Source organism: Sulfobacillus sp. hq2 (assembly GCF_002903155.1).
GTDB classification, from domain to species: domain Bacteria; phylum Bacillota; class Sulfobacillia; order Sulfobacillales; family Sulfobacillaceae; genus Sulfobacillus; species Sulfobacillus thermotolerans.
Genome location: NZ_NWUL01000040.1, coordinates 1 through 47894 on the forward strand (window position 1 = coordinate 1; position 47894 = coordinate 47894).

The 47894-nt window shown below is 51.6% G+C and carries 48 protein-coding genes and 4 tRNA genes; 21 read left to right on the plus strand and 31 right to left on the minus strand.

The window, feature by feature from the left end; all coding sequences use genetic code 11:
• Positions 1 to 1456, minus strand: a 1456-nt coding sequence (locus tag CO251_RS11640; protein WP_103376036.1) for a valine--tRNA ligase, incomplete at its 3' end; no start/stop codon positions are given.
• 306 nt (positions 1457 to 1762) lie between these two features.
• Positions 1763 to 2029, minus strand: a complete 267-nt coding sequence (locus tag CO251_RS11645) for a co-chaperone GroES (RefSeq protein ID WP_103375996.1) — start codon at positions 2027 to 2029, stop codon at positions 1763 to 1765.
• 186 nt (positions 2030 to 2215) lie between these two features.
• Between CO251_RS11645 and CO251_RS11650 the strand changes: the two genes are divergently transcribed.
• Positions 2216 to 3121, plus strand: a complete 906-nt coding sequence (locus tag CO251_RS11650; protein ID WP_103375997.1) for a hypothetical protein — start codon at positions 2216 to 2218, stop codon at positions 3119 to 3121.
• Here CO251_RS11650 and CO251_RS11655 read toward each other — a convergent pair.
• On the minus strand, positions 3097 to 3630 hold the full coding sequence (locus CO251_RS11655; protein WP_103375998.1) for a GNAT family N-acetyltransferase: 534 nt from the start codon (positions 3628 to 3630) through the stop codon (positions 3097 to 3099). The genes CO251_RS11650 and CO251_RS11655 overlap by 25 nt on opposite strands.
• A 248-nt stretch (positions 3631 to 3878) precedes the next feature.
• On the opposite strand from CO251_RS11655, the gene CO251_RS11660 reads away from it, so the two are divergent.
• Entirely contained in the window at positions 3879 to 4475 is a 597-nt protein-coding gene (locus CO251_RS11660; protein ID WP_103375999.1) for a histidine phosphatase family protein, read from the plus strand.
• On the opposite strand, the gene yihA is transcribed toward CO251_RS11660, so the two are convergent.
• The 15 genes from yihA to CO251_RS11735 form a co-directional block, all read right to left on the minus strand.
• Positions 4468 to 5040, minus strand: a complete 573-nt coding sequence (yihA, locus tag CO251_RS11665; RefSeq protein WP_103376000.1) for a ribosome biogenesis GTP-binding protein YihA/YsxC — start codon at positions 5038 to 5040, stop codon at positions 4468 to 4470. The two genes, CO251_RS11660 and yihA, sit on opposite strands and share 8 nt — an antisense overlap.
• Entirely contained in the window at positions 5024 to 7360 is a 2337-nt protein-coding gene (gene lon / locus CO251_RS11670) for an endopeptidase La (RefSeq protein ID WP_103376001.1), read from the minus strand. The genes yihA and lon overlap by 17 nt, the downstream gene beginning before the upstream one ends.
• Before the next feature lie 192 nt (positions 7361 to 7552).
• Positions 7553 to 9241 (minus strand): ATP-dependent protease LonB, encoded by a 1689-nt coding sequence (gene lonB, locus CO251_RS11675; RefSeq protein ID WP_103376002.1) that lies wholly within the window; start codon positions 9239 to 9241, stop codon positions 7553 to 7555.
• 207 nt (positions 9242 to 9448) lie between these two features.
• Complete coding sequence (gene clpX, locus CO251_RS11680; RefSeq protein WP_103376003.1) at positions 9449 to 10720, minus strand: ATP-dependent Clp protease ATP-binding subunit ClpX; 1272 nt, start codon at positions 10718 to 10720, stop codon at positions 9449 to 9451.
• 49 nt (positions 10721 to 10769) lie between these two features.
• Positions 10770 to 11396, minus strand: coding sequence for an ATP-dependent Clp protease proteolytic subunit (locus tag CO251_RS11685; protein WP_103376004.1), 627 nt, complete (start codon positions 11394 to 11396; stop codon positions 10770 to 10772).
• A gap of 3 nt (positions 11397 to 11399) precedes the next feature.
• On the minus strand, positions 11400 to 12713 hold the full coding sequence (gene tig / locus CO251_RS11690) for a trigger factor (protein ID WP_103376005.1): 1314 nt from the start codon (positions 12711 to 12713) through the stop codon (positions 11400 to 11402).
• Positions 12714 to 12822: 109 nt separating this feature from the next.
• Positions 12823 to 12897: transfer RNA gene (locus CO251_RS11695), tRNA-Gly, on the minus strand.
• Positions 12898 to 12903: 6 nt separating this feature from the next.
• Positions 12904 to 12987 (minus strand) — tRNA-Leu (locus CO251_RS11700).
• 1 nt (position 12988) lies between these two features.
• Positions 12989 to 13065: transfer RNA gene (locus CO251_RS11705), tRNA-Arg, on the minus strand.
• Between the two features lie 37 nt (positions 13066 to 13102).
• A tRNA-His gene (locus CO251_RS11710) sits at positions 13103 to 13179 on the minus strand.
• 368 nt (positions 13180 to 13547) lie between these two features.
• Positions 13548 to 13877, minus strand: coding sequence for an iron-sulfur cluster assembly accessory protein (locus tag CO251_RS11715; protein WP_158246317.1), 330 nt, complete (start codon positions 13875 to 13877; stop codon positions 13548 to 13550).
• Between the two features lie 19 nt (positions 13878 to 13896).
• Entirely contained in the window at positions 13897 to 14163 is a 267-nt protein-coding gene (locus CO251_RS11720; protein WP_103376007.1) for a ferredoxin family protein, read from the minus strand.
• Positions 14164 to 14194: 31 nt separating this feature from the next.
• Positions 14195 to 14515 carry a 4Fe-4S binding protein gene (locus tag CO251_RS11725; RefSeq protein WP_103376008.1) on the minus strand — a complete coding sequence of 107 codons (321 nt, stop codon included), beginning with the start codon at positions 14513 to 14515 and terminating at the stop codon, positions 14195 to 14197.
• Positions 14516 to 14537: 22 nt separating this feature from the next.
• Complete coding sequence (locus CO251_RS11730) at positions 14538 to 16349, minus strand: 4Fe-4S binding protein (protein ID WP_103376009.1); 1812 nt, start codon at positions 16347 to 16349, stop codon at positions 14538 to 14540.
• Positions 16349 to 16555 (minus strand): hypothetical protein, encoded by a 207-nt coding sequence (locus tag CO251_RS11735; protein ID WP_103376010.1) that lies wholly within the window; start codon positions 16553 to 16555, stop codon positions 16349 to 16351. The genes CO251_RS11730 and CO251_RS11735 overlap by 1 nt, the downstream gene beginning before the upstream one ends.
• Positions 16556 to 17019: 464 nt before the next feature.
• Between CO251_RS11735 and CO251_RS11740 the strand changes: the two genes are divergently transcribed.
• From CO251_RS11740 to CO251_RS11790, 11 genes are read left to right on the plus strand one after another with little or no spacing between them, the layout of a single operon-like run.
• Positions 17020 to 17370 (plus strand): NADH-quinone oxidoreductase subunit A, encoded by a 351-nt coding sequence (locus CO251_RS11740; protein WP_242968570.1) that lies wholly within the window; start codon positions 17020 to 17022, stop codon positions 17368 to 17370.
• Positions 17361 to 17906, plus strand: a complete 546-nt coding sequence (locus CO251_RS11745) for an NADH-quinone oxidoreductase subunit B (protein ID WP_173677104.1) — start codon at positions 17361 to 17363, stop codon at positions 17904 to 17906. Before CO251_RS11740 ends, CO251_RS11745 begins: the two co-directional genes overlap by 10 nt.
• On the plus strand, positions 17903 to 18277 hold the full coding sequence (locus CO251_RS11750; RefSeq protein WP_103376011.1) for an NADH-quinone oxidoreductase subunit C: 375 nt from the start codon (positions 17903 to 17905) through the stop codon (positions 18275 to 18277). Before CO251_RS11745 ends, CO251_RS11750 begins: the two co-directional genes overlap by 4 nt.
• Positions 18274 to 19389, plus strand: a complete 1116-nt coding sequence (locus CO251_RS11755; RefSeq protein ID WP_103376012.1) for an NADH-quinone oxidoreductase subunit D — start codon at positions 18274 to 18276, stop codon at positions 19387 to 19389. Before CO251_RS11750 ends, CO251_RS11755 begins: the two co-directional genes overlap by 4 nt.
• Positions 19386 to 20288, plus strand: a complete 903-nt coding sequence (locus tag CO251_RS11760) for a complex I subunit 1 family protein (RefSeq protein WP_103376013.1) — start codon at positions 19386 to 19388, stop codon at positions 20286 to 20288. Before CO251_RS11755 ends, CO251_RS11760 begins: the two co-directional genes overlap by 4 nt.
• Positions 20289 to 20325: 37 nt before the next feature.
• On the plus strand, positions 20326 to 20733 hold the full coding sequence (locus tag CO251_RS11765; protein WP_103376014.1) for an NADH-quinone oxidoreductase subunit I: 408 nt from the start codon (positions 20326 to 20328) through the stop codon (positions 20731 to 20733).
• Positions 20730 to 21209 carry an NADH-quinone oxidoreductase subunit J gene (locus CO251_RS11770; protein ID WP_103376015.1) on the plus strand — a complete coding sequence of 160 codons (480 nt, stop codon included), beginning with the start codon at positions 20730 to 20732 and terminating at the stop codon, positions 21207 to 21209. Before CO251_RS11765 ends, CO251_RS11770 begins: the two co-directional genes overlap by 4 nt.
• On the plus strand, positions 21206 to 21505 hold the full coding sequence (locus CO251_RS11775) for an NADH-quinone oxidoreductase subunit K (RefSeq protein ID WP_103376016.1): 300 nt from the start codon (positions 21206 to 21208) through the stop codon (positions 21503 to 21505). The genes CO251_RS11770 and CO251_RS11775 overlap by 4 nt, the downstream gene beginning before the upstream one ends.
• A 3-nt stretch (positions 21506 to 21508) precedes the next feature.
• Positions 21509 to 23164, plus strand: coding sequence for an NADH-quinone oxidoreductase subunit L (locus tag CO251_RS11780; RefSeq protein WP_242968571.1), 1656 nt, complete (start codon positions 21509 to 21511; stop codon positions 23162 to 23164).
• A gap of 24 nt (positions 23165 to 23188) precedes the next feature.
• Complete coding sequence (locus CO251_RS11785; protein WP_103376017.1) at positions 23189 to 24550, plus strand: NuoM family protein; 1362 nt, start codon at positions 23189 to 23191, stop codon at positions 24548 to 24550.
• Entirely contained in the window at positions 24547 to 25878 is a 1332-nt protein-coding gene (locus tag CO251_RS11790; protein WP_103376018.1) for an NADH-quinone oxidoreductase subunit N, read from the plus strand. The genes CO251_RS11785 and CO251_RS11790 overlap by 4 nt, the downstream gene beginning before the upstream one ends.
• Before the next feature lie 42 nt (positions 25879 to 25920).
• Here CO251_RS11790 and CO251_RS11795 read toward each other — a convergent pair whose 3' ends face one another.
• Both CO251_RS11795 and merA read right to left on the minus strand, forming a co-directional pair.
• The gene (locus CO251_RS11795) at positions 25921 to 26268 is read right to left on the minus strand and encodes a helix-turn-helix domain-containing protein (protein ID WP_242968572.1); all 348 of its coding nucleotides are present in this window, start codon (positions 26266 to 26268) and stop codon (positions 25921 to 25923) included.
• Between the two features lie 199 nt (positions 26269 to 26467).
• The gene (gene merA / locus CO251_RS11800) at positions 26468 to 28099 is read right to left on the minus strand and encodes a mercury(II) reductase (protein WP_103376039.1); all 1632 of its coding nucleotides are present in this window, start codon (positions 28097 to 28099) and stop codon (positions 26468 to 26470) included.
• 267 nt (positions 28100 to 28366) lie between these two features.
• Here merA and CO251_RS11805 point away from each other — a divergent pair, with 267 nt between their 5' ends.
• Genes CO251_RS11805 through CO251_RS11815 form a run of 3 tightly spaced genes read left to right on the plus strand, consistent with a single transcriptional unit; the run spans position 28367 to position 29900 of the window.
• Complete coding sequence (locus CO251_RS11805; RefSeq protein ID WP_242968573.1) at positions 28367 to 28750, plus strand: metalloregulator ArsR/SmtB family transcription factor; 384 nt, start codon at positions 28367 to 28369, stop codon at positions 28748 to 28750.
• A 23-nt stretch (positions 28751 to 28773) separates the two neighbouring features.
• Positions 28774 to 29334, plus strand: a complete 561-nt coding sequence (locus CO251_RS11810; RefSeq protein ID WP_103376020.1) for a hypothetical protein — start codon at positions 28774 to 28776, stop codon at positions 29332 to 29334.
• A complete protein-coding gene (locus tag CO251_RS11815; RefSeq protein ID WP_103376021.1) occupies positions 29328 to 29900 on the plus strand; it encodes a hypothetical protein in 573 nt (190 codons plus the stop codon). The genes CO251_RS11810 and CO251_RS11815 overlap by 7 nt, the downstream gene beginning before the upstream one ends.
• Positions 29901 to 29902: 2 nt before the next feature.
• Here CO251_RS11815 and CO251_RS11820 read toward each other — a convergent pair whose 3' ends face one another.
• From CO251_RS11820 to CO251_RS11845, 6 genes are all read right to left on the minus strand, one after another.
• Complete coding sequence (locus CO251_RS11820; protein ID WP_103376022.1) at positions 29903 to 30820, minus strand: PfkB family carbohydrate kinase; 918 nt, start codon at positions 30818 to 30820, stop codon at positions 29903 to 29905.
• Positions 30821 to 30843: 23 nt separating this feature from the next.
• Positions 30844 to 32286: a cytosine permease gene (locus CO251_RS11825; RefSeq protein WP_242968574.1), complete on the minus strand. Its 1443-nt coding sequence runs from the start codon at positions 32284 to 32286 to the stop codon at positions 30844 to 30846.
• 232 nt (positions 32287 to 32518) lie between these two features.
• Entirely contained in the window at positions 32519 to 33751 is a 1233-nt protein-coding gene (locus CO251_RS11830; RefSeq protein WP_103376023.1) for a hydantoinase/carbamoylase family amidase, read from the minus strand.
• 3 nt (positions 33752 to 33754) lie between these two features.
• A complete protein-coding gene (locus CO251_RS11835) occupies positions 33755 to 34702 on the minus strand; it encodes a dihydroorotate dehydrogenase (protein WP_103376024.1) in 948 nt (315 codons plus the stop codon).
• The gene (locus CO251_RS11840) at positions 34699 to 35448 is read right to left on the minus strand and encodes an FAD-binding oxidoreductase (protein WP_103376025.1); all 750 of its coding nucleotides are present in this window, start codon (positions 35446 to 35448) and stop codon (positions 34699 to 34701) included. The genes CO251_RS11835 and CO251_RS11840 overlap by 4 nt, the downstream gene beginning before the upstream one ends.
• Positions 35445 to 36224 carry an IclR family transcriptional regulator gene (locus tag CO251_RS11845; protein ID WP_158246318.1) on the minus strand — a complete coding sequence of 260 codons (780 nt, stop codon included), beginning with the start codon at positions 36222 to 36224 and terminating at the stop codon, positions 35445 to 35447. Before CO251_RS11845 ends, CO251_RS11840 begins: the two co-directional genes overlap by 4 nt.
• A 210-nt stretch (positions 36225 to 36434) precedes the next feature.
• Here CO251_RS11845 and CO251_RS11850 point away from each other — a divergent pair, with 210 nt between their 5' ends.
• The gene (locus CO251_RS11850; protein ID WP_103376027.1) at positions 36435 to 37667 is read left to right on the plus strand and encodes an MFS transporter; all 1233 of its coding nucleotides are present in this window, start codon (positions 36435 to 36437) and stop codon (positions 37665 to 37667) included.
• Between the two features lie 102 nt (positions 37668 to 37769).
• On the opposite strand, the gene CO251_RS11855 is transcribed toward CO251_RS11850, so the two are convergent.
• The 5 genes from CO251_RS11855 to CO251_RS11875 all read right to left on the minus strand — a co-directional run bounded on the left by CO251_RS11855 (position 37770) and on the right by CO251_RS11875 (position 43584).
• Positions 37770 to 39371 carry a gamma-glutamyltransferase family protein gene (locus tag CO251_RS11855; protein ID WP_103376028.1) on the minus strand — a complete coding sequence of 534 codons (1602 nt, stop codon included), beginning with the start codon at positions 39369 to 39371 and terminating at the stop codon, positions 37770 to 37772.
• Between the two features lie 64 nt (positions 39372 to 39435).
• On the minus strand, positions 39436 to 40311 hold the full coding sequence (gene nikC / locus CO251_RS11860; protein ID WP_242968575.1) for a nickel transporter permease: 876 nt from the start codon (positions 40309 to 40311) through the stop codon (positions 39436 to 39438).
• Positions 40312 to 40340: 29 nt separating this feature from the next.
• Positions 40341 to 41285: an ABC transporter permease gene (locus CO251_RS11865; protein WP_103376029.1), complete on the minus strand. Its 945-nt coding sequence runs from the start codon at positions 41283 to 41285 to the stop codon at positions 40341 to 40343.
• Between the two features lie 9 nt (positions 41286 to 41294).
• On the minus strand, positions 41295 to 42857 hold the full coding sequence (locus CO251_RS11870; protein WP_103376030.1) for an ABC transporter substrate-binding protein: 1563 nt from the start codon (positions 42855 to 42857) through the stop codon (positions 41295 to 41297).
• Between the two features lie 37 nt (positions 42858 to 42894).
• Positions 42895 to 43584 (minus strand): GntR family transcriptional regulator, encoded by a 690-nt coding sequence (locus CO251_RS11875; protein ID WP_158246319.1) that lies wholly within the window; start codon positions 43582 to 43584, stop codon positions 42895 to 42897.
• A 293-nt stretch (positions 43585 to 43877) separates the two neighbouring features.
• Here CO251_RS11875 and CO251_RS11880 point away from each other — a divergent pair, with 293 nt between their 5' ends.
• The 4 genes from CO251_RS11880 to CO251_RS11895 all read left to right on the plus strand — a co-directional run bounded on the left by CO251_RS11880 (position 43878) and on the right by CO251_RS11895 (position 47289).
• Positions 43878 to 44612: a cysteine hydrolase gene (locus CO251_RS11880; RefSeq protein ID WP_103376032.1), complete on the plus strand. Its 735-nt coding sequence runs from the start codon at positions 43878 to 43880 to the stop codon at positions 44610 to 44612.
• 470 nt (positions 44613 to 45082) lie between these two features.
• Entirely contained in the window at positions 45083 to 45370 is a 288-nt protein-coding gene (locus CO251_RS11885; protein ID WP_103376033.1) for a hypothetical protein, read from the plus strand.
• A gap of 324 nt (positions 45371 to 45694) precedes the next feature.
• Positions 45695 to 46312: a cytochrome b N-terminal domain-containing protein gene (locus tag CO251_RS11890; RefSeq protein WP_103376034.1), complete on the plus strand. Its 618-nt coding sequence runs from the start codon at positions 45695 to 45697 to the stop codon at positions 46310 to 46312.
• A gap of 5 nt (positions 46313 to 46317) precedes the next feature.
• On the plus strand, positions 46318 to 47289 hold the full coding sequence (locus CO251_RS11895; RefSeq protein WP_103376035.1) for a cytochrome B6: 972 nt from the start codon (positions 46318 to 46320) through the stop codon (positions 47287 to 47289).
• The last annotated feature ends 605 nt before the right edge of the window (positions 47290 to 47894 follow it).

The following is a 47894-nucleotide window of genomic DNA, read 5'->3' on the forward strand; positions in this document are numbered from 1 at the left end:
TATCGTATGCCGTTGATAATACCGACGTGGGATAAAACATGGCCAAATCGGTCGTTTCCTCAGGCCATCCCATGGTGGAAAACGGCCACAACGCTGACGAAAACCATGTATCCAAGACATCTTCATCTTGGTGAACGGGTCCATGACACACCGGACAACTATCTGGAGCCGTTCGCGCTACGGTGACTTCGTGGCAGTGATCGCAGTAGTACGCTGGAATACGGTGACCCCACCAAATTTGTCGGGAAATACACCAGTCACGAATATTTTCCATCCAGTTCGTGTAAATCTTTTCAAAACGCTGCGGCACAAACTGAATATCCCCAGAACGCACTGCCGCCAATGCAGGCTCCGCCAAAGGCGCCGTTCGCACAAACCATTGCAACGAAACCAGCGGTTCAATGACCGTCCCGCATTTTTCACAATGACCCACGGAATGTACCAAGGCTTCGGCCTTTTCGATGACGCCTAAGGCCTCCAGATCTTGCAGAATTTGGGCTCGTGCCTGCTGGCGATCAAGACCTTGATAGGCACCAGCTTCCTCGGTCATGCGGCCATCTTCGCCAATGACTTGAATTTGCGGCAAATGGTGCCGCTGCCCCATTTGAAAATCGTTCGGGTCATGGGCCGGCGTCACTTTGACCGCGCCCGTTCCATACTCTGGATCCACATAGGCATCGGCAATAATGGGGATCACACGGTCTATTAATGGCACGCGTACGTGATGTCCAATGAGATGTTTCCAGCGTGGGTCATCCGGATGCACCGCCACGGCCGTGTCACCGAGCATGGTTTCCGGCCGCGTGGTCGCTACCACAACAAAGCCTTCCTCTTGATCCAAAGGATAGCGTAGATAGGTCAGCGTTCCTGGCTCATCTTCATGCTCGACCTCAATATCAGACAAGGCGGTCCGGCACGAAACACACCAGTTCGTAATATAATAACCCCGGTAAATCAAGCCTTCCTCGTATAGCCGTACAAACACTTCCGTAACCGCTTTGGATAGCCCTTGATCCATGGTAAAACGAAGCCGGCTCCAATCTACGGAAGCGCCCAGTTTCTCAACCTGACGAAGAATTTCCCCCCCGTACTTTTCTTTCCACCGCCACACCTCGTCGATAAAGGCTTCTCGTCCGATTTCCCGGCGATCGATGCCTTGGGAGCGCAAAAGCTCGTCGACTTTCATTTGCGTGTGAATCCCTGCATGATCTGTGCCTGGCAACCACAACGTATTGTCTCCTAACATTCGGTGAAATCGAATCAAAATATCTTGCCAGGTATTGTTCAAAGCATGCCCCACATGCAAAACACCCGTAACATTGGGGGGCGGCATGACAATACTGAAGGTCGGGGCGTTGGGATCCATGGACGGCTTAAAATACCCTCGTTCCCGCCAAAATGTATACCATTTGTGCTCGACGTCACGTGCTGAATATTGAGAACTAAGTTCCATCATGCCGCTCTCCTTGTTGTGGAAGATTATGTCATCATAAGTCGTGTCAACAGAAAGAGACCCTTTTCGCTAAGGGCGAAAAGAGTCTCTTTCGCGGTACCACCTTAATTCACCCTGCCTATGACAGAGCCTCCGTTTGCGTTAACGGGCAACAACCGTCCCGGAATGCTGCAGCGCGCAACTTCCTAGGATACCTCCGGGGCGACTAACAAGCCTGCACGTGCGAACGTTGCACCAAACCCTTTCGCTCTCTGTAACGCCAATGGCCTGCTTCTTCCCGTCATCAGCAGCTAGCATCTGATGAAATTGTTAGTTTTCCACCACAGCCAGAATATCATCGGTCGCCAAAATAAGGTGATCCTCATTTCCAATCTTAATCTCAGTTCCTGCAAATTTGGCAAACAAGACCCGCTGGCCTTCTTTGACTTTAATGTCCTCACCGTCGCCGACGGCCACGATCAAACCGGTTTGGGGCTTGTCTTTGGCAGTATCGGGTATGTATATACCACTCTGAGTCCGTTCCTGTTCCTCGACCAATTTTACCAGAACACGGTCTCCTAACGGCTTGACCTGCATTGGAAATATCCCCCTTGGTTGATGCGGTATTGTATCTGATGTTCCACAAAAAGTGTGGCATCTAACATTATATCTAACCGAGCATGGGTGTCAATGAACGCCCCACGGCCTTTCTCGGTCACGGTAGTCTAACTGTAGGTTGTCCTGCATACGCTGGTGGTAACATGGACAACAGGGAGGATCCCAATGATTCAACTCGCACGGCGCCTCTTTTCGGCCGCCCTGGGGCTTGGCCTCTTGACTTTGGCTGGCTGCGGGGAAACCTCCGTGCCGCCCCAGCCCGCGTGGCCCACCGTCACAGTGAGCCTTAATGTGCCTTCCCGCACACTGCGCTTGCCGCTGACCATCGCACAAAATTTGAATCTCTACCGCGATCAGCATATCCAAGTTCGCTGGACTCATTCATCGTCTGCCATGATCCACGTCGATTGGGTCCCAGGACGATGGCCCATGGCCGGCAGTATTGCCAGCGCCCCGGATATTTTTTTAGCAGCGCCACAGGCTGATCCGCATTTTCGTTTGCGTCAACTGAGCCACTTACCTGTCGATTATGCCAACACCCTGACGACAAACCTGGCCCTCATTAATGCCGTCATGACCTTGAACCAAACCCGTCCCGACCTCCATCCCTTACCTTGGCCGGAAATCGAACACTTATGGGCACAACGACATTTGCCATGGGTTTTGGTCACGCTTGCCCAGCTCCAAACGCTGACAAAGATCAATCCCCATACCGTAACGTTAAACTGGTTAGGGGCTTCAACAGGTCCCATCCCAGATGTCACCATTTCGGGTCGAAGCGCTCATCTTAGCCAGTTCTTAGCAGCTCTAAACATTGCATTATGGTATATTCACACGACACCAGCGCCAACGCTCGTGAAAGTCCTCCGCCCATCGAGCCCGGCGTTATGGAACACGCTGATTAAGCAAGGCGTGCAGCACCATCTGTGGCCGGCAACCACACGCATTTCTGCTCAAGAATATAACCGTGGGCGAGCCCTCTATGGGTTAGAAGGGTCCATACCATGGCCACCCTATTATTCTGGCGTCGACACTGCGGCCAGCGATCAAGCCTTTAAAGCCACATATTGATCAAACAAACACTCCATTAGTAACAAATCTGTGTTGCCTTTCAGACGCCCATTGGCGACAAGTTTCGCGACTTTTTTGAAACCGGCTTTTTCATAAGCTCTGATGGCACGGTGATTGTCGGTGTTCACACGCAAATAAATACGACGCAGCCCGAGTTGGTAGTAGGCAATATCTAAGACTTCCCCCACCGCTAAAGTCCCAATGCCTCTATTCCAATAGGATTTGTCGCCAATCGAAATTCTTAATTCCGCATGGTGTGAACGCCAACTAATGTGTTCTAGTTCAACGTCCCCAATCAGACGCCAATCCGCAATAATTGCAAATCCTATACGGACACGGCTTGTCAGCAAATCCTCCCACCACAATTGTTCACTATCATGGTCTTTTTGAAATTTCTTTCCATTTAACGCCGTAATTTCAGGATCGTGATCCCATTGTTGGAGTTGTTCTAAATCGCTTGGTGTTAACTGTCGTATAAACTGATATTCTTCGCCTGGCGTCAGGACCATAAAATCTGCTCACCTCGTCTCGATCTCCATACTCTATTCGACAGACGGGAGCTCGTCTCCTGTGCCCGTGGCGTATTTCACGACAAGTTTCTTCTGGCAGGGATGGAAATTCCGTCCGTAACCCTCTATTCCTATCATACGGACCCGCCTCCGGAATGTGACGATTCCCTACCGGCTTGGATCCTTCAATTGGCCCGATTATGCCGCAAACCCTTGACGACCGGTGACCAATTCGGTAGCTTCTAAGTATGGACACCCTCGCAGCGAAGACGTTTTGGGTTATGCGGCACGGTCGACCAGACTTGCCCCGCAACCCGTTTTTTATGAACCGAGACTTGTTTAACCGGTTCCTCGAATCTTACGACCTAGCAGCACTCAGTGCAGAAGAGAGTGCTCGTTTAGCACAGTTATATGAACGGTACCCCATCCCGGACGCAGTGGTGTGCTCTGATCTCCCACGGGCTCATGCGACTGCTAAAATCTTCGGCCGTACAGCGCCTATTATTGTGGACCCGATTTTCCGAGAGATCCCCATTCAACTGCCAGAACCATCAAGCCTTTTCTTGAAAAGCTTGTGGCCCGCCGAAGTATGGTGGAGTTACTTGCGCGTCAATTGGTTCCGCAACCAAGGGCCCGAGGGAAAAGATCGATCGCGCCAACGGGCGACGGAAGCCATTGTTCACCTCCGTCGCTACCAGCATGATTATCCCCATATGGCGCTCGTGTCCCATGCAGGGTTTATTTCCTTGTTGATTACCTTGCTGCATCAACAACATCAAATCAAAGGGCCGATGTTGCCGTCCATTCGCTTTGGACAACCCACCTTATATGAGTGGATTAAATAGTCAGTCCTAAGCCAATAATGGCGGCTTTGATTGCATCAACACCTTCGCCCGTCCGACTCGAAATCGGATAGACTTTTTGGCCATACGCGTCCTCTAAAACACGAATTCGCTCTCTTTGCTCGGCTTTGTTTATCCGGTCCAGTTTACTCGCCACAACAATAAAGAATAAATTGCGCGCCGCGGCCCAGTCTCGTAAAGAAAACTCTTCCTCTTGGGGGCCCCGCCGAATATCTTGGATTAAAATGCCCCCAATTAAGGGTTGACGGGTGGTCAAATATGCTTCAACCGCTTGTCCAAATTCTTCGCGCAGACTCTTAGAGACTTGCGCATAGCCATACCCCGGTAAGTCTACTAAATACCAGTTGGGCATGGAATAAAAATGAATGCGTTGTGTCTTGCCGGGCTTGCCACTTACGTGGGCAACTTGCACCCCAGCCAACCGATTGAGTAATGAGGACTTCCCCGCATTGGAGCGTCCAAGAAACGCTAATTCGATCTTGCCATCCCGCGGCATTTCGTCCACCCGCAGCGCCGAGGCGACTAACCGATTACTTTTCGGTGCCAACCTTTTCCCTCACAATCTTTTCCGATAACGCTAGTTCCAATACCGTGTCGAGATGCTCGACCAAATGAATTTGCATACCACGGCGAATATTCGCTGGCAAATCCTCGAGATCCGGCGCATTATCCTTGGGTAGAATAATTTCTCGAATTCCTACACGGTGGGCAGCCAAGGTCTTTTCCTTAATACCCCCAACGGGCAGTACATGACCTCGCAACGTAATCTCTCCGGTCATCGCAATGTGCGCCTTCACAGGCACATGACTCAGGGCCGAGATCATCGCGGTCGCCATGGCAATCCCTGCCGATGGTCCATCTTTGGGAATCGCCCCTTCAGGAACATGCACATGCACGTCAAGCGTTTCATGAAAATGCGGGTCGATCCCTAAATCGCTCGCTTTGGATCGAATATAACTATACGCCGCTTGCGCGCTTTCTTGCATCACGTCCCCAAGCTGTCCGGTTAAGTTCAACCGTCCTTTGCCCGGCATCGTAGTCACTTCGATCGGCATCACATCGCCTCCCGCCTCGGTTACAGCCAGACCTGTAACAATCCCCACTTCGTCCGCCTGTTCCGCCTCCCGGTGATGCACCGTATGCGGGCCTAGGTACTTCGCAAGATTGCTCACGGTAATATGAACCGTTCCTCGGTGCCCTTGAACGATTTCGCGTGCCACTTTGCGCGAAATTGTTCCTAGTTGCCGCTCAAGTTGTCGGACTCCTGCTTCCCGCGTATAATGCCGTATGACTGCTGCCGTCGCTTGCCGGCTCATTTCGACCATCTCTGGCGTGAGTCCGTGATTTTCCATCTGCTTGGGCCACAAATACTGCGCCGCAATGTGTAGCTTTTCTTCTTCCGTATATCCTTGAATAACAATCGTTTCCATCCGATCAAGCAAGGGTCGCGGAATCGTGTGCAAGACATTCGCGGTCGTGATAAACATGACATGCGACAAGTCGAACGGCAACTCAATATAATGATCAGAAAATCGGTTGTTTTGTTCGGGGTCTAAAACTTCCAACAAAGCCGCGGAAGGATCCCCACGAAAATCCATCGCCATCTTGTCGACTTCATCGAGCAAAAAGAGAGGATTATTGGATCCTGCTTGCTTCATCCCTTGAATGATACGGCCGGGCATGGCGCCAACATAGGTCCGGCGATGTCCTCTGATTTCTGCTTCATCACGAACTCCCCCCAAAGAAATGCGCACAAAATTGCGACCCGTAGCGCGAGCAATCGAGCGAGCGAGTGATGTTTTTCCGACACCAGGCGGCCCTACGAGGCACAGAATCGGCCCTTTCAGGCTTCGCGATAGCTGACGCACCGCTAAGTATTCCAAAATCCGGTCTTTGACCTTTTTCAACCCATAATGGTCTTCGTTTAAAATACGTTCGGCTTCAGCGACGTCCACCCGTTCATCCGTTTGCACCGTCCAAGGCAAACTCAACAGCCAATCGACATAATTGCGCACGACAACCGCTTCCGCTGACATCGACGGCATCTTTGTCAAGCGGTCGATCTCCCGCGCAATTTTGTCATGGACTTCATCGCTCAGCCCCTCCATAGCAGCCAAACGTTGTTGTAATTCCTCGACCTCCCCCACATGGTCGTCATTCTCTCCCAGTTCTTTTTGAATGGCTTTGAGCTGTTCCCGGAGGTAGTATTCTTTCTGCGTTCGCTCCATTTGCTTGCGCACACGCACATTAATGCGTTTTTCAATCTCTAACAGTTCAATTTGCCGGGATAAGATATCCGAAACTTTGTTAAGACGTTCATGCGCCGAAAAAATTTCCAGAACTTCTTGCTTCTCGGCGGTCCGAATATCTAAGGAGCTGACAATGGTATCGGCTAAACGACCCGGATCATCCACATTGATACTGAGCGAGGCTTCTCCTGGCATCTTTTTGGAATTCTTGACGTAGAGCTCAAATAAATCGACAACCGCGTGCATCAACGCTTCGGTTTCATCCGTTATTTCCGTGTCTTCCGCCACTTCTTCGACGTCCGCACGAAAATATGTTCCCTCATCCTCAATCTTATGTATGATGGCGCGCGATCGTCCTTCAATCACGACTTTAGCCCCACCGGTCGGCATTTTCAAAAGTTGTTTGACTTCTCCAATGATGCCAACCTCGTATAAGTCGTCCTTCGTCGGTTCGTCCAAGCGCGTATCCTTCTGTGCAGCAAAGACTAATTCCTGAGACCCCAGCATGGCTTGCTCCAGTGCATTTAGACTACGTTCCCGCCCCACTTCTAACGGAACCACCATATACGGGAAGACTAACACGCCACGTAATGGCAAAAGCGGTAATTGTGTCTCCATCGTCTACACCTCCCTATCCTTCTAAACATGATACGCAAAACCTGGCCATTACACACCCTTTATGTCGTATTTATACCGCGGTTTTCCCAGGTTCAACAGACGTCCTGTCTTCGTCATTATGCACAATCCTTCTCACTGTCGTCAAAAAAGGCGGTCCTTATAAGCGGACCGCCTCCAAGGTCTTAACATTCGTTACGAACCGACAGAAGGAGACGGACTGGCTGTTAAGAGATCCGTCTGCGGGACGGCAGCGGCGTGTTTTTCCGTTTCCTCTGCCACTGTTGCCAAGTCTAAGGCTTGCTTGAGGGAATCAATTGGAATCACCTCAATGCCAGCATTTTGAAAGACTTCTTGCCAGTTGTCACGCGGAATGAGCACTCTCTTGCATCCTGCTAACCGGGCCGCTTCGACTTTGGCCACAACGCCTCCAATCGGCTTGACCAAGCCTCGAATAGACAATTCGCCGGTCATGGCCAAACGGCTGTCGCACGGTTTGCCTGTCATAGCGGAGTACAACGCCGTAGCAATGGCGATTCCGGCCGAGGGCCCGTCTAAGGGGACTCCCCCGGGAAAATTGACATGAAGATCAAAGTCCCGCGATTCGAGTTGCAGTTGGTTATGGAGCACGGTGAGCACATTTTCTACCGAACTCTTGGCCATCGATTTCCGCCGAATAGTTCGTCCCGCGGTGCCTACTTCTTCTTCATCCACAATCCCGGTCACATATAGCCGTCCCTGGCCGGGTTCGACCGGTTGCGCCACGGCCTCAATATCTAACACGGTGCCCAAATTGGGTCCATATACAGCCAATCCATTGACCACCCCAATTTGGGGCTCGCTTCCCACTTTTTTGTCGGGGCGTGGATTGTATTGCCCTGACGTTACCACCCATTCCACGTCAGCTTGGGTGAGGGCGCGGCGTCCCTCTGTCATAGCCAAACCCGCTGCGATTTGAACCAGATTCACCGCTTCACGGCCGTTGGTCGCGTAGTGTTTGACAACCTCAATCGCCCCGCGCTCATGTTCCATTCCCAGTTTGTTAATCGCGTTGGTGGCGATGGTCTGAATTTCATCCGGCAATAGGGAACGGAAGTAGACCTCCACACACCGTGACCGAATCGCCGGCGGAATTTCATGGGGCTGCCGGGTCGTGGCGCCGATGAGACGAAAATCTGCCGGCAGGCCGTTCTCAAAGATGTCTTGTATATGTGACGGCACGTTGCTGTCTTCGGAATTATAATAGGCCGATTCCAACATGACCCGTCGGTCCTCTAACACTTTAAGCAATTTATTCATCTGGATAGGATGCAACTCACCAATCTCGTCGATGAATAAAATTCCACCATGCGCCTTGGTGACCGCACCCGCCTTAGGTTGCGGGATCCCCGCCATTCCTAAAGGCCCCGCCCCTTGGTAAATCGGATCATGCACCGAGCCGATGAGTGGGTCGGCAATGCCGCGCTCGTCAAAACGCGCCGTGGTCGCATCAAGCTCAATGAATTTAGCATCGGGTTGGAAGGGCGTCCACGAGGTTTTTTTCGCTTCATCGAGGACCAACCGCGCTGCCGCCGTTTTTCCCACCCCTGGCGGGCCGTAGACCAGAATATGCTGAGGATTCGGTCCACAAAGGGCCGCCTTCAATGCCCTAATGCCTTCCTCTTGCCCGATAATCTCATCAAACCGCGAGGGCCTCGTGCGCTCTGATAGCGGTTCACTTAGATGAATGGAGCGTAATCGCCGCAGTTTCTCAATCTCCTTTTTGGACTCTTTCTCTACGGCCACCTTGTTACCTTGTTGCGATTTCAACAAGTTCCAGAAATATAATCCGATCACAATCGCAAAGAAGAACTGAATGAACGTCACGATATTAGCGAGGTTCACCGTACCCCTCCTCCCCGCGTCGCCGCGATGAATTTTTGTATCCGCTCGCTTAGTGTGACCCGAATGTGGGTTTATCAGAACGCCAATTGCTGGGGTCTCTGGTCGCGTTGTCTATGGTAATTATGCCCAAGGAGGAGAGGTTTTAGCCGCAAAAACACAAAGTCTCCACACCGAAGTGGGAGACTTTGTGCTATCTGACGACACTCGTTATGCCGTTTCTTCTTTCTGCTTTTTCGCGCGCTTCGCCCGATCCTGCGTCACCAAAAGTGGTTCATCGCGCTTTTCGACGACATCTTGGGTGATGATGCACTTGGCAATATCGGTGCGACTCGGAATATCATACATCACATTGAGCATAATATCCTCAATGATCGCGCGCAATGCACGAGCTCCGGTATTACGGCGCATGGCTTCACGCGCCACCGCACGCACCGCTTCCTCCTTAAATTCCAGCTCGACGTTATCGAGGCTGAGCATTTTCTGATATTGCTTGACTAACGCATTGCGGGGTTCGGTCAAAATTTGAACGAGCGCCGCTTCATCGAGCGCGTCCAAGGTTACCAGAATCGGCAGACGACCGACAAACTCCGGAATCAACCCGAACTTGAGCAAGTCCTCTGGCATAATCTTCGCCAAAACATCGCCAATGTTCTGCTCCGGCATCTGAATTTCCGCATTAAATCCAAGACCCTTGCGTCCAATACGACGTTTGATCAGTTTGTCGACCCCATCAAAGGCTCCTCCCACGATAAAGAGGATGTTCGTCGTATCAATCTGAATAAACTCTTGGTGCGGATGCTTGCGGCCACCTTGAGGCGGGACAGAAGCCACGGTGCCCTCGAGAATCTTCAATAACGCCTGCTGGACCCCTTCGCCAGAGACATCCCGCGTGATCGATGGATTCTCAGACTTCCGCGCAATCTTGTCAACCTCATCAATATAAACAATCCCTTTTTCCGCTTTCTCGACGTCATAGTCTGCCGCTTGAATCAGTTTGAGAAGAATGTTTTCAACGTCCTCCCCAACATACCCCGCTTCAGTCAATGATGTCGCATCGGCAATAGCAAACGGCACATTGAGAATTTTGGCCAAGGTCTGTGCAAGTAACGTTTTCCCGGATCCCGTGGGGCCTAACATCAAAATGTTGGACTTTTGGAGTTCAACGTCATCGACTTTGCTGCCAAGGTTTATGCGCTTATAGTGGTTGTATACCGCCACCGACAGGGTCTTCTTAGCGCGGTCCTGACCCACCACGTACTGGTCAAGAATAGCTCGAATTTCCTGCGGCTTGGGGATGTCCTTTAATTCAAATTCGACATCGTCGCTGAGTTCCTCTTCGATGATCTCCGAACAAAGCTCAACGCACTCGTCACAGATATAGACTCCACCAGGTCCAGCGATAAGACGTTTGACTTGATCCTGGTATTTGCCGCAAAACGAGCATTTTAACTGACCTTTTTCATCGGTGAACTTGAACATTAGAAGCCCCCCTCTTTGACACCCCTACAATCACCAAGCTGACCATAAGTTATTCCTCGGCCGGCGTTTCAGGGACCATTTTACCACGTGGTTCCACCACTTCGTCGATTAATCGGTAGTCGCGAGCTTCGGTTGCTGTCATCCAGTAATCGCGCTGCGTCTCCTCCAGAATCTGTTCCACCGAATGATCCGTGTGTTTGGCTAAAATTTTGGCCAAGGCTTCACGGCTGCGGAGCAATTCTTTCATTTGAATCTCCACATCGGTAGTCTTCCCACCAAGATTGTTAATCCAAGGTTCATGAATCATCACGCGAGAATTAGGTAGTGCAAACCTTTTGCCCGGCGCTCCACCTGCCAGCAACAGTGCACCCATGCTAGCCGCCATCCCCACGCAAATCGTAGACACATCCGGCTTAATATATTGCATGGTATCATAAATACCAAGCCCTGCGCTGACGGAGCCCCCCGGTGAATTCACGTAAAGGTGAATATCACGGTCCGGGTCATCACTTTCCAAAAAGAGCAGTTGCGCGACCACTAAATTCGCCACGTCGTCATCAATGGCATTGCCGAGAAAAATAATCCGCTCTTTCAGCAGCCGTGAGTAAATGTCATAGGATCGCTCACCACGGTTGGTTTGCTCCACCACCATAGGAATCAGGTAGTCGAAACTCATCGTTCACTCTCCTTTTTCAGGCGCACCGAGGACAGTAGATGCAAGGTAATCTCCTGCCTTCGATAACAGCAAGTTGGAACGGACTGCCTCAAATTCTCCGGTGCTACGGAACCATCGCACCATATCATCAAGCGATTGACGATACATATCCGCAATCGGCTTGATGGATTGTATGACTTCTTCATCCGTCACAACGAGATTTTGAGACCGCGCTACCGCTTCGAGCAAAACCTCTTCTTTGACACGCTCGGTTGCTGTAGGCCTGAATTCCTCGTGCAACGCTTCGGGTGTCATTTGCCGACTTTCCAGGTATTCTTCGGTTGTTGCCCCAATCCGCGCCAGCGTATTCTCTAATTCGTGTAGCTGGTTATGAATGGCCCGGTCAACCATGGTGTCAGGCACTTCCACCGCGACACGCTCTTTTAGTTTACCCATGATTGTTTGGAGACGTTGATTCTTAGCTTCCTGCTCCAATCGGGTCTTTAAGTTATTCGCGACTTGTTCACGTAATTCCTGCATGGATTCCAGACCAACCGCCTTAGCCAAATCGTCATCGACCGGTGGTACTTCTGGACGTTTGTTTTCCAGCACGGTCACCTCGAAACGCACCGCTTTCCCCGCTAAAGACACCTCAGGATGCTCGGCCGGATAGGTCAACGAGATGATTTTGGGTTCATTGACCATTACCCCTATCAATTGATCCTCCAAGCCCTCCACCACGGTCCCTGCGCCGACTTCAATGACGTAGGAATCATCGTCCACGAAAGGTTCCGCGTTCTCCCCCTCTTCTTCTAAAAAGCCTTTGAGAGTGACGGTAATACGGTCGCCTTTCGCGACAGGCTGGTCATCAGCCGGCACCATTTGCGCTTGACCTTTAGCAACTTGCGCTAATTCCTCAGCAATCAACTCTTCGGTCACTTCGGCAATCGTTAACGGTTCATGCAGCAAATCGGTGTAGTCAGGAAGTTCTATAACGGGTTTGCTTTCCACTTCAATATCGAATTCGAAAGGTTCCCCATCACCCAACTTCGTAATGTTAATCCGCGGTTCGGCAACAGGCTCAACAGCCGCCTCAGACAACGCTTGCGAATAGCGATTCTCGACCAATTGCTGCGCCGCTTCTTGCAAAATCACTTCCCGCCCCACAAATCGTTCAAAAATTGGACGCGGAACTTTCCCTCGACGAAACCCGGGAATATTATATTTGCCCACAACTGAACGAAATGCCTTGTCCATCGCACTATTTAAATCACTGGGGTCAATCGTAACCGAAACTTTCGCCACCGACTTCGGCAACCGCTGTAGTGCCACTTGCATTGTTTCTTAATTCCTCCTCAAATGCCCGATACAAATATGTTGATTATAACATGTGACGGGATAGTGTCCAAGTCATCAAAAAAAACGAGGCGTTAAACGCCTCGACAAATGGAGCGGAAGACGGGATTTGAACCCGCGACCCTCGCCTTGGCAAGGCGATGCTCTACCGCTGAGCTACTTCCGCATGCAATGGTGCGAGGGAAGGGACTTGAACCCTTACGCCTTGCGGCACGAGATCCTAAGTCTCGCATGTCTGCCATTCCATCACCCTCGCCTGGTGCGCCCGGTAGGATTTGAACCTACGACCTGCGGATTCGAAGTCCGACACTCTATCCAGCTGAGCTACGGGCGCAAAAAATCCCGGCATACCGGGGAATAAAAATATTTATTGGGGTGAATGAGGGGACTTGAACCCCCGACCCCCAGGGCCACAACCTGGTGCTCTAACCAACTGAGCTACATCCACCATATCCACTACCGCGCTTATCGATGATCACAAAAATCGTGGGAGTGAGATTCGCAAGCCCCGTAGTGACGATGTATAGAATATCATGCCTCTCACAAAATTGCAAGAAGCCATTTTGACCTATAAAAAGCGACTCCACTAAATCAGTCGTCGTCTTGCGCACCATATCACCAAAGCCATCAAGATCTTGTCATCTTGCGCAACGCCCATTTATCGATATGCCTGCAATGGTATTGGCGCCTACGTCAGCCACTCACCGTATCGCAAGCATATCGATAGTTTTTCGTAACGATCGTCGTCGCTTTGTGTACTTATTCTTCCTTATTTAACGGGTCTCGTAAGACTCTAAATAATCTCCATCTCGATATTTACGAATGCGAATGCCCACATCCGCAAGAGGTTCCTGTCGAAGCCGCCGTAGTAATCCGAAAGCCTTTTGACACCATGTCATGAGAATAGTCTATGGTTCCCCCTTGAAGATACCCTTTCGTCTGACGATCGACTAGTAAGGGAGCCCCCGCCGTTTTAATGATAGTATCGCCAAATCGTTTATGATCATCCCACTGCATTTTGAACCCGGTCTTGCCACATCCACAAGAAGTTCCTGCACTGATGCGAATATACGCCGCCAAAGGTTTTTTCCCCATTTCACCTAACACTTCCTCAGCACGCGCAGTGACCTCCAATTGTACACCCATGTCTTTGCCCTCCTTATTGTTATTGGTAATACGCCGCATTTAGTTCGATAAATTTTTGTTGATCGACCGGTAAGTCATCGGCCATGAATATCGCCTCTACAGGGCAAACCGGAACACAGGCTCCACAATCAATGCAAGTATCTGGATTAATATATAGTTGGGTGGTCGTCTGAAACGATTCATCCCCATCTAAAAAGGCGGTAGGATGAATACAGTCCACTGGACATACCTCTACACAGCTTTGATCCTTTGCCTCACGGCATCGGTCGGTAATGACATGCGCCACACTTATCCCCCCTCATAACGGATATAGATCGTCAATGTAGGCGACTGCCCGCCAATTCTTCATCCTCGTCTTCAAGGTCCTGCATAGCCGCCACCCCATGCTTCTTGGGTCGCCTTGTCTGTGCGTAGATTGCATCTCGCAAAGCTTTATTGGGCAAAGCCCACGGGGGAAGCATAATGGCGCTAAATGGGCACATTCTTTCACATGCACCACAAGCCCAACACAACTCTTCCGACACTTCAACCCAATTGCGTTCCAGATTAAGCGCAATGGCATGCGTCACACCGCAGGCACGAGTACACAATTCACACCCTACGCAGCGTTCATGATTGACAACGGCAATGGTTCCCATCTTGTTCACCTCGCTTGAAATTTTAGAAGGGCGGAGACAGCGGATGACCCGGGTCCACAAGTGCAATGTAGAAATACAGAGCCAGAAGAAGCCCCATTTGCAGAACAATGACACCTTGCATCAACCAATTGATAGCCCTAGCTCCAGGTCGTCCGTGAAAGTCCAGCTGAGTAATCTTTTGCGTGACAAACATGGAAGCGGCCCCTCCTACGACAACCAACCCCAATTGCACATAGAGGATCCAGTCGGGGGCGAAATTTCTAGCATAAAGGTGTAAATGGGCCGTGCCGAGCATATTCCAACCAAATCCAAAGGGATCGGAAATCACCTGCGCAATCGTCGGCCCGTTGGTCAACACCTTAGGCAATTGGCGTGCTAAGATTCCTAATCCAAATAGGGGAATCCATCCATACGCGTACCGCGTAAGGAGTTCACGCGCAGCTATATGACCGCGGCTTAGCAAGCTCCCTAAGCGCGCTACTCCCCAGCCAAATAATGGCCAAAGAAGAATAATCCCCATATAATCAAGCGGATTGGGATAGGCTGATACTTGGCCATCAAGCAATTTGGCGACCACGTCCCAGCGTGTGGTTTGACTCAACCACGTATCAAATGCGGCATATTGCGGGGTCGCATTGATCACCTCAAAGAAGAGCGCCCCCATCATCAGCGTGACAGCGATGGCGACATCAAAACGTTTCTTACGCGGTTGATAAGCCTCTTTTAAGGGAGCATGAACCGCAAGCCCAATATTTTCGTATGGGCATCCTTTAAAACATTCACCTGTGAGCCCGCAATAAAAATTGGACGACATACTACCTGGATATTCGTACCAACCACAGCCATAACTGCGCTCGCTGCCTTTCATGCATTCTTTCGTCGTGCAAGTCTTGCACAAGCTGCGGTCCTTGGCACGAAAGCCTTCGAACGGCGCCACCGCCGACACTACGCCAATAACCCCATTAAGAGGACAGCCATAATGGCAAAATGAGCGGCGTTCAAAGGTCAGCGCGTAAAAGAGGTCCCAAATAATAATGCCGGCCACCAACATGGAGGTAAACGCCGGCTTGCCAGGTCCCGCAATATTGTAAAACTCTTCCGCCCATGTCAAGCCCAAAAAGAAGAAGACCGAAATGAGCAACGTCGAATATTTTTGCGGCCATTTCAAACCCAATGTCAACAATTTCTTGCCCTTGCCAAACAACCCTAATCGCTGCACCCACTCGGCTTGTGCACTAAACGGACAAATCAAACACCATGCTCGCCCTACCCCAATCATCAAAACAAACAATACGCCAAACCACACGTACCATGTGATGACGGTAGCAAAGTTCCGGTTAGGGTTCACCACTCCAATCAAACCAGCAATAATCACGATATTGAAGATAATCACATTGGGGAGCTGAGCCGCAAATTGGTACCACCGCCGGTGGAAGAGCCACCGAAAAAACGGTCGCTGAGTTAAATCATAGCGCTTGCCGGTCACCGAGCGGAAAAACTCGCGTTGGCTATCCGCTTTTTGGACGCCGATAGTGTCGGCTAATGGGTTCCGCGCCTTGGGGCCTGCAAATTCCCATCGGCTATTCCAGTTTTGTACGATGTCTTTGACGGCCATAATCACGTAAAACAACGTCGTGGGTATCCAAATCGCGAAAAAGATTAGGCCTCGCCAACTCATCATGCGGGCGGGGGATTGAACCATCCACCATGAATAGTCCACGAACACCGTTAGCATAAATAGCGCCAATCCAATGGGCGCCAGCCGATCCAGCCACTTGTAAAGAGGACGGGCATATGGCGAAGTCGTCGGCACTTTTCTTTGTGGCGTGGCCATTATTCCCATCTCCCTTGATTGAAACGGCTAATCACCATCGCAGCCCCAACACTTAGCCATAATGCTATTGTCATCACATCAACAGTAATGAGGTCTGGAGTTCGAGTATCGACCCCCAAAACCAATAGACCCGCTAATACCAAACCGACTCCTAAGAAGCCTTGGTCAAATTTCTTATTGGGATTTCTCTCAGACGAACGCTCCACGCATTCCACCTCCAACTTAAGTTAGCCCTTTTGCCTATAGGCTCCCGATACTCGCGTTCCTCAGATCTCAGGGGTTTCCCTCGGGATATATGACGGTGACGTATGAGCCTCCATAGGAGCTCAAAGCAATGACGATTAACCCTCAAGCCGGAGAAGTTCCTGAACTTTCTAATACTTTTGGCAGAGCCAATTGACCCACACGAAACTCAAGTGCATTACTTGGAACTAGTCAATTGGTTATGATTAGTTTTAAAACATTTTCGGAAAAAGTCAAGTGTAGATTTTATTTAATCTTTCAAGAATGTTTGTCATATTGCGTTTTGTGTGCTAACAATATACTATGTGTTTGACTTACCTGAAAATTATATCAGCCAATAGTAGTACTTAATAACCATTCTTCAGAACCCGTCACCGCCGTCGCTACAGGAGAATGCTTGAGTTTACTGGTCAGGAGGTTGCGCATCATGGAGCGCATTGTTGCGATCTATTTGATTTTGGGTCTCACCATCCCGTTTTCAATGGAACGGCTCGGTCGAATATTACGGCCAAAGACCGATCCAGACAGTGCGCTGGATACACCCTATGAATCCGGTATTGCCGCAGAAGGCGACACGTGGCAGCCACAATATTTGCGCTACTACCTGTTTGCTATGGTGTTTGTTCTCTTTGATGCCGAAACCGCCATTCTTTTTCCATGGGCGGACGCATTTCACCAAATTCCTCCTCTCCTTGGCCTTCAAGCCATGATTTTTGTTGCTCTCTTACTGTTTGGCTTGGTATACGCGTGGAAAAAGGGGGCGTTAAAGTGGGAGTAGACCATGACAATATAGGCTCAACAAATGCACACGGTGTCCAATTTGCTGTCCTTCAGGAATTGATATCATGGGCCAGAAAATCTTCATTGTGGCCCATGACTTTTGGGCTCGCCTGTTGTGCTATCGAAATGATGACGACGGGTTCTTCCGACTACGATATCGATCGCTTCGGCATGGTGTTTCGCGCCAGCCCCAGACAATCCGATGTCATGATTGTTTCAGGTACGGTGACCCAGAAGATGGCCCCCGTTCTAAAACGTCTTTACGAACAGATGCCGATGCCGCGCTATGTGATCAGTATGGGTGCATGCGCCACCTCAGGCGGACCCTTTTTCGACGTGTACAGCGTCGTTAAAGGCGTTGATCAGATTGTTCCCGTTGACATCTACGTTCCCGGGTGCCCTCCGCGTCCCGAGGCCTTAATGTGGGGCATTTTCCAACTGCAGGAGAAGATCACCGGCAAAACTGCTATCCCTTCACATCGCACCCCCGCGCCTCTACGCTCCTATCCATTTTGGCCGGAGGGATCTGTATGATTAAACAGTCTGTTTCCGTCGACAAACTCATAGAAACAGCTCGCCATTGCCTTAAAGAAGGCTTCGTCTATCCGGTGCTGCATACAGCCGTCGATTATGAAACGCATCTTGAGCTCATCTACATTCTCCGCAATCTAGAACAAGGTGACGACCGCATCTTGTCCGTCATTCTCGATGCAAATGCGCCATCGGTACCATCACTCACCCCTTGGATTCCCGGCCTCATTTTTCAAGAACGCGAGGTCTACGATCTGTTTGGTGTCAGTTATGACCATCACCCACACTTGACCCGCCTTTTGTTGCCAGATAAGTTTCGCGGGCATCCTTTGCGCAAACACTATACCCTCGCCGAAGGAGAGGTGACGTCATGACCCCCAACCGAGAAGAGATTGTACAAGAAGAACTAATGTTAAACCTCGGCCCTCAGCACCCGAGTACCCACGGGGTGTTCCGAATGGTACTCGATTTACAAGGCGAAACCATTGTGGGCGTTACTCCGTATATGGGATATTTACATCGTGGATTTGAAAAACTCGCCGAACGGCGTACCGCTATTCAGTACCAGCCCTACCCCGACCGTTGGGATTACCTAGCCGCCATGTTTGATGAAATGGCTTACATCGGGGCTGGCGAAGCTCTTTTAGGCATTGAAGCTCCCAGACGGGCACAAGTTCTTCGCGGGATCGTCATGGAGTTAAATCGCTTCGCCAGCCATCTTTTATGGCTCGGAACGTTTCTTCTTGATGTCGGCGCACTGTCCCCCTTTTTATACACCTTTCGGGAACGCGAGATGGTTCTTGATTTGCTGATGGAGCTTACAGGTGCCCGACTCACCTATGCCTACATGCGATTTGGCGGCGTTCATCATGATGCCGAAGATGTGTGGCTCAAAAAAGTAAGAGCAGGTATCCCCTATTTCCGACAACGCTTGTCCGAGTATCGAACGCTGATTGATGATAATGAAATTTTCCGGCGCAGGGTCGAACACATTGGCATCATCGATGGGACCCATGCTCTGCATTATGGATTGAGCGGGCCCATGCTTCGTGCCAGCGGCGTTCCGTGGGACCTGCGGTGGAAGCGACCATACGGCATTTATGCAGAAATACCCCCACGCATCATTACTGATCTGGCCGGAGATACGTACGCACGCTATAAGGTGCGGGTCGAAGAAATGGCCGTAAGCCTCGACCTTTTGGAAATCTTTTTAGATTTGGTGGAATCTGGACCTATCATGGCATCCGTCCCCAAAGTGGTAAAGTTTCCGAAGCAAGAAACCTATTTTGCGGTAGAGGGTCCGCGAGGGGAACTAGGCGTGTACCTCGTGGGCAACGGTACGGCTTACGCCCAACGCATGAAGATCCGTCCGCCCAGTCTCTTTAACTTGCAGGTTCTTTCCCAGTTGCTAATCGGCCATATGGTTTCTGATGCAGTCGCGATTTTGGGCAGCATCGATATTGTTTTAGGGGAGGTTGACCGATGAAAGCCTTGCTGGTAGCCCTTGTTGTCGGCATGGCCATTCCAGCCGTCGCGGCCTTCTTATTATGGTACGAACGGCGTCTATTAGCTCGCCTGCAAGTGCGCCATGGCCCCAATCGTGTAGGGCCGCAGGGGTTGTGGCAATCTTTAGCGGACATTATCAAATTGTTGTCAAAAGCGGACACCATGCCCCATACCGCTCATCCCTGGCTCTTTAGACTAGCGCCTGTAATGGCCTTCCTGCCCGTTTTCATGGCGTTCGCCTCCTTGCCGGAACTCGATCCCCATATGAACATCGGCATTCTCTATCTCAGCGCCATTCTCAGCTTAGAAGTGCTAGCAATTCTAGCTGCAGGCATTGGATCGCACAGCAAGTATGCATTATTAGGCGGACTGAGGGCTACCGCTCAAATGGTGAGCTACGAAGTACCACTCACGCTGGCGCTATTGGGGCCCGCGATGGCGGCAGGCTCTTTAAATCTCGCCACGATTGTATCGCACCAGCACCCTCTTCCTTATATTTTGACGCAGCCGCTTGGTGCCTTGAGCCTTTTTATTGCGGGTATGGCCGAAGCCCATCGTCCACCTTTTGATTTGACCGAAGCAGAGTCCGAATTAGTCGCCGGATACCATGTGGAATATAGCGGAGTGCGCTTTGCCCTGTTTGTTGTTTCCGAATACGCTCAACTATTATTCCTCGCTTGGCTCATGGCTGTCGTCTATCTCGGCGGCGGCCCCATTTGGAGTCTTTGTCTCAAGATTTTAGGGACCGTATCGGTAGTAATTTGGTTGCGCGCCACACTTCCTCGTATCCGAGCCGATCAACTGATGGCATTGGGATGGAAGGTTCTCATTCCATTGACCTCATTAAATATTCTTTGGCTTGTAGCGTGGAACTTGTAACCCCCGCAAACACCTACTAGACAGGAGGCATACCCGCATGCGCATCAAGCAGATCAGTCGCGGATTCCTCAAAGGACTACAGGTTACGGGCATCCATCTGTTCCGTCGACCCGTAACACACCCCTATCCAGAACAACGAGCCTACACTCCCCCCAGATTTCGTGGCATTCATCGCCTCATTGTAGAAGACTGTGTCGTATGCCGTGCCTGCGAGAGAGTATGTCCAGTCAATTGCCTCACTATCAGCGGCGTACGAGGAGATAATCGGCGCTTTATTCTCGAGCAGTTTGACATCGACTATAGCTTATGCATGTTTTGTGACCTCTGTGTAGAAGCCTGCCCCCCTCACTGTTTGGTGATGGGCCCCGAATTTGAAATAGCCGCTGAAAACCGCCATTCTCTTCGACGCAGTCTTCTATCTCAACCTAAGGAGGAGATGGTATGAACTGGCTCGCGATCTTTTATGGCGCCACCAGCGCACTCACCATTGCGTGCGGACTAGGTGTCTTACTGTCCGATCGTCCGCTCCTTTCCGGGTATTTCTTAACCGGCGCGATGGTCGGATCGGGCGCAATCTTCGGTGAATTACACAGTCCAATGCTGGCTGGCATCCAAATTTTAGTATACGGCGGCGGGGTACTCATTATGATGATGTTCGTGATCATGGTAACCCCCTATGGGAACCGCGCTCAACCCAAGTCTCGGCTATGGGCTGTCACATGGTTATTAAGTCCCGTCTCCGGCATTCTGGCAGCCATTTCTTACCCCAGCACATCCCGTGCTATTTTAGGCCGCCAATTGGGGCGTCAGCTCCTCTTACACCAAGGCTTGTCATTAGAATTGCTCGCTATTTTACTCTTGGCGGCTTTAGCCGGTTCCCTAACAATTGCCATGAGGCGTCAGGAGGACAATTTGCCATGACCTACGCACCTGCAATGGTCTTAGCTGTGGTGGGCTTTCTTATCATTCTGCGTCACCGCCAAGCTGTTTTGTTGTTTATGGGAGTGGAACTTTTGATTACAGCCGCCAATTGGATGGCTTTGTTAGCCATGACCACAAACCCTTCAGGCCCCCATACGGCCATCGTCGTGGTGTTTAGCATTGCCCTAGCCGCAGCGGAGGCGACCATGGGCCTCTCTTTGGTATTGCGTTTTGCCCATCGTCACCGCACCACGGACGTCAGAGCCTTTGAGGCATTAAATGACAAGGAGGAATAACCGTTGCTCGGATTTCTGATCCTTACTCCTCTCATCGTGGGCACTTTAGGCATATGGGTTCGCTTTAAGAAAATGTCCGGTGTCATATTCTCAATATCGGCGGCCCTCTTCGCGTTCTGCTTACAGAGCGTGATATACCCTAGCCACCAAGACTCCCGGTGGAATTTTCTCACCTTGGGTGGATACCCTATCTCACTTCACTGGCAAAGTGTCCCTATCGCCAATTGGATGGCATGTCTGACCACGCTTATCAATTTGCTAGCGCAGGTGTATTCGGCGGGATATTTTTCACACGATGCACGCCGAGGGTACTTTCAATCTGTACTGCTCGCTTTTACGGGTGCAATGCTGTGTACCGTGTTCGGCGATAATCTGTTCACCCAGTTCGTCGGATGGGAATTGATGGGCGTTGGCTCCTATCTATTAATTGGTTATTTTCGATGTGAAACATCCGCCCGGTATGCCGCCTCTAAAGCCATGCTGGTGACGCGCATTGGCGATGTGTGTTTTCTAATCGCGGTGGCTCTTGCCGTTATTCATCATGACAATACCATAACCGCCATCAATCTTCATGGCACAGCCTTCATCGCATGGGCCCTCATTGGCGCCGTTGCCGCCAAATCCGCTCAAGGACCATATGCCTCATGGCTGGTTGATGCTATGGCGGGCCCAACACCTGCTAGCGCTCTCATTCATGCTGCCACGATGGTTGCTGCTGGTCCTTATTTGCTGATTCGCTATACATTGCTCCTGCACCATACACCCGGAGGACTGGTAACCCTCATGATTCTTGGTGGCAGTACCGCCGTACTAGCCGCCATGGGAGCCGTGGGCAGTCAAGAAATAAAAAAACTGCTCGCATTCTCTACCGTCAGCCAATTGGGCATGATGATTCTCGCCATTGGTATGGGATCACCTCGCACCGCTTGGAACCTCCTTGTCGCGCATGCCTTCTACAAAGCACTCCTCTTCTTTGTTAGCGGCATTGCCAGCTACCGTGCCCAATCCGGCTTGTTGTCTCGCATGGCCGGCAGCCTTCACCGATTTGAATTTAGCGCTCTTTTTATGATGGGAGCTTTGGGGGTGAGTGGGTTGCCTCCAACAGGGGGGTTTCTCGCCAAAGAAGCTCTGTATCAAACCGCCTCACACGGATTAGATACGCTAATGCTTGATCTTCTGTTGTCCTTTCTGGGCGGTGCCTATACGGCTAAACTTGTTAAGGCGTTAATCCCTGTAAAAGCTCCGCCAGTTCACCGCACATCGTACGGAATGTTGATTCCCTCCTACATCATCAGTGGATTGGTCCTCATCAACTTTTTTTGGCATCCATGGGTGTCCGTCAGGCCCATTTTCATAGAGCAGACGTGGCCTAGTCTGTTATCCATCGGCCTAGGTGCCACAGTCGGTGCTTTTTGGACCATCCCTTTTCCCTTATTGACTGGCGTGCTTTATCCCGCCCTGTGGCGTCGCATCAACCAACTTGCTCAATGGACGGTCTGGGTGGACCACACCCTTGTTCAAGGAACGTTGACCATTGTTACCGTTATTTTATGGGCTAATCGATTGGTGCGGTGGGGGGGATCAGGGCGCGCCCAACGGTATGCTCTGCTGTCGGGCATTGCCTTGTTAGCCATCGTTATTTGGAATATTCATGTCTAATCCCAAAGCGAACGGAGGACTCTTATGCTGCTTTATTTCCTGATCCCATGGATGTTTCTCATCTTGGTGCCGTGGCTGCCACAAGCCAAGACTAGACCTCTTTTTATAGCCATGGCCTTGAGCGATACCTTGCAGGCCATATTCGGCCTTTCCCTCGGACAGTCGTTTCACGGTTCTTGGTGGCCGTCTTTGGGTTTGAATATCGCGCTCGCCGTTACTCCGTTTAGCCAACCGTTGCTGTGGCTAAATGGCATCGTCTTATTAAGTATAGCCTGTATCAATCAAAGTCCTTCACGGGACTCGGTATTTTGGCTATCGCTGGCGTATTCCGGCGTGTCGCTGGCGTTTTTAAGCCGCAATCTGCTCCTCTATTTTCTCGGATTCGAGATAGCGGTATTACCCTTTTATTTGCTCGTACGCAAAGAAGGCGGCACCGATAGACGGGCTGCAGCCTTATACTTTTTAGCTTTTTCGGCAATTGCCGGCATGTTTTTACTCGCAGCCACCTTAACGCTCGTGGTGCATCATATCACAACGTTTGATAGTCACGTAGTGCCCCGCGCCCTCCAATTCAGCGTCTATGGCCTCTTGCTCGTCATGTGGGCAATCAAAACACCATTATGGCCCTTTCACCTTTGGTTGCCTCGAACGCATGGCGAAGCCTCGACGCCGGTATCCATGTATTTGTCAGGTGTGGCGCTCAAAGTAGCTCCCTTTGGATTGTTGTCGTTTTCGAGTATGCTTGCACCAGCAATCCATCACGCATCAAGCCTCTTAGCCCTGTGGGGGGCGCTCACCGTACTCCTTGGCAGTTTACTCGCCTTAGGCCAGACCGACCTCAAACAAACAGTCGCCCAAAGTTCGATAGCCTCTATGGGATACGTTTTAATAGCCCTCTCGTTTGGCACTTCTTTGGGCAATCAAGCTGCTATATTAATTATGATAGGACATGGTCTCGCCTCTCCCCTCCTGTTTTTAGTGACCAGCCGCATTTATGACCTCATCGGCAGCCGCCAAATCCAAGACATGACGGGACTTTATCAAAAATCTCCGGCGTTAGTTAGCTGGCTTACCGTGGGAGCTTTCGCCTATATGGGCATTCCCGGATTAGCATTGTTTCCTGGTGAATTCGGCGTGGTCATGGTCGCCCTACAACGCGACCCCGTAATTCTCTATCTTATTATCCCAGCCATGCTTTTCATGGCCGCCACTTGGCTACGAGTCTTAGCTCGTGTGCATTTTGGCCATCTTACGCGGTCTACCTCAAATGTCTCTTCAAGGACAGGCAGCGTATGGTCCGCCGCGTGGTTGGGAATTCCCCTTATTCTGATCGGCATCGCACCCATATGGTGGACACATATTTGGAACTGGGGAGGACTAAAATGACCGCATGGATTGTCCTAGGCATGGTGCCCATCGTCCTAATGGTTTTCGAATTGTTGGAAGTTCCCAAAGCCTTGAGCTTGGGAACACTGGCTGCAGGCCTTGCGATTCTCATGGTTCTCTTCTCACAACCACACGCTGTGCTGCCTATGTATGAACATTTGCTGGCCCCACACCAAGCGATTGTCATTTATCAAGAATTGGTGTTAGGAACTGCCTTGGGTCTAACAGGAGTCCTCGCTCCCCACCAAGATCGCTTGGCGTCCACACTTCTCATGATGGCAACCGCTGGCGGCGTCGCTGCTGTTTCGACCAATAATTGGCTTATGCTATTTCTGGGCATCGAAACCGTCAACGTCGGCCTCTATGGTCTGGCTGGCCATTGGAGCTGGACACGAATCGGCGATGAGGCGCTCATCAAATACTTTATTCTTGGCAGCCTCTTTACTGCGGCAGAAGTTGCGGGAATAGGTCTGATTGGAGGCATCCAAGGAAACCTTACTATTGGACCTTCCACGACGGGACATTCGGTGCTCATTGCGGGACTGACCCTGATGTTCTCGGCCCTGTTGTTCAAAATGGGTAGTTTTCCTTTTCATTTGTGGGCACCAGACACATATGAAGGAACCGCATGGCCCGCAACGACCGTGATTGCCACGTTGCCCAAAATTGTTGCCGGCAGCGTGCTCATCCGCCTCACTACCAGCGGTGTTTTCAATGCCCTTCCTCACTTGACACAAGGCTTGGAAACTATCGCAGTGGGCACTATGATCGTCGGATCTTTAGGTGCTTGGCGCCAACGCCGCCTCAAACGCATGTTAGCCTATGCCGCAATCGCACAAGTTGGATATATCCTTCTGCCCTTGTCATCGCGCCATATGGGCGCCGCTAGCGTCTATCTCTTATCGTATGCGCTGACTAGTATCGCCGTATTTGGTGCCGCAAGCGCCCTTAGCGGATCAGCCAACCCCACACGCTTAGATCTGGTAGGTGTCTTAGACACCGGCGGACGATGGTTCGCCGCCACGCTTATTGTCGCGCTGGCAGGATTTGCAGGATTTCCCTTTACCCTGGGCATGGCGGCAAAATTATATAGTATCGAAGCGGTGATGCATGATTCTCCTGTTTTATGGCTGACGGCCTTGCTGGTTACTGGATTTACGTTTTTATATTACTTCCGCTGGATTTACCCGTTTTTCGCCCAAAGTCCTAAAACCGACGACTCCACAGTAAGCCCGGGGATCAACACCAGCCAACTTTTCGCGCTGCTGATTGTAGGACTGGGCATTTGGAGCTATCCTTTGGCTTGGCTGACACAGAATTTCCTCTAAATTTGGATCCGCAGCTCACCAAGATCCTCCGGTGAGCTGCATTTACTTGGATTGACTGGCTTTTCCCGTTTCACGGGGCGTAGCTGGAAGCCACGTTTCCCCAAAATGCTGCAAAGCTGTTAAGACGGGCCACAATGCACGCCCTTTTTCGGTAAGTTCATACTCAACCCTGGGCGGTGCTTCGGCGTAGCGGGTGCGCACAATAATGCCTTGGGCTGTCAATCGCCGCAGTCTTTCCGACAACGAACGCGGATTGACTCCCACCGCCTGTAGTTCCCCAAAACGTCTCGGGCCTGCCTGCAATTCCCGTAAAATAATAATCACCGTCACATCGGCCACCAACGTCGCGGCTCGTTGAATGGGACAAACAATATCCTCCAGGTCTTGCACCAAACTCCCCTTCTTCCTAACCGTGCATCAATGCGAGGCATTCTTTCTATCGACACGGTCTACCCTGTCGCATTGTTAGCTACATTATATAGTTTTATCAAGTTTCCCGCGCAATAAAATCCCCTCGCCAAAAGCACCTATGCCGCCTGCAGAATCTGCACGCGGCATAGCGAATGGCAACACAAAATGTTATGTCAGTCTATCCAGCACAGCATGATAAGGTGTCGACGTCTTTCCCGAAGGTGAGGGCCGCCAGTTTTAATCCTTCCGCCATCGTCAAATAAGGTGCTAGAGATTCGGTCACATCATCAATCGTCAAACCATATTTCACGGCCAGGGTCGCCGCATAAATGACATCACCCGCATTGTCGGCCACGACCTGCACACCACGAATCTTCCCACTTTGTGATTCCGCCACCACTTTGAAAATTCCAAGCGTTTCCCGGTTAGCCAACGCCCTTGGCACGGCGTCGAGCGGCAATACCGAAGTCTTGACCGCTAACCCCTGCTTATTTGCCATCTCTTCCGTAATGCCCACCGAAGCAATAGCTGGTTGCGTAAAGGTTACCGCAGGAACGGCACCAAGGTCTATATGTTTAGACACCTGAATACCCATGGCGTTTTGGGCTGCTAGTTTACCCTCATACGCAGCGACATAAACAAACTGCGGCCCCATCGTCACATCACCAGCCGCATAGATTCGTGGATTGTCTGTCTTAAGCGTGTCGTCAATAACAGGCTCCCCCAACCTGCCTAACCTCACACCTGCCGCGCCAAGATTTAACGCCTCTGTATTGGGCACACGTCCCGCCGCAACAAGCACCGCATCGCCCCGAATGTGTCGAGTTTCATGATTCACCGTCACGGTGAGGACCTTTTCGGCACCGCGTTGCACGACATCGTGATAGGTGGCGCCGGTAATCACATCAATCCCCGACGCCTTAAGAACGTCCGCGATGACCGTGCGCACTTCTGTATCATAATCCGGCATTAGCTCTGTTCGGCGTTGAACCAGCGTCACTTTTGATCCCCAGCGGCGAAACATCTGTCCTAGTTCAAGGGCAATGTATCCGGATCCAATGACGATAAGGTGTTCCGGACGCTGCGTGATATTCAAGGCCGTAGTGCTGGTCAGGTAGTCGACCGATTCCAATCCTGAGATTTCTGGAATTCGAGGCCTAGCCCCCGTCGCAATCAAATAATGCGCCCCGGTAATAATCCGGTCTCCTACCGCAATGCGATGAGCATCGATAAATTGGGCTTCCCCTTCAATAAAATCAATCTCGTAGAGTGGCAGTAAATCAGCATATTTCTTCTGCCTCATGCTTTGAACCAGTTGATCCTTTTCCGCCACCAACTGGGACAGATCGACAGGCCCTGCACTGGTATTGAGCCCACCAAATGGATTGGACGCGGCTTGATGATGGAGTTCACTCGCACGTAGAAGCGTTTTAGACGGTACGCAGCCCACATTGACACACGTTCCCCCCAAGGTCCCTCTTTCAATCATCGCCACCTTAGCCCCCGCGGAGCGGGCTTCAATGGCCGACGCAAATGCCGCGCTGCCAGAGCCAATGACGACCCAATCATAATCATAAGTGTCCTTGATCGTGCGTTCTATGCTCTGGGGCTCAACGAGGTGCGGTGTGTGCGGCACGTATCCCGCTTGCGTTACGGCCTCTTGCGCTTTGTCTGGAGAAAATTCGACAGAGGCCCAAAATAGCGCACGACCCCGGCGGAAGCTGACTTCCACATTGGTGGCACCGACAGCCTCCAAAGCATGCGCCACGTGGCGCTCACAATCCGTGCACGTCATGCCTTCAATCGCCATCTCGAAGCGGTTCGTGTTATTCTCATCCACCCTTGCATCTCTCCTTTATGCTCTGTCGTCTTTACGATGCACGACGTCCGAATAGTTCATGCGAATAATGTTCCCAAGAAATGTCTGGTTCCCCTCTAACATATCACATAAATTCAATATTACAATATGTTAAAGGTCAATGCTTGGCACTGGTCCATAAGCATGATACGATCGAAATAAAGATAACCTGCGCTTAGCCGTATCGACCGATGTAGAGAGAAGGAAGGAAGGTCAGGATTGCTCAAGCAGAATGATCGCCAACATGAATTAATGGCCGCCTTTTGGCAGGGCCTGAGCCATCCCATTCGACTGCGGATTCTCGCGCTTTTGCGAGAGCATGGGTCTTTAAATGTTGGAGACATGGTCACTGCCTTAGGTATCGGACAAGGCCACCTCTCTAATCATCTCAGCTGCTTGAAAAGCTGTGGCTTTGTCGTGGCGACGCCCCGAGGTCGTTTCATGTACTACCAAATCGCCGATTCCCGGGTCAATGACCTCCTGGATCTCGGCCTGGCCATGATGCAAGACCATGCCGAAGGCGTCGCCGCTTGCGTCGTCGTAGGCCCCGCCCATGAACCCAACCGTGGCTTTTTTCTACCGCCCGGTGAAGATTCACTTTAGAATTTTGGGAAAGGAGCTTTGCTTTGGCTAGAACTTTTACAGTCTCATTGCCGGCCTCTGGGTCGTCTGTCAAGGCTCTTGTTTTGGCTTTATGGCGCGCTGGCGATAGCCGCCGTTTAGGATTTATCACATTTATCATCATTACGGGCTTTTATTCACTATTTTTGCCGGAAGCCTCGACGCAACAGCTCCGTTGGCAAAATTGGCATTATTTAACGCCCATGATGGGCCTGTACAGTGTAGGCTTTGGAATGGTCATCAGCTGGGTGGTTGTCGTGCAATGGTGGGCCATGAAGCAGACCATCGCCTTTCATTCGCAGGCCAGCAGCATGCTAGCCGTCGTAGTCAGTGCCTTACCCAATCTGCTGTGCTGCACTCCCATCCTCCCCTCCTTGTTAGCATTTGCTGGCATTCCTTTGACCAGCCTTTGGCGTATCAGCGGCCCCATTCAAGGGTTTTTTGCGATACATGCGACCGCCATTGAAGGGGCTAGCCTATTATTTGCCGTGCTGATGGCCTATTGGGCCACCCGCCGTATGCTTCACGGGGCCTGCGCTTTGCAAGACGGGTGTTCAACATGTTGAAATACCGTGCGCTCTTGTGGCCCGTGGTGGGGATCCTCCTAATAGGCATACTCTTTGTGGCATTGCACCGCAGAGCCGTCCCGGCATTGCCTCCGGCATCGCCATCTTCTGCTTCCAGTGCAGCGTCATCGTTACCACCGCTCAATGGCAATTTTGTTAACGCACAAACGGGAAAACAAGAACTACTGACCACCGCTGAGGCCGGCAAACCCACGTTGCTATGGTTTGTGACCACATGGTGTGCCAGCTGCCACTACGGCACACAGTTTATCAACCAACACTGGACATGGCTTGCTCAACATCATATCCAAGTCATCGAGCTCGAAGCCTACCACGACATGGGTCAGAAGGGCCCTGCCATGACACCTTTTATGGCGGGCATTGCACCTCGCCCGCTTTGGATTTGGGGCACAGCAGGAAGGCGCTTGACGGCAGCCTTTGACAGTGCCGCATATCCTGATATTTATTTTCTCCTCAGTGCCCACAACCACGTTCAGTATTACAACAGCTCTCCCGGCTCGACGTGGAAAGCCTTAACGACCGCAATCATGCGCAGCCAGAAATGACGCTAGAACTCCTTGAGCGTCCGGCGGAGTTGAACGTAGTCGGGTCCTTGGCCGGGCCCCTCCCGTTCGACTGATAAGGATGCCGCGACGTTGGCTTGCCATATGGCGTCTGGCAAACTTTGCCCCTGCGCCAATGCCGCGATGAGGGCAGCTTGATGGACATCTCCCGCGCCGGTAGTATCGATCGCCTTGGTTTGGCGGGTCGGGATATGCACCACCTTATCATCTGCTCCACATAAATAGGCGCCCTGGGGTCCATCTCGGACAATGGCCCAAGACCCTTCACTCATCAGCCGTTTTAGTCGTCTGACGGAGTCAAACGCATCAGACGCGCCTGTCAGCAATTCCGCTTCCCGTCGATTGGCACTGCAGATATTGCTACGATTCAATAGGTCCTGACGTATCTCCGGCGCTATTTGCATAACGAGCGGTCCGGGGTCCCAAAGCACTAAATGACTTGTTGCCACATGTTGCGCCCATTTTGCCAGATCCGGGGCCTTAGTGGTTGAAAGGAATTCATACCCCGACAAGTAAATGGCATCCCCCGGTTCCAGATTAATGTGCTCTAAATGTTCCAAAGACCACTCACTTTCAGCTCCTAACGCGGTAACAAACGTCCGCTCTCCACCTGTCTCCACGAGGGCGACGTCAAACCCTGTATCCTGGTCTTGCGGGTCTACGTCCTCATGCGCAATAGCCACACCCTTTTCCCGCAGGGTCTGGCGAATCCACTGCCCAAAAACCCCCACCCCCAAAAGACCTCCATAGGTTACGGGCAATCCTAAACGCACGGCCGCCTCAATGACGTTGAATGCTCCCCCTGGCGTAATACGGCCTGCACGCGCAATGACATCACCGCCGCGGGGAGGCCACCCATCGACATACATCATAATGTCCATGATAATGCTACTGACGACCACAAGTCGTTAGGGCTGTTCCCATCTCATTCGCATTCTCCCTTTGCACCTTCTATCACCGTGTGGAGGTTCCCAGTTCTAAGACCAAGGAGTAGGTAGCCCACCAGGGTCACCGTAAACGCCACCATTAATTCGAGACTCGATCCATAGAAAATCCCTCGCGCTAAAGGACCCACAAAAAACGGTGAGGAGGTACATAACAACCCTGCGCCAGTACCCACCGCCCACATAATAAGCGCGTCTACGCGCACTTGGTACGGGGGCGCTGCGCCATATAACAGGTCTTTGTCGTACACGCCCTTTCTCCGTCCCAGCTGGTCCGCAATAAAAATTCCCGCCCATGCCGCCAAACCGGTGCCCAACAGCAAAATAAACGATTCAAAGGGTTCAAGAAAGTTTTTCGCAATCAAAACGACATAGACCGTCCCCCCTGCCATGACCACCGCATCAATTAGGACCGTTTTATAGCGTGGTAAAGGAACAAACATATTTAACAGATTGAGCCCGGACGAATATAAGCTTAAATCGGCTTCACATATTAACCCTCCCGCTGCGGTCAGCAAATACGGAACCGCAGCCCATGGCGGCAAAGCCTGTTGAATCAATTGAATGGGATTTGCGGCCGACGCCAGCGTCGGTTCCTGAGTTGTCAGCAATAAGCCGGTTATCATCAGCACAATGAGCGGCAAAGCCGCTCCACTCACCGTCGACCAAATGATCGCGGATGACTTGACAGACCGCGGAAGATATCGGCTATAATCCGCTGCGGCATTCACCCAACTCAAGCCAGTTCCTGCCACGATGATAGACAGCGCGGGAACAAACCCCGAAAGCCACGGGCCCGGAGGCCGTGACCATAGCAAGTGCCAATGCGTCTTAGGAATCAACAACCCGATGACTAATAAAGTCAGCAACCCAAAAAAATAGCTGGCCCACCGCTGCACCACAACCAACGTGGCGTGCCCTAACAAACCTAAGATAATCGTCAAGCCGACCATGATGACCATGGCAAGCACTGCTAAGATCACGTGGGGAATCGGCAAAAACATGCCTAACAAGGCCATCAACGCCAATGTCCCTGTTATCACGCTAATCGTTTCCCATCCGATAAACGACAACCAGCTCACAAAATTTGGCACCACATTGCCATGAATCCCGAATATGGCCCGTGACAAGGTCATCATGGGAGCCCCTCCGTCACGGCCCGCCACGGATAAGACGCCAACCAACACAAACGAGGCAGCGCCGAGGACGACAACGATGAGCGCCTGCCAGAAATTCATTCCAAAAGAGAGAATGACACCTCCATAAATCACGGCTAAAATCCCAAGATTCGCCGCTAACCATATCCAAAACAAGTCGCTCACGTGGCCCGTTTGCTCCGCACGGCTGACCTGATTAATGCCGTTGACTTCAATGTGCCAAGGCCGATTTCCCTGCTGCCTCATCTCATCGCCTTCATAAGACATCGTGACACCTCTTGGTATTATGACAGTAACCTTCTACAAAAAACTTCAGAGTACTAAGAATTCGTCTAAATCGGGTCCTGTAAGCTTGCGATGGCACCTTCGGGCATCGCATGGCTCCGGTCACCTTTAGCTGACGTTCATCCCCCAATGGAAATCACGTCTCTAACTCTACTGAAATCTTACAACAAAAAAAGCCCACGAAATTTCGTGAGCCTTGTCGTCCTCTACGCTTTCAGGACGAAAGCACCCGTCCGGACTGATTGTGTCCCAAAGCCAAAGCTTTCACGCTTTGATAGTACAGTCCCAAGCCCAACTCGATGTCCTGGGGATCAATGGCCTCACCAGCTTGGTGGGATACGCCGGATATATTGCGAACAAAAAGCATTCCCGTCGGCACATGACGGCAGAGGGTTAAACTATCATGACTGGGCCAACTCGTCGTCATATAAGGGGACATACCGCGGGCACGAAGCTGACCGGCAAGCACTTGGATAATTTCCGGGGAAAGATGCCCTGGCTGCTCCTGGCTAAGAATACGCCGATCAATATGTACCCCACGAAGCGTTTGGACTTCTTGACACTCTTTATCAAACGCTTGGCTGAAGGTGCTGAGCACATCGGCAGACTGCGCCCGGATATCCAGAAGGAGACGTACTGCCCCCGCGATCACATTACTGGCCCCTGGATCTACCTCAACCGCCGTGACCGTCGCATGCAGTCCGGCTGACTCCCACCTGGCAGAAGCCGCCTCAATCCGGGTAATGAGCCATGCCGCAGCGGCCAATGCGTCATGACGATCGGCCATCAAAGTGCTCCCGCTATGATTCGCTTGACCGCGCAAAGCAATCACCCACCTTTGAGGCGCCGCAATCGCGGTCACCACAGCTAAGGGTTGATGAGCATTGGCCAATGCCGTGCCTTGCTCAATATGCAGTTCTAGCGCGGCGCGAATCGCCGAAACTGGCAAAGCCCAAATAGGCACACTGCCATAACCAAAGGCCTTTTGGGCGGCGTCTTGCAAAGATATCCCATCTTTGTCGGTTTGGTGCCAGTCTAGAGTATCCGCTTCCCCACAGGCCGACCGACTCCCCAGTGTGCTCATACCGAAGCGACTGGATTCTTCACTAGACCAATCCACGACCATGAGGCCACCCCAATGGACATCCCATTGTGACAGGACAAAGGTGGCGGCTAAAACTCCCAACACGCCGTCATAATGTCCGCCGTGCGGCACACTGTCGGTGTGCGAAGACAAAAGAATATAGGGAGGATCGCCCACCGTACCAATGACGTTACCAATTCCGTCGATGTGCACGTCCGCGTGCATAGACACCCACAATTCCTGCAGCCAACGTCTAGACGCGACATCACTGGCTGTAAAAGCGAGACGGGATAAAGACCCATCGGCGTTTTGTCCAAATCCGCTCAGCGTCTTTGCCCACGTCCAAAACTGTGACGGTTGCACGGGTTATACCTCCTCTGCGCTGTGGGTTCGCATTTGACGAACCTTGGCCTTGAGTTCTTCAATACTGGCTATTCCCTTATCTTTTAAATAGTGGTCAAGTTCTCCAATGAGTCGTGGCATCGCCATGGGGTCATAAAATGATGCCGTCCCAATTTGAACCGCACTCGCGCCCGCTGCAAATACGGCGATGACGTCTTCAACCGTGCTGATGCCCCCCACCCCAATCACCGGAATGTTGGCATGGTGTGTCGCATCCCACACGGCGGCCAGCGCTATCGGTAACAAAGCGGGCCCTGACAATCCTCCCCGCGTTGCCCCAATCATCGGCCTCAGGGTATGGATATTGACCATCATCGCAGACGTCGTATTAATTACGGTACAAGCATCGGCCCCTGCCACTTCCGCGGCCTGGGCCATTTCACCCACGGAAGGAACATCAGGAGACAATTTCGCCCATAGCGGTTTGGCCGTCGCACCTCGAGCCATCGCAACACACTCTTGCAGCAAGTCCTTATCCTGTGCGGGCATCCGGTGATACCGAATATTAGGACACGATAAATTCAGTTCTATCGCCGCGACGCTTGGCTGGCCGTCGAGGGCGGCGACGAGTTGCGCATATTCGTTGGCAGAGTACCCCGCTACACTCACAATCACCGGTGACCCTAAAGCGGTATAAGTCGGTAAGATCTGCTGAATAAACACGTCAATGCCAGGACTCGGAATACCAATAGAGTTAATCAAACCGGAAGGAGTTTCGGCCAATCGCGCCGGAGGATTACCTTTTTGGGGGTGAAGGGTGACACTTTTCACCACAATCGCCCCAAGAGTTGCTGCATCAAAGGGCAATGCTGGCGCATTGTGGCAGTCAAACGTCCCCGATGCCGGCATCACAGGGTTTTTTAGCTGAACCTGGCCAATCTGTGTGCGTAATGACACAGACGTCTGGCTCACAGCAATCCCTCCTCAATCGGTCGGGTGGGACCATCCACGCATAACAAGTGCCATTCCGGCCCGGTTGCACACCCCTTGCACCACCCAATTCCACACGCCATCTTCTCTTCCAAAAAGACCTGCGCTTCATAGCCATAAACTCCTTGCCATGCCGCCACTTGCGCCGTCAGGCGGCGCGATCCGCACACCAACACACGCCGAGGACGGTATCCTTCCTGTAAATCCTTGATAAATGCCAACGATACAGACGATGCGCCTTGACCATCCACATGGCAGGTAACAGGCCCTATGGCGGCAAATGCATCGGCTTCCAACAGCAAGTGTTGTGCCCGGGCTGATAAGTAAATCCTCACATCGTGTCCTCGTCGGCCCAGTTCTTTAGCCATGGGCAACAGCGGGGTAATTCCCACACCGCGCCCCAATAAAGCCCAAGCTCCTTCTTCGGGCCATACCGGTGTGCCCAACGGTCCAATCACCATTAACCGATCTCCTGGCTGTAACGCAGACAACGCCTGAGTTCCCGGCCCTACAATACGGATATACAAGATGACGCGGCCCTTTTCGGGATCCCACTCACTAGGCGCCATCGCACGCGGCAACAAAGATGACTGTTCGGGACGTACCATCACGAATTGCCCTGGCTTCATCGCACGCGCGACCTCGGGACTGTCTATTTCCAAGCGGGCCACTGTATCATCCAAATGAACGCACGAAGATACCGTAGCCATTTCACGCACCCAACTCACGGCTCTATCCCCTCATTGTCCACCACACGCGCCATATCCAAAGGGCTGGAGATGCGCTGTCCGACGGCGCGCAGCGCCGCTAATAACTCTTGCGTCCGCTCGGCAACAACCAAAGTCGGGGCGACAATAGTTAAACTGACCCACCACGGCGGAGTGCCCACCGGTATCGCAATCGCGCTATTGCCTAACTCCAGCTCATCACGACAGAGTGCCCAGCCTTGCTGGTGAATCTGCGGCATTTCTTGCTGCAACGTGGTCACGGACTGCGTGTAGGGAGTCGGTGTCCAAAAACCGAGCTCCCGCTCCTCTTGTTCAAACCAGGCCGTCACCCGCTCTGGCGGAAATTGCGCTAATAATACCTTCCCGGGGGCCGACCCACGCAGCGGCACCCGCGCTCCCAATTTGACATATACCGGATAGAAGCTTCGCGGAGTGGCCACCGCTACACTGAATAAGCGACCGCCTTGCAAAACGGCCGCATAACTGAACAACTGCACGTCTTGCGTTAACGTCGTCACGGCTTCTTGCAGTACTTCAACATATGAGGTCTGCGCATAATAAGCCGTAGCCCATTCAAAAACTCTCCAACTAAGGAAATACCGGTTAACACGCGCATTGTGGGTTAACAGTCCCGCCTGTTCCATGTCAGCGACAAGACGATATAAGCTGGCCTTCGGCAATTCCAATACATACCCAATCTGCGTCAAACTCGCTCCTTCACGGCCTTGTTGGGATACGAGTTCCATAACACGGACAATCCGGTCCAGCCGATCCACACCATCATCTCCTTGTCTCATTTTTGATACTACTGTCTCACTTTTAGTCTAGTCAATAGTCTAAATACTTTTTTGTATAATTAAAACAAAAAGTTTTGAGATATCTTGACGAATTCTCTTTCATTATGCCATCGTATTGCATAGATTGACAAACTCTTCTGTGAACACATCCCGCAATCCTGTAACTCAGCATTTTTAAGGAGGTTGACAATGGCAGAGCAAACGTCCCAATCCTTAAGCTATCCCTCGACCAAGCGCACGCAGTGGCAAAATCTTGGCGCTGCAAGTTTGGGCTATTTGACCGATGGACTCGATCAAATGATTATTTCTTTTACCCTCACGGCCGTGATCGCCAGTTTTGCCCTTAATTCCGTTCAAGCTGGTGCCATTGCCACTGCCACCATGGTGGGGACATGGGTTGGTTCATACGCGTTTGGATTGCTTGCTGACTATGTAGGCCGCGTACGCACTCTGAGCTGGACCATTTTGCTGTATGCGGCATCGACAGGCTTATCCGCGTTATCGCCCAATTACCACATGTTGCTGTTCTGGCGTTTTCTTGTGGGCTTGGGTATTGGCGGGGAGTTTGGTATTGGCATGACCCTGGTCACCGAGTCATGGCCTGCCAAAATCCGGGCGCAGGCTGGTTCCTATGTCGCCATTGGATTCAGTCTCGGCGTATTATTAGCATCATTTGTGACACTCCTCATCCTCCCCCATTGGGGTTGGCGCGGCGTCATGGTGGTGGGTGTTTTGCCCGCCATCTTAGCTGCTTGGGCACGATTTCGTCTAAAAGAACCTGCTGATTTTCAAACGGCGCGTACTCACCGCCGCGCTTTTCCGCTGACCGATTTGTTTGCCTCGGGAAAAATAACAAAAGTCACCCTGGCTCTGCTATTTATGACCACCGTGCAGAATTTTGGATACTACGCCATTATGCTCTGGATGCCCTCAACGCTCGAAAAAGTGCATCACTACACGTTAGGCCATACCACCGAGTGGACTTTAATCACCACCACGGGAATGATTGTTGGCATTATCTTTTTTGGGTGGCTGTGCGATACAATTGGCCGCAAACCCTCTTACATTATCTTGTTCCTTGGCACCGCACTCATGATTCCCTTGTACTTTTCGATTACGAGTCCGGTTATTGTGCTCTGGGGCGGATTTATCTTAGGCGCTTTCGTCAATGGCGGGATGGGGGGATACGGTGCATTGCTGTCCGAACACTACCCGACCGAGTCGCGTTCTACGGCGGAAAACTTCATTTTCGGAACGGGACGTGGTGTCGGCGGCGGATTAGGCCCGCTCCTCATCGGTCTGCTCGCAACCCAAATGAGCATCACATCAGCTCTAACCTTGCTATTTATCGTCTATCCGGTTGCTGCGCTCTTCGTTTGGCGATGGGTTCCCGAACGTAAGGGGCAAGAATTACCTGCTTAAAAGACCCCACGCACAGTCAATCGCCCCTCACAAAACCTCTGTGGGGGGCGTTTAGATTGACGTGTTCATGTGCGTTCTTACTGTCAAAGTGGGTCTGCACCGTTACCAGGCGGCTACCATGCCATCCGCACGCGGTTCCGTGGCTCCAATGAGCACGCCACTCCCGTCTTGCCACACGATTTGACCCCGTCCGAACGGCGCCACTTCCGTCGTAACTTGCACATCATGGCCGCGCTCGCGCAAAGCCGCCACAATTTCCGGAGCCATGGTGTGCTCCACGACCACATGCATGCCTTGTTCCCAATAAAATCGTGGGGCATCTAAAGCGGCTTGCGGGTTCATTCCCCCCTCCAGAACACGACTTAAGACTTGAACGTGTCCTTGCGGCTGCATAAACCCACCCATTACGCCAAATGGGCCAATCGGCTTTCCCTTCTGTGTTAAAAATCCGGGAATAATGGTATGATATGGCCTTTTACCGGGTTCCAATATATTGGGATGACCCTCTTCTAGAGAAAACAATTGCCCGCGATTCTGAAGCGCAATTCCCGTTCCTGGCACAACCAGTCCGGATCCAAAGCCAGCAAAATTGCTTTGAATATAGGACACCATATTGCCTTGATTATCCGCTGTGGCCAAATATACGGTACCTCCGGGTCTCGGCAATCCTGCGTGCGGCAAAGCGGCCTTGGGGCCAATCAAGCCCCGTCGTTCTTGCAGATAGGCCGCGTCCAAAAATGCGGCGGGGGGACTCGCCATATACTGCGGGTCAGCCAAGTAGCGCTGCGCATCGGCAAAAGCCAATTTTAGCGCTTCAATTTGTTGGTGGATCCGCTCTTCCTCTGAATGAGCATCCAGCCCTTCGAGAATTTTTAGCGCCATTAACGCCACAAGCCCTTGGCCATTGGGCGGCAGCTCCCATACCTCATAGTCGCGAAATGCGACAGACAACGGGTCAACCCACTCGGGAGCATATGCTCCGAAATCCTTTAATGACAAAATGCCGCCCGTGGCGTGCGAGAAGCTTACCATTTCTTGGGCGAGTCGGCCGCGGTAAAAAGACTCGGCATGCGTATTGGCAATCTCTTGTAATGTCTTGGCATGGTCAGGCAAGACCCATCGCTCTCCTGGCACTGGTGCACGACCATGCTTTGTAAAGGTCTCAAACCATGCCGAAAATTCTGGGCCGGTCAGCACTTCCCGGTACCGTTCAGCCGCTCGTTGCCAAAAATGCGCAACCGTTGGTGACACCGGGAATCCCTCGCGTGCAAGTCGTATGGCCGGCTTCAACACAACTTCCAAAGGCATCGACCCAAATCGCTCGGACAACACCGCCCATGCCGCCGGAATTCCGGGTATCGTCACCGCACCCCATCCTGTTGCAGGCATTTCATGAAATCCACGCTCTCTTATCCAGTCTTTCGTCAGGCCTGAAGGCGCAGGGCCGCTTGCATTAAGCCCTGTCAACTGGCCTCCTGCCCACACCATAGCAAACGCGTCGCCCCCTAAACCATTAGACGTCGGTTCCACAACGGTGAGACATGCCGCTGTCGCAATCGCGGCATCGATGGCGTTACCACCCGCTTGTAACATTTGTAATCCCGCTTGTGCCGCCAGCGGTTGAGCCGTAGCAACCATTCCCTGTGTGGCGTAAACCACCGTCCGCCGCGATGCACTCGGATAGACATTCGCATCCCATTTCATCCCATCAATCCTTCCTTGTTGCTGTCGCCGGGATAGCCGAGACATGGTGCGGAAACACGCCGTCCTACTTGGGGTCTAGCACATCCCGTAATCCATCCCCTAACGTGGAAAAGCCCAAAACCGCTAAGAAAATCGCAAGCCCTGGAAACAACGAAATCCATGGAGCCATATTTAAATACTGCGATCCATCTTGGAGCATCGCGCCCCAATTAGGGGCGGGTGGCGGAGGCCCCAATCCTAGAAACGAGAGGCTGGCCACTGCCAGAATTGCACTGCCAATGTTCAACGTGGCCACCACAAGAATGGGGGTCGCCGCATTGCGCAGAACATGGTACAGCATGATGCGCCATGGCGATGCCCCTAAACAACGCGCCGCTTCAACATACTCTCGTGTCCGCGCACTCAGCACCTGCCCCCGGGTAATTCGAGCAAACTGAGGAATGGTAACAGCCGCTATGGCCCATACCGCATGAATAAGAGACGGTCCTAAAATCCAAGCAATAGCCAACGCGAGAACCAATGCAGGAAACGCCAGAGCCGCGTCCACGATGCGCATAATCACATCGTCTATCCACCCGCCGTAATAGCCTGAGACCAGCCCAACCGGTACCCCAATGCCTACGCCAATGGCCACAATTAAAATACCAGAAACCAAGGAACTGCGGGCTCCATAAATGATCCGTGACAGAACGTCTCGCCCCAGTTCATCTGTTCCTAGCCAATGGCGAGCAGATGGCGGCTGGAAGGCCTGGCTAAAATGGGTCGCCAATGGAGGAAAGGGGGCAAGGGCTGGCGCAAACAGCGCCATCAACACAAATCCCACCACAATAATCAGTCCCATGATACCCAGTTTATTTTTCCAAAATCGGCGCAACGCACGACTGTAACCTTGAGCATCTGCGACTACGACGACCTCTGATGACATCGGTTGTTCGATCACATGTATCCCCCCTTCGCAGTGGCTTGTGATCAGTTGTAACGAATACGCGGGTCCAGCCATGCATAAACAAGATCAACACATAAATTAGCCAACAATACCACAAACGCCATGAACAAGACCGATCCATCTAGGACCGGGTAATCCCGGTCAAAAATCGCATTGACGACCAATTGTCCCATCCCGGGCAAGGAGAAAATCGTCTCGGTAATGACAACGCCTCCTAGCAAGGCCCCCACTTGCAACCCCACGACCGTTACCACGGGCACCAGCGCATTGCGTACCCCATGACGCATGACAACGGCCCATTCGCTAATGCCTTTCGCGCGAGCCACCTGAATATAAAGCAAATGCATCACTTCGATTAATTCGCCGCGTAATACCCGCGATGTCACCGCTGCCAAGGGTAAGGCTAGGACAACTACCGGCAATACCAAATGCACCAAATTGCCCGGCACGCTTTGAGTTAGCGGTACCCACCCTAAAGAGGGAAGCCAATGCAGTCCTACGGCAAAGATATACACTAGCAACAACGCCAACCAAAAATTGGGGATCGCCGCCCCGACCAACGCCAAAAGTCGCGATAGGTTATCCACCCAGGTATTGGGCCGATAGGCGGCGAAGATTCCCGTAGGAATAGCAATCAAGAGCGACACAATAACGGCAAGGACGGCAAGCTCCAAGGTCACGGGAAGACGGGTAATAATCAGAGATAATACGGATTGTCCATCGAGAAGCGACACGCCTAAATTGCCACGTGCGACCTGCCCGATATACGCCGCAAACTGTTGCGGCAATGGGCGCGTCAGCCCCATCTTCACGTCCAACAAATGCACTGCCTGAGGACTGGCCTGGTCTCCCAATATTGTGTATGCGGGATTGCCCGGCGTCAGGTGAATCAAACTAAATGTCACCACCAGCACAATAAACGCGACGGGGACCAGCGAAAGAATACGACGCACAATAAAGGTTACCATTCGCTTCGCCTACTTAATCCATGTCTTCGAAAAACGCATCAATCCATCGGGGTAAACCTGAAATCCGTGAACGCTTGGGGACCACGCCTGAATCACTGGAGTGTATTCAAGGAAGATATAGGGAGCTTGATGTAACACAATAGTCGCCGCCTCGTCGTAGTACTGCTTGCGCACACTTTCCGAGGCAGCTTCCCGCGCCTTCAAAAGTAAGCTATCCACTTGCGAGTTGGAGTAACGCGGATCGTTAAAGCTACCGCCGGTCGTGTCAAATGCATAGCTATTTTGGTCCGGATCGGGCCTTCCGCTCCACCCGAGCAAATCAGCTTGATAATTGCCATTGATGGCATCTGTCAGCAGTGTCGTGAAGTCAACGGGCTCTATGTGCATCGTAATACCAACTTTTGCCAACTCGCTTTGAATCGCTTCCATCTCTTGCACAGTGGCGGGATCATTTTCTCCCAGCAAGGTAAAGGAAAATCCTTTGGGATTGCCAGCTTTCGCCAATTGTTGCCGCGCTAAAGCATCTGAATATGGCACCTTAATGTGGGGATCATATGCCCACGATGCAGGAGAAAACTGGGTATAGGCAGGTACCGCGTGCCCAAAGTACAGTAATTGGTTTAGCGCTTGACGATTAATGGCATAGTCAATGGCTTCTCGGTTGTGAACATTGTTTAGTGGCGATGCCTGCGTATTAAGTTCCATATCGGCATATCCCAACCCTGGATTTTCCGCATACCGCAACGACGTGTTCGACGCGAGGCTGTTCACATCTTGATACGGCACACTATCAATCACGTTGACCTGCCCCGTCACCAATGCATTATATTCCTGAACGGGATTGGTGATAGGTGTGTAGACAATTTTGTTTAGATAGGGTTGGTTCTTTTTCCAATACAGCGGATTGCGTTCCAAAATCATGTGATCGTTCTTAATCCATTGCACAAACTTAAATGGCCCGGTGCCGACGGGATGAAGCCCATACGCACTCCCCCATTTTTTCATGGCCGTTGGCGATGAAATCATTCCTGTTCGTCCTGTCAGCACAGAGAGAAACGCCGAATAGGGGGCCTTAAGCGTCACGACGATTTCATAAGGATTGGGCGCCGCCAAATGTGTCACGAGTGACAAGTCGCTCAGTCGCGGCGATGCGTTAGCTGGATTCATTTCCCAATCCCAGTTGTAAATGACAGCCTGCGCATTAAAGGGGGTGCCATCTTGAAACTTGACACCGTGGCGCAAGAACAAGGTGTATGTCGTGCCCCCATTGGTCACGGTCCAGTGTGTTACCAGATTGGGTTCCACTTGCATGGTGGGGGACAATTTTAGCAAGGGATCAAAAATATTGATGAAGGCTTGACGGTCAATCAAAGCCGATGACATAGCAGGATTCAACGTCACGAAATCGGAATCAATCCCCACATTTAACGTTCCGCCCCGCACGGGTGAAGCCTCAACAGGGGCTCCAGAGTGGCTAGATACCGTACTTTGCGCGGAAGATGTTCCGCAACCAGCCAGCATGCTGCCTGTTAGCAATACTGCTGCCATACCTAATCCTTGTTTCTTGTTCATGCGCTTCCCTCCCACTGTTTGCTCAGAATGATGAAACTTACGCATCCGCGTGGTCTTGCAACCGTTGCAATAGGGCTTTTCGTGTACTCGCAACATGCTGCCGAGCTAAACGCTCAGCATCGTCAGATCGTCCATCGCGAATGGCCTCATAAATCGATCGATGCTCTTCCAACGATCGCGTCACGCGTGTCTTCGGAATCCAGTCTAGGGACACCATGCGTGTCCGAAACGCCGCGAGTTCGCCTAAATAGCGGTCTAAATATGCGTTATGCGCCATATTCCGCACCGTATCGTGAAACTCCCCATGCACGGCATCAAAGGCTTTCGGTGATAGCCCTCCTTGCTCCATGGCATCCAAAGCCCGCTGGAGTTTCTGGAGATCAGCAGGGTCGTATGGATGCTCGCTAGCCAAACGTGCCGCGAGACCTTCCAGGACTTCTCTAACCATATACGCTTCTTCAATCACTTCTAGAGAAAGACGAGATACCACCAAGCCTCTTCGACCATCGACCGTCACAAGGCCTTCAGCTGCTAAATGCTTTAACGCCTCCCGCACTGGTGTGCGCGAAACGCCCAATTCGTTGGCCAAAGTATGCTCAATTAGCCGTTGGCCTGGCCGCAAATCCCCATCCAAAATAGCTTGTTTAAGACGTTCTAACACTTCCTCAGCTAGTCCTTGTGCCACAATGGGACGCAACGCTGACGAGCTGTCATCTCCTTCACTCAAGGCTTTTCTCCTCCCTGATGCATCAGATATTCGCCATTCACAGCAAAATTCCTGCAAAGTTAATTAAATTTTCTCAAACGGTATTCCGTATACCAATGATCCAAGATCGGTAAACCGCACTCGAAGAACAGCCATGTTGTCTAGGATCTGCTCCTAGCAAGCCGACACGGTACCCTAGACTTGGCCACATCAAACCCTCTTAAGAATTTGGGCGTTGTGCCCAAATCTGTAGCCCCTTGCCCCATGGCTTTGTGGTACCATAATCCCACATCTCTTAAGAAGGGCGGTGCCTTATGCGCATTGGCCATCCCAATAACTGGTGGGAGGTCTCGGGTGACACGATTGATATCAGCCGGGCGGCCCCTCCCCGTCATCAAATACTTCATAGCGAGGGCTCTCTCATCTTTTCACCATCTCATTCGGCCTTGTTAATTATTGACATGCAAAACTACTTCTGCGCAACCGAGCTTAAGAGAGCACCAACATCTGGCCTTATCCCAGCCATTCAACAAGGTGTAGCCGCTGCGCGCTCTATCGGTATGCATATTGGGTGGGTCAACTGGGGAAACCGCCTCGATCTTGCCAACCTTCCTCCTAGTGTTTTGTATGCGTTTCAGCGCAATAGCGAATGGGGCGGCATTGGCGGATCGCTCCCACAAGATCTCGGCCCTGCCCTCGTGAAGGATAGTTGGTCAGTGCAGTTGGTTCCAGGATTGATCCCTGACGCTTTGGACTGGCGCATTGACAAATATCGATTGAGCGGCTTTCAAGGGACAGTATTAGATCAAATTCTTCGTAGCCACCAGATCACCACGCTCTTTTTTGCCGGGGTGAATGTCGACCAATGCGTCTTTGCCACATTGCTTGATGCGTCTGCCCTAGGCTACGATACGATTTTGCTTAGCGATTGCGCAGCCACGACGTCCCCCGCCTTTGCCGAGCAAGCAACCCACTACAATATTGCAAGGTCTGGCGGTTTTCTTACAACCAGCGCCAGCCTAAATACCACACACATTTTGCCGCACTAACACGCCCGTTATCGCCTAAGTCCACCACTCCATGCTTTCTTGCGAAAAGCGCTTCTCACAACTCCCATCTGTTCTGAATCCCATAGCACCTTGAGCCTAGGCTCAAGGTTAAAGTCTCTTAAAACTCCTGAGTAAGACCCGTGTAGCTTGCCCTGGCAGCTGCACACCCCGATAATTTCTTCGCCCCACCCCACCTCACTCAGCTTCATAAATTTTTGTCAGGTCAGACAGGTCCCTTTCGTTTAGCTCACAATAACCACCTCACCCGCTCTGCGTGAGCCTTTGGCCCACGTACTAAGAGGACACCTTATAGCAATGTCCCGTTTGGAGACTAAAACATCCTCATTGATGTCGCATAAAAACCACTTCACGGCCAACAATCGGGTCCATTAGAACCCCCTGAACTAGGCCATTTGAACGATTTCATGTTTCTGAAAAAAGGCGACAATATCCTTAAGGAGGCGGTTGGGATGAAACTGTTACAAAAAAGCATCGGTTCGCTGCTAGTCGGTTTGGGTTTGACGGGCTTAGTCTTTCGTTTTAACAGTCACGTTTCGCATAGCCCTTTGATAGCGGTTCTTTTGACTCTGGTATTAGGATATCTTGTTTGGACATTGACCCTTCTCATCACATGGGGCTATTGGGCTAGGCATCCCCACACCTTGACAACACGGCGGCCCGCTGCACCTCCCATTTCATTCGCACACCACCAGCACCACCCGCAGCACTTTCCCGGTGGGAGTCACCGCGCATCATAATGTCCTCACTCGCGCGGCAGGAATGAATCAGCGCTCTCATTCAGCCCATTCGCCACGAGGGCGCTGCCAATATCTTTTTCTTGTTGTACTTATCAGATCTTTTATTATTGACTTACTTGTTTTCGTTTAAATTCCCTTAAGGTTAGAGACCCTCGTCAAGACTTTCCTAGAACTCATTGAAGAGGAGATGGTTCCCATGACGACACAAACAGGAAATTGGATTGTTGAGGGCATTTTTCTGTTGACGTTTTTAGCTGGGCTGTTGTGGCCCAGTCGACACCATTAACATCTGTTCATTCACTACTTAATTAGGAGGGATCTACCATGGCCAATTGGACCAAGCTGTCTCGTCAGGCGTTAACCGAGGTCATGTCGATTGATACGTGGCTCCCCGAAACAATGCCCGAATATGCCCAAGGCTTCATGTACATGCTTGGCTCCTTAACGGCGTCAAGCTTTGTGGCACTGATTATCTCAGGGGTTATTCTCGCCGCCAACGGCCCTGCTAGCTGGTCATATAATGGGGCCGACCGCTTCGCCGCAGCTGTACATTTTTGGTCGGTGCAAGCCTTTTTCTTCTTCATGATGTTGCATTTGTGGCGCGTGTTCTTTACGGGAGCGTGGCGTGGAGGACGGCGTGAAACTTGGGTGTTGGGTGCCCTCGCTCTACTTATTGCCATTCCCACGGCGTTTACCGGATTCTTAATCAATGGCGATTTCTATTCACAGTGGAACGCCGTACAAGCCAAAGATGGGCTCAACGCCCTAGGCCTCGCATGGATTAACCTCCCCAATGCAGGCCAAATGATGGGTATGCATCTGGTCGTACTCCCGCTTACGTTAAGCGCCATTATATTTGGCCATATTGTTCGGGTACGCATTAAGGGTGTCGTCCCCCCCTATCCTCTCAAACAACCTCCTCACACGGCTGAAAGGAGCTGACAGATATGGCCGCTAGACCAACGCAAGACGTTGTAACGGATTACCGTTATGTCCCGGAAGACTTCATGAAGCACCTGATGGGCACCTTAGGGATTGTAACGATTCTGGTACTCGTTTTATCCGCGCTCTTTGGGGTCCCAGAAAAGCCTCCGTTAACCATTCAGAAATACGCCACACAAAATCCTGTGACCTTCGAGCAAGTTTCTCTGCGGGCCCTCGATGGTCAAGGCGCCATCGCCAATTACGGCCCTCCCTATAACAATGGTACGGGCAACGTGGAGTCTATCTTGCAAAAATGGACAGGGATAATCCATCCGGTCAACGCCGCACAAGACTTCATCCTCAAACCACTGACGATGGCCGCAACGCTTAATCCCTCCATTAAACCAGCGCTCACCCAATTTGAAAGCGCATCTCCGGCTCTTCAAACCCTTTGGGAACAAAATTATACAAAAGCTTTAGACCACGCCCGAGTCGTCAATGGGCAAGTTGTCGTGCCCAAAGGCGTTTACGGCCCCGTCGCATCCCTCATGAATGCCACGCTTCGTTTGGGGAAGAGCGGATTAATGTCTGGCGCTTTAATTCGCAATCCCAATGTTGTGAACCGCTTTGACAACCAAAACTATCTCCTTTTCCTACAGGGGCAGCCCCTGCAAACGGCTGCTGCGCCATTGCAACTCGGCGGCACTCAATGGGGTATCATCCATTCAGCCATCCCAGGCTATCCCGCTGCGTGGTGGATGACAATTCCCACATGGATCTACCAATGGCCGTTTGTGGCAAATTCGTCGGCGTCTGATGCCATTGCATTAAGCATCGGCTTCTTGTTCTGGCTAGCGCTCGCCTTTACCCCGTGGATCCCAGGATGGAATCAAGTGCCCCGTTATCTCGGACTCTACAAATTGGTGTGGAAAGACTACTACCGAACACATCGCACGCGGAAAAACCAAGGGGATCACACCCGCGGTATCTCATGATGAACACACTAACCGCCATCCGCTATTAAAAAGCGCGATGGCGGTTTCTCTTACCCCGGTCTAGCTCCAGTAGAGAGGAAACCGCTTATGGGTTAGATGAGACCCATTGCGGATTTTTCCTACAAGGGGGCAACTTTTTTCCCATTTATTGCTCAAACAAAGGACGCCACGTTTGATGATCTTTAGACGACAGTGGCGCTCTTTTTTCGCGTTCGGCCGTATGGACCCGTCTTGAAGCGAAGCCTATCTAAACGGGCTTCGCAGACAGAAAGACAATACCCGCATCATGATGATGAACCGTCCACAAAGTATTCTTCGCGCTTGAATCCCCACGTCGTATGCAGCAGCAATGTCGATGTTATAGCCCATGCCTGGCCCTCTTTAAAACTAGGCTTGGTGGGTGCTTGCCTTGCCATGAATCGAGCACCGACCAAGCTTAGCTTTTAAGCGAAAACACCTCATCGCAATTTATTGCTCTACTAATCACAACTTTATCGAAGAACCCCGTCTATAGGGCCGCCCCGGCTCACGGCGGACGGGCGACGGGGTTTTGGGTTGATCGGCAAACCACACCCGCGAGCTATGTGTCGCATCCGCAAAGAACA

What these genes read in the sequence shown, in the direction of transcription:
- CO251_RS11645 (WP_103375996.1), bottom strand. Translation starts at nt 2,029, where the DNA reads ATGCAGGTCAAGCCGTTAGGAGACCGTGTTCTGGTAAAATTGGTCGAG.
- CO251_RS11650 (WP_103375997.1), top strand. Translation starts at nt 2,216, where the DNA reads ATGATTCAACTCGCACGGCGCCTCTTTTCGGCCGCCCTGGGGCTTGGC.
- CO251_RS11655 (WP_103375998.1), bottom strand. Translation starts at nt 3,630, where the DNA reads ATGGTCCTGACGCCAGGCGAAGAATATCAGTTTATACGACAGTTAACA.
- CO251_RS11660 (WP_103375999.1), top strand. Translation starts at nt 3,879, where the DNA reads ATGGACACCCTCGCAGCGAAGACGTTTTGGGTTATGCGGCACGGTCGA.
- lon (WP_103376001.1), bottom strand. Translation starts at nt 7,360, where the DNA reads ATGGAGACACAATTACCGCTTTTGCCATTACGTGGCGTGTTAGTCTTC.
- clpX (WP_103376003.1), bottom strand. Translation starts at nt 10,720, where the DNA reads ATGTTCAAGTTCACCGATGAAAAAGGTCAGTTAAAATGCTCGTTTTGC.
- CO251_RS11685 (WP_103376004.1), bottom strand. Translation starts at nt 11,396, where the DNA reads ATGAGTTTCGACTACCTGATTCCTATGGTGGTGGAGCAAACCAACCGT.
- tig (WP_103376005.1), bottom strand. Translation starts at nt 12,713, where the DNA reads ATGCAAGTGGCACTACAGCGGTTGCCGAAGTCGGTGGCGAAAGTTTCG.
- CO251_RS11715 (WP_158246317.1), bottom strand. Translation starts at nt 13,877, where the DNA reads ATGGGTGTACAATTGGAGGTCACTGCGCGTGCTGAGGAAGTGTTAGGT.
- CO251_RS11725 (WP_103376008.1), bottom strand. Translation starts at nt 14,515, where the DNA reads ATGGGAACCATTGCCGTTGTCAATCATGAACGCTGCGTAGGGTGTGAA.
- CO251_RS11730 (WP_103376009.1), bottom strand. Translation starts at nt 16,349, where the DNA reads ATGGCCACGCCACAAAGAAAAGTGCCGACGACTTCGCCATATGCCCGT.
- CO251_RS11740 (WP_242968570.1), top strand. Translation starts at nt 17,020, where the DNA reads ATGGAGCGCATTGTTGCGATCTATTTGATTTTGGGTCTCACCATCCCG.
- CO251_RS11750 (WP_103376011.1), top strand. Translation starts at nt 17,903, where the DNA reads ATGATTAAACAGTCTGTTTCCGTCGACAAACTCATAGAAACAGCTCGC.
- CO251_RS11755 (WP_103376012.1), top strand. Translation starts at nt 18,274, where the DNA reads ATGACCCCCAACCGAGAAGAGATTGTACAAGAAGAACTAATGTTAAAC.
- CO251_RS11760 (WP_103376013.1), top strand. Translation starts at nt 19,386, where the DNA reads ATGAAAGCCTTGCTGGTAGCCCTTGTTGTCGGCATGGCCATTCCAGCC.
- CO251_RS11765 (WP_103376014.1), top strand. Translation starts at nt 20,326, where the DNA reads ATGCGCATCAAGCAGATCAGTCGCGGATTCCTCAAAGGACTACAGGTT.
- CO251_RS11770 (WP_103376015.1), top strand. Translation starts at nt 20,730, where the DNA reads ATGAACTGGCTCGCGATCTTTTATGGCGCCACCAGCGCACTCACCATT.
- CO251_RS11775 (WP_103376016.1), top strand. Translation starts at nt 21,206, where the DNA reads ATGACCTACGCACCTGCAATGGTCTTAGCTGTGGTGGGCTTTCTTATC.
- CO251_RS11785 (WP_103376017.1), top strand. Translation starts at nt 23,189, where the DNA reads ATGCTGCTTTATTTCCTGATCCCATGGATGTTTCTCATCTTGGTGCCG.
- CO251_RS11790 (WP_103376018.1), top strand. Translation starts at nt 24,547, where the DNA reads ATGACCGCATGGATTGTCCTAGGCATGGTGCCCATCGTCCTAATGGTT.
- merA (WP_103376039.1), bottom strand. Translation starts at nt 28,099, where the DNA reads ATGGCGATTGAAGGCATGACGTGCACGGATTGTGAGCGCCACGTGGCG.
- CO251_RS11815 (WP_103376021.1), top strand. Translation starts at nt 29,328, where the DNA reads ATGTTGAAATACCGTGCGCTCTTGTGGCCCGTGGTGGGGATCCTCCTA.
- CO251_RS11825 (WP_242968574.1), bottom strand. Translation starts at nt 32,286, where the DNA reads ATGTCTTATGAAGGCGATGAGATGAGGCAGCAGGGAAATCGGCCTTGG.
- CO251_RS11850 (WP_103376027.1), top strand. Translation starts at nt 36,435, where the DNA reads ATGGCAGAGCAAACGTCCCAATCCTTAAGCTATCCCTCGACCAAGCGC.
- CO251_RS11855 (WP_103376028.1), bottom strand. Translation starts at nt 39,371, where the DNA reads ATGAAATGGGATGCGAATGTCTATCCGAGTGCATCGCGGCGGACGGTG.
- CO251_RS11865 (WP_103376029.1), bottom strand. Translation starts at nt 41,285, where the DNA reads ATGGTAACCTTTATTGTGCGTCGTATTCTTTCGCTGGTCCCCGTCGCG.
- CO251_RS11870 (WP_103376030.1), bottom strand. Translation starts at nt 42,857, where the DNA reads ATGAACAAGAAACAAGGATTAGGTATGGCAGCAGTATTGCTAACAGGC.
- CO251_RS11880 (WP_103376032.1), top strand. Translation starts at nt 43,878, where the DNA reads ATGCGCATTGGCCATCCCAATAACTGGTGGGAGGTCTCGGGTGACACG.
- CO251_RS11885 (WP_103376033.1), top strand. Translation starts at nt 45,083, where the DNA reads ATGAAACTGTTACAAAAAAGCATCGGTTCGCTGCTAGTCGGTTTGGGT.
- CO251_RS11890 (WP_103376034.1), top strand. Translation starts at nt 45,695, where the DNA reads ATGGCCAATTGGACCAAGCTGTCTCGTCAGGCGTTAACCGAGGTCATG.
- CO251_RS11895 (WP_103376035.1), top strand. Translation starts at nt 46,318, where the DNA reads ATGGCCGCTAGACCAACGCAAGACGTTGTAACGGATTACCGTTATGTC.